At 71.3% G+C, this 57,223-nt stretch carries 49 protein-coding genes and 1 pseudogene (2 of these 50 only partly in view); 34 read left to right on the top strand and 16 right to left on the bottom strand.

What is annotated here, in order from left to right; genetic code table 11:
* The 4 genes from tilS to folE all read left to right on the top strand — a co-directional run.
* On the top strand, nt 1-1,018 hold the 3' portion of the coding sequence (gene tilS, locus ABH941_RS30225) for a tRNA lysidine(34) synthetase TilS (protein ID WP_370132745.1). It extends 83 nt beyond the left edge of the window; 1,018 of the gene's 1,101 nt are visible here — the last part of the coding sequence; the start codon falls outside the window, past its left edge; it ends in the stop codon at nt 1,016-1,018.
* 83 nt (nt 1,019-1,101) lie between these two features.
* Nucleotides 1,102-1,656, top strand: a complete 555-nt coding sequence (gene hpt, locus ABH941_RS30220) for a hypoxanthine phosphoribosyltransferase (protein WP_134003385.1) — start codon at nt 1,102-1,104, stop codon at nt 1,654-1,656.
* A gap of 261 nt (nt 1,657-1,917) precedes the next feature.
* Nucleotides 1,918-3,927, top strand: coding sequence for an ATP-dependent zinc metalloprotease FtsH (gene ftsH / locus ABH941_RS30215; protein ID WP_370132744.1), 2,010 nt, complete (start codon nt 1,918-1,920; stop codon nt 3,925-3,927).
* 97 nt (nt 3,928-4,024) lie between these two features.
* Entirely contained in the window at nt 4,025-4,633 is a 609-nt protein-coding gene (gene folE, locus ABH941_RS30210) for a GTP cyclohydrolase I FolE (protein ID WP_370132743.1), read from the top strand.
* Nucleotides 4,634-4,665: 32 nt separating this feature from the next.
* Here folE and ABH941_RS30205 read toward each other — a convergent pair whose 3' ends face one another.
* Nucleotides 4,666-5,913: an alpha/beta hydrolase gene (locus ABH941_RS30205; protein WP_370132742.1), complete on the bottom strand. Its 1,248-nt coding sequence runs from the start codon at nt 5,911-5,913 to the stop codon at nt 4,666-4,668.
* A 145-nt stretch (nt 5,914-6,058) separates the two neighbouring features.
* Nucleotides 6,059-7,243, bottom strand: a complete 1,185-nt coding sequence (locus ABH941_RS30200) for an alpha/beta hydrolase (RefSeq protein WP_370132741.1) — start codon at nt 7,241-7,243, stop codon at nt 6,059-6,061.
* 218 nt (nt 7,244-7,461) lie between these two features.
* Here ABH941_RS30200 and ABH941_RS30195 point away from each other — a divergent pair, with 218 nt between their 5' ends.
* From ABH941_RS30195 to ABH941_RS30165, 7 genes are all read left to right on the top strand, one after another.
* Nucleotides 7,462-9,303 carry a phosphatidylglycerol lysyltransferase domain-containing protein gene (locus tag ABH941_RS30195; protein ID WP_370132740.1) on the top strand — a complete coding sequence of 614 codons (1,842 nt, stop codon included), beginning with the start codon at nt 7,462-7,464 and terminating at the stop codon, nt 9,301-9,303.
* Nucleotides 9,304-9,458: 155 nt separating this feature from the next.
* Nucleotides 9,459-10,328, top strand: coding sequence for a dihydropteroate synthase (folP, locus tag ABH941_RS30190; RefSeq protein ID WP_370132739.1), 870 nt, complete (start codon nt 9,459-9,461; stop codon nt 10,326-10,328).
* Nucleotides 10,325-10,795 carry a nuclear transport factor 2 family protein gene (locus tag ABH941_RS30185; RefSeq protein ID WP_134003397.1) on the top strand — a complete coding sequence of 157 codons (471 nt, stop codon included), beginning with the start codon at nt 10,325-10,327 and terminating at the stop codon, nt 10,793-10,795. The genes folP and ABH941_RS30185 overlap by 4 nt, the downstream gene beginning before the upstream one ends.
* Before the next feature lie 296 nt (nt 10,796-11,091).
* Complete coding sequence (gene folB, locus ABH941_RS30180; protein WP_370132826.1) at nt 11,092-11,451, top strand: dihydroneopterin aldolase; 360 nt, start codon at nt 11,092-11,094, stop codon at nt 11,449-11,451.
* Nucleotides 11,448-12,035, top strand: coding sequence for a 2-amino-4-hydroxy-6-hydroxymethyldihydropteridine diphosphokinase (folK, locus tag ABH941_RS30175; protein ID WP_370132738.1), 588 nt, complete (start codon nt 11,448-11,450; stop codon nt 12,033-12,035). The genes folB and folK overlap by 4 nt, the downstream gene beginning before the upstream one ends.
* Nucleotides 12,036-12,091: 56 nt before the next feature.
* A complete protein-coding gene (locus ABH941_RS30170; RefSeq protein ID WP_370132737.1) occupies nt 12,092-12,586 on the top strand; it encodes a DUF3180 domain-containing protein in 495 nt (164 codons plus the stop codon).
* A gap of 132 nt (nt 12,587-12,718) precedes the next feature.
* Nucleotides 12,719-13,831: a hypothetical protein gene (locus ABH941_RS30165; RefSeq protein WP_370132736.1), complete on the top strand. Its 1,113-nt coding sequence runs from the start codon at nt 12,719-12,721 to the stop codon at nt 13,829-13,831.
* 193 nt (nt 13,832-14,024) lie between these two features.
* Here the strand turns inward: ABH941_RS30165 and ABH941_RS30160 are convergent, their stop codons facing one another.
* Together ABH941_RS30160 and ABH941_RS30155 are read right to left on the bottom strand one after the other, a co-directional pair.
* Complete coding sequence (locus ABH941_RS30160; RefSeq protein WP_370132735.1) at nt 14,025-15,206, bottom strand: NADH-quinone oxidoreductase subunit D; 1,182 nt, start codon at nt 15,204-15,206, stop codon at nt 14,025-14,027.
* Nucleotides 15,196-16,281 (bottom strand): SAM-dependent methyltransferase, encoded by a 1,086-nt coding sequence (locus tag ABH941_RS30155; protein ID WP_370132734.1) that lies wholly within the window; start codon nt 16,279-16,281, stop codon nt 15,196-15,198. The genes ABH941_RS30160 and ABH941_RS30155 overlap by 11 nt, the downstream gene beginning before the upstream one ends.
* Before the next feature lie 135 nt (nt 16,282-16,416).
* Here ABH941_RS30155 and ABH941_RS30150 point away from each other — a divergent pair, with 135 nt between their 5' ends.
* On the top strand, nt 16,417-17,712 hold the full coding sequence (locus ABH941_RS30150) for a sensor histidine kinase (protein ID WP_370132825.1): 1,296 nt from the start codon (nt 16,417-16,419) through the stop codon (nt 17,710-17,712).
* A gap of 8 nt (nt 17,713-17,720) precedes the next feature.
* Nucleotides 17,721-18,401, top strand: a complete 681-nt coding sequence (locus ABH941_RS30145; RefSeq protein ID WP_370132733.1) for a response regulator — start codon at nt 17,721-17,723, stop codon at nt 18,399-18,401.
* Between the two features lie 128 nt (nt 18,402-18,529).
* Here ABH941_RS30145 and ABH941_RS30140 read toward each other — a convergent pair whose 3' ends face one another.
* Nucleotides 18,530-19,642, bottom strand: coding sequence for a low specificity L-threonine aldolase (locus tag ABH941_RS30140; protein ID WP_370132731.1), 1,113 nt, complete (start codon nt 19,640-19,642; stop codon nt 18,530-18,532).
* A gap of 113 nt (nt 19,643-19,755) precedes the next feature.
* Between ABH941_RS30140 and ABH941_RS30135 the strand changes: the two genes are divergently transcribed.
* From ABH941_RS30135 to ABH941_RS30070, 14 genes are all read left to right on the top strand, one after another.
* Nucleotides 19,756-20,430, top strand: a complete 675-nt coding sequence (locus ABH941_RS30135; RefSeq protein WP_370132730.1) for a lysophospholipid acyltransferase family protein — start codon at nt 19,756-19,758, stop codon at nt 20,428-20,430.
* A gap of 177 nt (nt 20,431-20,607) precedes the next feature.
* Nucleotides 20,608-21,537, top strand: a complete 930-nt coding sequence (locus ABH941_RS30130) for a Rossmann-like and DUF2520 domain-containing protein (RefSeq protein WP_370132729.1) — start codon at nt 20,608-20,610, stop codon at nt 21,535-21,537.
* Nucleotides 21,534-22,382, top strand: coding sequence for a pantoate--beta-alanine ligase (panC, locus tag ABH941_RS30125; protein ID WP_370132728.1), 849 nt, complete (start codon nt 21,534-21,536; stop codon nt 22,380-22,382). Before ABH941_RS30130 ends, panC begins: the two co-directional genes overlap by 4 nt.
* Before the next feature lie 38 nt (nt 22,383-22,420).
* On the top strand, nt 22,421-22,912 hold the full coding sequence (gene panD / locus ABH941_RS30120) for an aspartate 1-decarboxylase (protein ID WP_370132727.1): 492 nt from the start codon (nt 22,421-22,423) through the stop codon (nt 22,910-22,912).
* On the top strand, nt 22,909-24,603 hold the full coding sequence (locus ABH941_RS30115; protein WP_370132726.1) for an L-aspartate oxidase: 1,695 nt from the start codon (nt 22,909-22,911) through the stop codon (nt 24,601-24,603). Before panD ends, ABH941_RS30115 begins: the two co-directional genes overlap by 4 nt.
* Nucleotides 24,600-25,589 (top strand): carboxylating nicotinate-nucleotide diphosphorylase, encoded by a 990-nt coding sequence (nadC, locus tag ABH941_RS30110; protein WP_370132725.1) that lies wholly within the window; start codon nt 24,600-24,602, stop codon nt 25,587-25,589. The genes ABH941_RS30115 and nadC overlap by 4 nt, the downstream gene beginning before the upstream one ends.
* A gap of 40 nt (nt 25,590-25,629) precedes the next feature.
* A complete protein-coding gene (locus ABH941_RS30105; RefSeq protein ID WP_030254086.1) occupies nt 25,630-26,415 on the top strand; it encodes a type III pantothenate kinase in 786 nt (261 codons plus the stop codon).
* A 179-nt stretch (nt 26,416-26,594) separates the two neighbouring features.
* Nucleotides 26,595-27,464, top strand: a complete 870-nt coding sequence (locus tag ABH941_RS30100; protein ID WP_370132724.1) for a hypothetical protein — start codon at nt 26,595-26,597, stop codon at nt 27,462-27,464.
* A gap of 137 nt (nt 27,465-27,601) precedes the next feature.
* The gene (locus ABH941_RS30095) at nt 27,602-29,380 is read left to right on the top strand and encodes an LPXTG cell wall anchor domain-containing protein (RefSeq protein ID WP_370132723.1); all 1,779 of its coding nucleotides are present in this window, start codon (nt 27,602-27,604) and stop codon (nt 29,378-29,380) included.
* Between the two features lie 85 nt (nt 29,381-29,465).
* On the top strand, nt 29,466-30,989 hold the full coding sequence (gene lysX / locus ABH941_RS30090) for a bifunctional lysylphosphatidylglycerol synthetase/lysine--tRNA ligase LysX (RefSeq protein WP_370132722.1): 1,524 nt from the start codon (nt 29,466-29,468) through the stop codon (nt 30,987-30,989).
* A gap of 110 nt (nt 30,990-31,099) precedes the next feature.
* Nucleotides 31,100-31,270, top strand: coding sequence for a hypothetical protein (locus tag ABH941_RS30085; protein WP_370132721.1), 171 nt, complete (start codon nt 31,100-31,102; stop codon nt 31,268-31,270).
* A gap of 93 nt (nt 31,271-31,363) precedes the next feature.
* Entirely contained in the window at nt 31,364-31,804 is a 441-nt protein-coding gene (locus tag ABH941_RS30080; protein ID WP_370132720.1) for a BlaI/MecI/CopY family transcriptional regulator, read from the top strand.
* 9 nt (nt 31,805-31,813) lie between these two features.
* Entirely contained in the window at nt 31,814-32,317 is a 504-nt protein-coding gene (locus ABH941_RS30075; RefSeq protein ID WP_134003429.1) for an amino-acid N-acetyltransferase, read from the top strand.
* A 127-nt stretch (nt 32,318-32,444) separates the two neighbouring features.
* Nucleotides 32,445-32,792, top strand: coding sequence for an Lsr2 family protein (locus tag ABH941_RS30070; protein WP_370132719.1), 348 nt, complete (start codon nt 32,445-32,447; stop codon nt 32,790-32,792).
* 4 nt (nt 32,793-32,796) lie between these two features.
* On the opposite strand, the gene ABH941_RS30065 is transcribed toward ABH941_RS30070, so the two are convergent.
* Nucleotides 32,797-33,159 carry a hypothetical protein gene (locus ABH941_RS30065; protein ID WP_370132718.1) on the bottom strand — a complete coding sequence of 121 codons (363 nt, stop codon included), beginning with the start codon at nt 33,157-33,159 and terminating at the stop codon, nt 32,797-32,799.
* 428 nt (nt 33,160-33,587) lie between these two features.
* On the opposite strand from ABH941_RS30065, the gene ABH941_RS30060 reads away from it, so the two are divergent.
* On the top strand, nt 33,588-36,104 hold the full coding sequence (locus ABH941_RS30060) for an ATP-dependent Clp protease ATP-binding subunit (protein WP_370132717.1): 2,517 nt from the start codon (nt 33,588-33,590) through the stop codon (nt 36,102-36,104).
* Between the two features lie 73 nt (nt 36,105-36,177).
* Here the strand turns inward: ABH941_RS30060 and ABH941_RS30055 are convergent, their stop codons facing one another.
* The 3 genes from ABH941_RS30055 to ABH941_RS30045 are packed head-to-tail and all read right to left on the bottom strand — an operon-like array spanning nt 36,178 to nt 42,679.
* Nucleotides 36,178-39,411: an NACHT domain-containing protein gene (locus tag ABH941_RS30055; protein ID WP_370132716.1), complete on the bottom strand. Its 3,234-nt coding sequence runs from the start codon at nt 39,409-39,411 to the stop codon at nt 36,178-36,180.
* A 1-nt stretch (nt 39,412) separates the two neighbouring features.
* Nucleotides 39,413-39,745 carry a trypco2 family protein gene (locus ABH941_RS30050; RefSeq protein ID WP_370132715.1) on the bottom strand — a complete coding sequence of 111 codons (333 nt, stop codon included), beginning with the start codon at nt 39,743-39,745 and terminating at the stop codon, nt 39,413-39,415.
* 60 nt (nt 39,746-39,805) lie between these two features.
* Nucleotides 39,806-42,679, bottom strand: coding sequence for a YfhO family protein (locus tag ABH941_RS30045; RefSeq protein ID WP_370132714.1), 2,874 nt, complete (start codon nt 42,677-42,679; stop codon nt 39,806-39,808).
* A 343-nt stretch (nt 42,680-43,022) separates the two neighbouring features.
* Here ABH941_RS30045 and ABH941_RS30040 point away from each other — a divergent pair, with 343 nt between their 5' ends.
* Complete coding sequence (locus ABH941_RS30040) at nt 43,023-43,976, top strand: glycosyltransferase family 2 protein (RefSeq protein WP_134006115.1); 954 nt, start codon at nt 43,023-43,025, stop codon at nt 43,974-43,976.
* 40 nt (nt 43,977-44,016) lie between these two features.
* Here ABH941_RS30040 and ABH941_RS30035 read toward each other — a convergent pair whose 3' ends face one another.
* Nucleotides 44,017-45,129 carry a glycosyltransferase gene (locus tag ABH941_RS30035; RefSeq protein ID WP_370132713.1) on the bottom strand — a complete coding sequence of 371 codons (1,113 nt, stop codon included), beginning with the start codon at nt 45,127-45,129 and terminating at the stop codon, nt 44,017-44,019.
* 177 nt (nt 45,130-45,306) lie between these two features.
* Between ABH941_RS30035 and ABH941_RS30030 the strand changes: the two genes are divergently transcribed.
* Both ABH941_RS30030 and ABH941_RS30025 read left to right on the top strand, forming a co-directional pair.
* Nucleotides 45,307-46,095, top strand: a complete 789-nt coding sequence (locus ABH941_RS30030) for a class I SAM-dependent methyltransferase (RefSeq protein WP_370132712.1) — start codon at nt 45,307-45,309, stop codon at nt 46,093-46,095.
* Nucleotides 46,096-46,187: 92 nt separating this feature from the next.
* On the top strand, nt 46,188-47,279 hold the full coding sequence (locus tag ABH941_RS30025) for a lysylphosphatidylglycerol synthase domain-containing protein (RefSeq protein WP_370132711.1): 1,092 nt from the start codon (nt 46,188-46,190) through the stop codon (nt 47,277-47,279).
* 724 nt (nt 47,280-48,003) lie between these two features.
* On the opposite strand, the pseudogene ABH941_RS30020 reads toward ABH941_RS30025, so the two are convergent.
* The 3 genes and pseudogenes from ABH941_RS30020 to ABH941_RS30010 all read right to left on the bottom strand — a co-directional run.
* Nucleotides 48,004-48,162, bottom strand: a pseudogene (locus ABH941_RS30020) (type IV toxin-antitoxin system AbiEi family antitoxin domain-containing protein); the annotation flags it as partial.
* 75 nt (nt 48,163-48,237) lie between these two features.
* Nucleotides 48,238-49,362: a ferritin-like domain-containing protein gene (locus tag ABH941_RS30015; RefSeq protein ID WP_370132710.1), complete on the bottom strand. Its 1,125-nt coding sequence runs from the start codon at nt 49,360-49,362 to the stop codon at nt 48,238-48,240.
* Nucleotides 49,363-49,484: 122 nt separating this feature from the next.
* Nucleotides 49,485-51,032: an aldehyde dehydrogenase family protein gene (locus ABH941_RS30010; protein WP_370132709.1), complete on the bottom strand. Its 1,548-nt coding sequence runs from the start codon at nt 51,030-51,032 to the stop codon at nt 49,485-49,487.
* Between the two features lie 335 nt (nt 51,033-51,367).
* Here ABH941_RS30010 and ABH941_RS30005 point away from each other — a divergent pair, with 335 nt between their 5' ends.
* Nucleotides 51,368-51,964 carry a M23 family metallopeptidase gene (locus ABH941_RS30005; RefSeq protein WP_370132708.1) on the top strand — a complete coding sequence of 199 codons (597 nt, stop codon included), beginning with the start codon at nt 51,368-51,370 and terminating at the stop codon, nt 51,962-51,964.
* Between the two features lie 7 nt (nt 51,965-51,971).
* Here the strand turns inward: ABH941_RS30005 and ABH941_RS30000 are convergent, their stop codons facing one another.
* A complete protein-coding gene (locus tag ABH941_RS30000; protein ID WP_370132707.1) occupies nt 51,972-52,574 on the bottom strand; it encodes a TetR/AcrR family transcriptional regulator in 603 nt (200 codons plus the stop codon).
* 191 nt (nt 52,575-52,765) lie between these two features.
* Between ABH941_RS30000 and ABH941_RS29995 the strand changes: the two genes are divergently transcribed.
* A complete protein-coding gene (locus ABH941_RS29995; protein ID WP_370132706.1) occupies nt 52,766-54,376 on the top strand; it encodes an MDR family MFS transporter in 1,611 nt (536 codons plus the stop codon).
* A gap of 137 nt (nt 54,377-54,513) precedes the next feature.
* Here ABH941_RS29995 and ABH941_RS29990 read toward each other — a convergent pair whose 3' ends face one another.
* A complete protein-coding gene (locus ABH941_RS29990; RefSeq protein WP_370132705.1) occupies nt 54,514-55,407 on the bottom strand; it encodes an A/G-specific adenine glycosylase in 894 nt (297 codons plus the stop codon).
* A gap of 159 nt (nt 55,408-55,566) precedes the next feature.
* Between ABH941_RS29990 and ABH941_RS29985 the strand changes: the two genes are divergently transcribed.
* Complete coding sequence (locus ABH941_RS29985; protein ID WP_370132704.1) at nt 55,567-56,454, top strand: hypothetical protein; 888 nt, start codon at nt 55,567-55,569, stop codon at nt 56,452-56,454.
* Between the two features lie 35 nt (nt 56,455-56,489).
* On the opposite strand, the gene disA is transcribed toward ABH941_RS29985, so the two are convergent.
* Nucleotides 56,490-57,223, bottom strand: partial view of a DNA integrity scanning diadenylate cyclase DisA gene (gene disA / locus ABH941_RS29980; protein ID WP_134003456.1) — the 3' portion only. 373 nt of this gene lie beyond the right edge of the window; the window shows 734 of its 1,107 coding nt (coding positions 374-1,107); its start codon lies off the right edge, out of view; it ends in the stop codon at nt 56,490-56,492.

Raw genomic sequence — 57,223 nt, 5'->3', positions numbered from 1 at the left:
CTTCTCAGCCGCCATCCCCAATCCCAGCGCGGCGTCACGCCCCGTGTTCCGTCCGGTCGGCGACGTCGATCCGCGCCATGCCGAGCTGCGTACCCCCCGCCCCCGCCCCGCGCCGGACGCGCCCCTGGTCCTGGTGGCCTGCAGCGGCGGGGCCGACTCGATGGCGCTGGCGGCCGCCACCGCCTTCGAGGCCGCCAAGCTGGGCCTGCGGGCCGGCGCGGTCACCGTCGACCACGGCCTGCAGGACGGCTCCACCGGCCGCGCCGTCGAGGTCGCCGGGCGGCTGCGCGCGCTCGGGCTCGACCCGGTGGACGCCCTCGGCGTGCGCGTCGGCCGGGCCGGAGGCCCCGAGGCCGCCGCCCGGGACGCCCGCTACGCCGCGCTGGACAGCGCCGCCGAACGGCACGGCGCCAGCGTCGTCCTGCTCGGCCACACCCGCGACGACCAGGCCGAGACCGTACTGCTGGGCCTGGCCCGCGGCTCCGGACCGCGCTCGCTCTCCGGGATGGCCGCCGCCACCGGGCGCTACCGCCGGCCCTTCCTGGAGCTCGACCGCAGCATCACCCGGCAGGCATGCGCCGTGCTGGATCTGCCGGTCTGGGACGACCCGCACAACGTCGACCCCGCCTACACCCGCTCCCGGGTCCGCCACGAGGTGCTGCCGGTGCTGGAGAAGCACCTCGGCGGCGGCGTGGTCGAGGCCCTGGCCCGCACCGCGCGGCTGTTCCGCGACGACGCCGACGCCCTGGACGCCTGGGCCGCGCAGGCCGAGGCCGAGGCCATGACCGACGAGGGCCTGGACGCCGCCGCTCTCGCGGTCCTGCCGCCCGCCGTCCGCCGCCGGGTGCTGCGCCGGGGCGCGATCCAGGCCGGCAGCCCGGCCGGTGACCTGTTCGCCCGCCATGTCGAGGCCATGGACCAGCTGGTCACCGGCTGGCACGGCCAGGGCCCACTGCACCTCCCCGGCGCCGTCGAACTCCGCCGCCGCTCCGGCCGCCTCGCCTTCCGCCGCATGTAAGGCCGCCCTGGTGTGGCAAGGTTGGAGCGGTAGACACCGGATCTCCAGCACTTGAGACTCCAGATTTTAAGGACGTACCGCGGGTGGACGAGAAGGACATGGGCACCGACCTCGCGAAGGTGCTCATCAGCAAGGACGAGATCGAAGCCAAGCTGGCCGAACTGGCGGAGCTCATCGACCGCGACTACGAGGGCAAGGACCTGCTGATCGTCGGCGTGCTCAAGGGCGCGGTGATGGTCATGGCCGATCTGGCCCGGACCCTGCACAGCCCGCTGACCATGGACTGGATGGCCGTCTCCTCGTACGGCATGGGCACCAAGTCCTCCGGGGTGGTCCGCATCCTCAAGGACCTGGACACCGACATCAACGGCCGGGACGTGCTCATCGTCGAGGACATCATCGACTCCGGGCTGACCCTGTCCTGGCTGCTCAGCAATCTGCAGTCGCGCGGCCCCGCCTCGCTGGAGGTCTGCACGCTGCTGCGCAAGCCCGACGCGGCCAAGGTCTCCATCGACGTGAAGTACGTCGGCTTCGACATTCCCAATGAGTTCGTCGTGGGATACGGGCTGGACTACGCCGAGAAGTACCGCAACCTGCCGTTCGTCGGCACCCTCGCCCCGCACGTCTACGGCGGCTGACGGTTCGCCGGTGACAGCGGCCGGGGAACAGTGGAGCGTTTCCCTCCGTTGGACCCGGGGAAGGGCCGTTTGACACCGGTGCGCAGTCGCTTCATGGCTTTCATGGAGAATGGCTGCGGTACCGTCCAATAATCCACTGTCTTCGGTTGACGGTGGATGACCAACCGGTCGAGGTCATACATAGGACGCGTCCCACGGCTGACCGCCTGGGACGCCGCACAGTGGCAGGAGGGACGGGGCGGCATATGTCGCCCCGCATGGATGGACGTGAAGCGATACTTCCGTGCGCCGGTGATGTGGATCGTGCTGGCCGTCCTCGCCGTCGTCGTGCTGATGCAGGTGGTGTCCTCCTCGGCCGGTTACAAGACCGAGGACACCAGCACCGTCGTCGCCGCGATCAACGACGGCAAGGCCCAGTCGGTCCAGGTGACCACCGGCGACAGTTCAATGATCAAGGTTCAGCTGAAGAGCGGCCAGCAGATCGACGGCACCAGCCAGATCCAGGCCCCCTACACCTCGGACCAGTTCGCGGCGACGCTGCAGACCAACATGCAGCAGGCCGTCACCGACAACAAGCTGGGCAGCTACACGGTCAAGGTCGACAAGCAGAACGCCTTCGTCGGCCTGCTGCTGTCGTTCCTGCCGTTCGTGCTGATCATCCTGGTGTTCCTGTTCCTGATGAACCAGATGCAGGGCGGCGGCTCGCGCGTCATGCAGTTCGGGAAGTCCAAGGCCAAGCTGATCACCAAGGACACACCCAAGACGACCTTCTCGGACGTCGCGGGTGCCGACGAGGCGGTCGAGGAGCTCCACGAGATCAAGGAGTTCCTGCAGGAGCCGGCCAAGTTCCAGGCTGTCGGCGCCAAGATCCCCAAGGGTGTGCTGCTCTACGGCCCGCCCGGAACCGGTAAGACCCTGCTGGCCCGTGCGGTCGCGGGTGAGGCCGGGGTGCCCTTCTACTCGATCTCGGGTTCCGACTTCGTCGAGATGTTCGTGGGTGTCGGCGCCAGCCGGGTCCGCGACCTCTTCGAGCAGGCCAAGGCGAACGCCCCGGCGATTGTCTTCGTCGACGAGATCGACGCGGTCGGCCGCCACCGCGGCGCCGGCCTCGGCGGCGGGCACGACGAGCGCGAGCAGACCCTCAACCAGCTGCTGGTCGAGATGGACGGCTTCGACGTCAAGGGCGGCGTGATCCTGATCGCGGCGACCAACCGTCCCGACATCCTGGACCCGGCGCTGCTGCGTCCGGGCCGCTTCGACCGCCAGATCGCCGTGGACCGTCCCGACCTCACCGGCCGGCACGACATCCTCAAGGTGCACCAGAAGGGCAAGCCGGTCGCCCCGGACGTCGACCTCATGGTCGTCGCCCGCCGCACCCCCGGCTTCACCGGCGCCGACCTGGCCAACGTCCTGAACGAGGCAGCCCTGCTGACCGCGCGCAGCGACAAGAAGCTGATCGACAACGGCACCCTGGACGAGGCGATCGACCGGGTGGTGGCGGGTCCGCAGAAGCGCACCCGGATCATGTCGGAGAAGGAGAAGAAGATCACCGCGTACCACGAGGGCGGACACGCCCTGGTCGCGGCGGCCTCTCCGAACAGCGACCCGGTGCACAAGGTCACCATCCTCTCCCGCGGCCGGGCCCTGGGTTACACCATGGTCCTGCCGGACGAGGACAAGTACTCGACCACCCGCAACGAGATGCTCGACCAGCTCGCCTACATGATGGGCGGGCGCGCGGCGGAGGAGCTGGTCTTCCACGACCCGACCACCGGCGCGTCCAACGACATCGAGAAGGCCACCACCACGGCGCGGGCCATGGTCACCCAGTACGGCATGACCGAGCGCCTGGGTGCGATCAAGTTCGGGACCGACGGCTCCGAGCCCTTCCTGGGACGTGAGATGGGTCACCAGCGCGACTACTCGGAAGAGGTCGCCGGGCTGGTGGACGAGGAGGTCAAGAAGCTGATCGAGAACGCCCACAACGAGGCGTGGGAGATCCTCGTCGAGAACCGGGACGTCCTGGACAACCTGGTGCTCGAACTCCTTGAGAAGGAGACCCTGAACAAGGAGCAGATCGCGGAGATCTTCCGACCGATCGTCAAGCGCCCGGCCCGCCCGGCCTGGACCGGTTCCGCGCGGCGGACCCCGTCCACCCGTCCGCCGGTCCAGTCCCCCCGGGAGCTGGCCCTCACCAACGGTGTCGCCCAGCTCGACGGCCCGGCTCCGGTGGACATCCTGAAGCTCCCGCAGGAGCCCACGGAGAGCTGATTTCCGCTGCTTCGGCACGGAATAGCAAGGAATGTGTGCCGCTGCCCCAAGGTTCTAGCCTTGGGGCAGCGGCATTCCTACTGGAGGGAAACGATCCATGACCGACCCGGTGACCATCGGGGGTGCCACTGGCGCCGTCGGTGAGTTCGACCAGAAGCGAGCCGAGGACGCCGTCCGGGAGCTGCTCATCGCCGTCGGGGAGGACCCGGACCGCGAGGGGCTGCGGGACACCCCGGGCCGGGTGGCCCGTGCCTACCAGGAGATATTCGCCGGCCTCTGGCAGGAGCCGGAGGACGTGCTGACCACCACGTTCGACCTGGGCCACGACGAGATGGTGCTGGTCAAGGACATCGAGGTGACCAGTGTCTGCGAGCACCACCTGGTCCCCTTCCGCGGCGTGGCCCACGTCGGCTACATCCCCTCGCACAGCGGGAAGATCACCGGGCTGTCCAAGCTGGCCCGGCTGGTGGACGTCTACGCCCGCCGCCCCCAGGTGCAGGAGCGGCTGACCACCCAGGTCGCCGACTCGCTGATGCGGATACTGGAGCCGCGCGGGGTCATCGTGGTCATCGAGTGCGAGCACATGTGCATGTCGATGCGCGGCATCCGCAAGCCCGGCGCCAAGACCATCACCTCGGCGGTGCGCGGCCAGCTCCGCGACGCGGCCACCCGCGCAGAGGCGATGAGCCTGATCATCGCCCGGTAGTGCCTCAGCCCGCGACGGCGGTAGCCGGAGCCTCAGCCGGGCACGGCGACCAGGCCGGGGACGTCGGCGACGGTTCTCGGGGCCGGCGCCGGGACGACCGGGGCTGCGGTGGGCGGGTTGAGCTGTTGGCCCAGCCAGGCCAGGGCGGGTTCCAGCTCCAGGCTCCAGGTGCTGTAGTTGTGGCCGCCGCTGGAGAGCACCAGCGGGGTGATCTGCAGCGGTGCCTTCGCCGCGTGGACGAACAGCTGGGTCCCCTTGAAGTCGTGCTCGCCGTGGGCCGTGGTGGCGACCAGCACCCGGACGTCGGGCACCGGCAGGTGCTGCAGTCGCCAGACCAGGTTGTAGCTGTTCAGCAGCGTGTCCCTGGCCGGGCCCCGGGGGCCGAAGAGGAGGCCGGTGGTCGAGGTCTCGTACTCCCAGTACTCGCCGCCGAGCGACGCGGCGACGCCGAAGGCGTCGGGGTGCCGCAGGGTGTTCTCCAGCGCGCAGGTGGCGCCCTCGGAGACGCCGGTCAGGCCCCAGCCGCGCGGATCGCGCTCGACCCGGTAGGCCGAGCGGAGCGCGGCCGGCACGTCCTGGGTGAGATAGGTCTCGGCCTGGGGACCGCCGGGGGCGTTGATACAGTCGGTGTCCCTGGGCGGGGCCACGGTCTGCGAGATGATCACCAGGATGGTGGGCTGCATCTGCCCGTCCTGCATCATCCTGGCGGCGATCTGAGGCATCATCAGCCGGTCCACCATGGTCTGGATGCTGCCCGGGTAGCCCACGTAGGAGGTGAGCACCGGGAAGTCGACGTGCTGGTAGGCGGACTGGAAGTACTGCGGCGGCAGATAGACGTAGGCCGGCTGCCGGTAGCCGGTGCGCTCGCCGACCACCGTCACCGCGCTGAAGCGGCCGTTGCGCTGGGGCGGCCCGCTCGGCAGCTCGGCACGTCGCTGGAGCGGGCCGATCGGGGCGGGCAGTACCAGCCTGCTGCCGAGGTCGGAGACCTGCTCCTCGCTGCCGCCGGAGCCGCCGCCGCTGACCCGGCCCAGGGTGACCGTGGCGTTGCCGCCCCCCGCCAGGTCGGTCCAGGTGGGGTAGAAGTCGCCGTAGGCGTTCAGCAGCAGCGCGGCCAGCAGCACCAGCGAGAGCTGGGAGGCCAGGATCAGCACCAGCCGCGCGGCCACCCGGCGCAGCCCGGGGCGGGCCAGCCGCGGCCAGAGCCACAGCGTGGCGCAGACGCTGAGGATGGTCAGCAGCCCTGCGCCGTACTCCAGCGTGCTGCTGGTCAGATCCATCGAGTGTCGCTCCTGCTCCCTGCCCGTGTATTCGGTCCATCCTGCTGCCTGGACCGTGCACGCACCGAGCCGGAAGGCCCTCTGGCCCCCGATCGAGTGACACGGCGTCAGCGGAGGGGCCGGGGGGAGCAAGGGCCGCCGGAGGTCAGGAAGGCAGGCTGCCGGCCGGCAGACCCGGTGTGGACGGGGCGGCGAGCCTGGCGGAGAGCCAGCGCAGGGCGGACGGCGTCTCCTTGTTCCAGGTGCCGAAGTTGTGGCCGCCCTCGGGCAGGAACAGGGTGGACACCTGCAGCGGGGGCTTGGCCGCGTTGGCGAACGCCACCGTGGCCCTGTAGTCGCCCTCGCCCTTCAGACTGCTGGCGACCAGCAGTGAGACCTTGGGCATCGGCAGGTTCTTCAGCCGCCACATCAGGTCGTTCTCGTTGCGGAGCTGCTGGCTGCCGCCGAACAGGTCGCCGGTGGTGCTGTCCACGGCGGACGCGTAGTACCCGGAGAGCGAGGCGGCGGCGCCGAACGCCTCGGGGTGGCGCATGCTCAGCTTGAGGGCGCAGTAGCCGCCCGTGGAGTCGCCTATGACGGCCCAGTGCGCGCCGCCGGTCTCGGCGCGGTAGTCGGCGGCGACGGCGTTCTGCAGGTCCTTGGTGAAGAAGGTCTCGGCCTGCGGTCCGTTGGGGACGTCCTGGCACTCGGTGTCCCTGGGCAGGTTCACGGCCGGTCGCATCATCACCAGGATGGTCGGCTGCATCTGCTTCTCGTGTATCGCCTGGGCGGCGACGGTGGGGTACTGCATCCGGGTGACCAGGTTCGTCGGCGAGCCGGGGTAGCCGGTGAACACCAGCATCACCGGGAACTTGGTACGGGCGTACGCCGCCTCGCGGTACTGCGGCGGGAGGTAGATGTAGGCGTCCTCGGAGAACCCGGTGCTGCCGCCCTTGACGGTGACCTTCTCCAGGGTGCCGCCGGAGGCGTTCTGGCCGGCTCCGGGGAGTTCCAGCGCCACCGGCTTGCTGTTCAGTACCTGCACGGAGTTGCCCTGGCTGTCCTGGGTCGCCGAACTGGGGTGCACCCCGTTGCTGATGGTCACCGGTGCGCCGTTGCCGGCGGTGCCCAGCAGGTCGTTCCAGGAGCTGTAGAAAGCGCCCCAGTTGTTGGCGGCCAGGCCGATCGCGGCGAGGGTGAAAAGCTGGCTGGCGGCCAGCATTCCCACCCGGCCGAGCAGTGCGCGCCAGGTGCGGCGGCCGAGACGGGGCCAGATCCAGACCGTCGCCGCAAAAAAGCCCACCGCAATCAGCGCGATGAGTATCTGCAGTTTCTGACTGGTGAGTCCCATGTTTCACATCCTGTTGCCCGGCCCGGATCGGCGCTCTGCCCGTACCCGCTCCCCCTGACGGAGCGCGGGCTGCGGAGCTCCAGACGCACCAGCATGCCTGGGAAGTTGCTGTGCATTGCCGGAAAGTTACCTGTCGGCCGGAAACTCATGCCTGGGACTGATGCTCTCCTACTTGGGTCTGACCGAAGTCCTTACCTGAGCCTCTACTCTGGACCATCATGAGCGATCCCCAGGCCGCCACCCCGGCCGACCAGCAGGCCGCAGAGGGCCGTACCCGCAAGGGCATCCAGCTGCCCAAGGTGTCGCGTCCATGGATTCCGGCGGTCGTCGGCTACGCCACGGCGCTGGTCGGACTGGGTGACATCGTCGGCGCGGTGGCACCGCACTTCAAGGGGTCCAGGGTCCACGAACTTGCCAGCTTCCTACCGGGAACCGTGACCACGCTGGCCACCGCCGCCTCGCTGGTCGTCGGCATCCTGCTGATCATGCTGGCGCACGCGCTGCGGCGCAGGAAGCAGCGGGCCTGGAAGGCCGTGGCCGTGCTGCTGCCGGTCGGCGCGCTGCTGGAGGCGCTGCGCTGGCACCACACCGGAACCGCGGCGGTGACCGTGGTGGTGTTCGTCGTCGTACTGGTGAATCGGCGCGAGTTCTACGCGCTGTCGGACCCGCGCAGCCGCTGGCGTGCGCTGGGGAACTTCATCGCGATGTACGTACTGAGTTTTGGGCTCGGTCTGATCATCGTCAGTTCGCACGCCAAGACCACGCTCGGGGCCCCCAGTTTCGGCGACCGATTCTGGCAGGTGGTCTGGGGTCTGATCGGGATCGGCGGCCCGATCCACTACACCGCGGACCGCACCAACGACGTGGTCTACTACTCGCTCGCCGGGCTCGGCCTGCTGACCGCGGTCAGCACGGTGTGGCTGGCGACCAAGCCGTCCAAGCCGGTCGCCGAGCTCAGCACCGTGGAGGAGGGGCAGGTCCGGGAGCTGCTGGCGAAGCACGGGTCCCGTGACTCGCTGGGCTACTTCGCGCTGCGCCGGGACAAGAGCGTCATCTTCTCGCCCAGCGGCAAGGCCGCCATCGCCTACCGGGTGGTGTCCGGGGTGATGCTGGCCTCCGGCGACCCGATCGGCGACGTCGAGGCCTGGCCCGGCGCGATCAAGCTGTTCATGGAGGAGGCGCACCGGCACGCCTGGGTGCCCGCGGTGATGGGCTGCAGCGAGACCGGCGGCGAGGTGTGGACCCGCGAGGCGGGTCTGGACGCCCTGGAGATCGGCGACGAGGCCATCGTCGAGGTCGACGACTTCACCCTGGAGGGCCGGGCCATGCGCAACGTCCGGCAGATGGTGAAGCGGATCGAGCGGGCCGGCTACGTCTGCAAGGTGCGCCGGGTCGACGAGCTCAGCGAGACGGAGCTGGAGCAGATCCGCTACGCGGCCGACGCCTGGCGCGGCACCGAGACCGAGCGGGGCTTCTCGATGGCGCTGGGCCGCTTCGGCGACCCGGCGGACACCGGCTGCGTGGTGGTCACCGCGCACAAGCTGCCCGACAACGCGCCCGAGGGGGCGTCGGACATCCGCGCGGTGCTGCACTTCGTGCCCTGGGGCAAGGAGGGGATCTCGCTGGAGCTGATGCGCCGTGACCGGGACGCCGACCCCGGGCTGAACGAGCTGCTGATCGTCAAGGCGCTGCAGGCGTCGGGCGAGCTGGGGATCAGCCGGGTCTCGCTGAACTTCGCGATGTTCCGCTCGGCGCTGGCGCGGGGCGAGCGGATCGGTGCGGGGCCGGTGCTGCGCGCTTGGCGCGGGCTGCTGGTGTTCCTGTCGCGGTGGTTCCAGATCGAGTCGCTCTACAAGTTCAACGCCAAGTTCCGTCCGATCTGGGAGCCCCGTTTCCTGGTCTACCCGACCGCGCGGGACCTGCCCAGGATCGGCATCTCGGCGCTCCAGGCCGAGGCGTTCATCGTGATGGAGCTGCCGAAGTTCCTGCGCAGGCGGCCCAAGCGGGTGGCCGCGGCGCAGGCGCGTACCGAGCTGAACGGGGCTCCGGTGCGGACGTAGGTTCTCGGGTGCGGGCCGTAGATGGCTGGTCGCGCAGTTCCCCGCGCCCCTGGACGTTTGCAACTGGGCCAGCTGCAGCACCCTAGGGGCGCGGGGAACTGCGCGACCGGCCATGCACGCGCTGCACCCCGCAGGCTCTGCCGCACAATGGCCGCATGAGCACGTACAAGTCCCCGCTCCCCGGTCTGCCCGAGTGGCACCGCAGCGCGGTGATGGGCATCGTCAACGTCACCCCTGACTCCTTCTCGGACGGCGGGCTCTGGCTCGACCCGGGCCGGGCCGTGGCCCACGGTCTGGACCTGGTGCGCCAGGGCGCGGACCTGATCGACGTGGGCGGCGAGTCAACCCGCCCGGGGGCGGTGCGGGTCACCCGTGAGGAGGAACTGCGGCGGGTGCTGCCGGTGGTCCGGGGGCTGGTCGAGGGCGGGGCCCTGGTCAGCGTGGACACCATGCGCGCCGCCGTGGCCGAGGCCGCCGTGGACGCCGGCGCGCTGATCGTCAACGACGTCAGCGGCGGCCGTTCGGACCCGGAGATGGTGGGCGTCGCCGCTCGTACGGGCGTTCCCTTCGTGGTGATGCACTGGCGCGGGCAGTCCGCGGACATGGATGAGCTGGCCTCCTACGGGGATGTAGTGGGCGAGGTCATCGAGGAAGTGGAGCGCCAGATGGACGCTGTGGTGTCGGGCGGGGTCGACCCCGCCCAGGTGATCGTCGATCCCGGGCTCGGCTTCGCCAAGACCAGGGCGGACGACTGGGCCCTGCTGGCCCGGCTGGACGCCTGGTCGGGCCTGGGGCGGCCGGTGCTGGTCGCGGCCTCGCGCAAGCGGTTCCTGGGGACGCTGCTGGCCGACCCGGTCACCGGCGAGCCCCGCCCGGCCCGGGCCCGCGACGCCGCCACGGCCGCGGTGTCCGCGCTGGCGGCGGCCCAGGGCGCCTGGGCGGTCCGGGTGCACGAGGTGCCCCCGACGGTCGACGCGGTACGGGTGGAGGCCGCGCTGCGCGCCGCCAGGGGCGGCGGCCGGTGACCGGCCCGGTCGCTCCGGGGCGGACCCCCGACCAGCAGGCCGTCGAGGCCGTGAACGCCGCCCTGTACGCCGCGCTGGAGGCCGGCGACCTGGACGGGCTCACCGACGTCTGGGTGTCCGGTGCGGACGCCGACGACGTCCGCGGCGCGGTCTGCGTGCACCCCGGCTGGCCGGTGCTGCGCGGACGGGCCTCGGTGCTGCGCTCCTATGCGCTGATCATGGCGCACACCGAGTACATCCAGTTCTTCCTCACCGACGTGGAGGTGGAGGTCGTCGGCGATGTGGCACTTGTCACCTGCACCGAGAACATCCTCTCCGGGGGCGAGGCCGAGACCGAGGGCGAGCTCGGGCCGCTGGTCGGCGGCCGGGTGGTGGCCAGCAACCTGTTCCGGCGCACCGCGGAGGGCTGGCGGCTCTGGTCGCACCACGGATCTCCCGTGCTGACCAGCGGGCCTGACGAGGAGTAGGCCGCGCGGACCGGACGCCGTCCGGGGAATGCGATCACGTCCCGCGGATGTTCACCCGACTGCCGAAGGGGTGGCGGTGCTGCTGGGGCGGCCCGCGGCGAAGCGGTGCGTGCACGGCCGGACGGCCCTGTGGATCGTCTTCGCTGTCAGTGCCCGGAGGTAGTTTGACTGAGACAGTTTTCGACTGGGCAGGCAACGTCGCCTGCATCGTTCCCGCCTGCCCGGCCACCCGTCGGCAGCCGGACGGGGGCGTTCGACGTGTGGGAGTGATTCCTTTGTTCGATCGGGAGCACAGTCTGGACCGTGTCGCGGTGCGTGGCCTCCGGGCCCGTGGCCACCACGGGGTCTTTCCGCGTGAGCGGGAGCAGGGCCAGACCTTCGTGGTCGACATCGTCCTCGGCGTGGACACCCGTCCCGCCGCCTCGGGCGACGACCTCAGCCGGACCGCCCACTACGGCATCGTGTCCGAGGAGGTCGTGGCGATCGTCCAGGGCGAGCCCGTCGACCTGATCGAGACCCTGGCCCAGCGCATCGCCGACCAGTGCCTGAAGCACGAGGCGGTACAGGAGGTCGAGGTGACCGTGCACAAGCCGGACGCCCCGATCACCGTGCCGTTCGACGACGTGACCATCACCATCGTTCGGAGCCGCGGATGAGCAGCGATCCCACCACCAGCCCCGTCGCCCCCCACGTGGAGCAGCAGGTCGACGAGGCCGACTTCACGCTGCACAACCCGGTCCTCGCCGTGGTGGCGCTGGGCAGCAATCTCGGCAACCGGCTGGAAACGCTGCAGGGCGCCGTGGACGCCCTGGAGGACACCCCCGGCGTGCGGATCCGCGCGGTCTCCCCGGTGTACGAGACCGAGGGCGTGGGCGGCCCCGAGGGCCAGCCGACCTATCTGAACGCGGTGCTGGTGCTGCGCACCACCCTGCCGCCGCACTCGCTGCTGGAGCGGGCGAACGCGGTCGAGGACGCCTTCGGACGGATCCGCGAGGTCCGCTGGGGCGCGCGCACCCTGGATGTCGACATCCTCGCCTACGAGGGCGTCGTCGAGGACTCGCCGACGCTGACGCTGCCGCATCCGCGCGCCCATGAGCGGGCCTTCGTGCTGGCCCCCTGGCTGGATGTGGACCCGGCCGCGGAGATCCCCGGCGCCGGTTCGGTCGCACACCTTCTCGACGCGGTCGGCGTGGCCGGCGTCCGGCGGCGCGACGACCTCTCACTGCACCTGCCCGAGTAACGGACGGCGGCGGGTAGGCTCTGAGGTTGAGCCTGTGCTGACCTGAAGGGGAGATCTTGAAGGCGCTACGCGCTGTCGTGCTGATCGGGATCACCCTGGTGACCGGGGTGCTGTCCTGGGCCGGGTCGCAGCTGTGGAACTCGATGGGGTCGCTGCCGGGTGTTCCCACGGCGGCGCCGGTCGTGCTGGCGATCATCGCCGTGGTGCTGGCCGCCACCGCCATCTCGCTGCGGGCCAGGCTGAAGGCGCAGCGGGAGCGGGTGCCGGGGGCCAAGGGCGTGGATCCGCTGTCGGCCGCCAGGGCGGTGGTCCTGGGCCAGGCGAGCGCGCTGGTCTCGGCGCTGGTCACCGGGGTGTACGGCGGTATGGGGGTGTTCCTGCTGAGCAGCAGCGACGCCTCGGCCCGCCGGGGCCAGTCGCTGACGGCGCTGTTCGCGGTGCTGGCGGGGATCGCGGTGATGGCGGCCGGGCTCTGGATCCAGTACATCTGCCGGCTGCCGGAGGACCAGGATCCGTCGACGCCGGTGCACAGCTCGGCCGAGCGGCCCTGAGGGTGTCGCTGCGGCCGGCGCAGGGTGGCGCAGCGTTGTGGTTGGTACACCCAATGTCATGAGCTGGTCCTGTCAAGAGCACTTTTGGGCCCTGGCCTGACATGGGCAGCGCGGTCGCGCTAGATTCTGGCCATGCCACGTGGTCGCCATCGCCAGTCCTCGCCTCTGAGCAGGCTCCTCCCTCCGACCGCCTGCGGAGTGCTGGCCATCGCCTCACTCATATCCGCGGTCTTCGCGACCGATCCGGCGATGCTTCGCGTCCTGGTGGTGGCCGCGTCCGTCGGGGCCTTCGCCGGTGCGGTGCTGCTGCGGCTGCGCGAGCACGCGGGGCAGATCGAGCTTGAGGCGGAGATGGCCGCGAGGGGCCGGGACGAGGCCCGCTTCGAGGACCGGGTGGCCGAGCTGGAGTACGCCGCGGAGGCGGCCGAGGAGCAGGTCAAGCGGATGGAGCGGAGGCTGCTCGCGCAGCGCAGCCAGATCGCCAGGGCCGAGGCCGAGAACGCCAGGCTGCTGCGGGAGCGCGCCAGGGTCGCGGCGGAGCAGGCCCTGCGGGAGGCGGAGGAGACCCAGCGCAGGGAGTCCGCGCTGCGGGGCACCCGTCCCACCCCGACCGCCTACCTGAAGGCCGCGGCGGCGCTGCGCGGCCTGGAGCGGAGGGCGGCCGTGGGCCAGGCCCAGCGGATCGCCTCGGCCGGCGGGGCCGGTGGGTCGGTGTCGGTGCGGGAGGCTGAACCGGTCGTGGAGCCGGCGGTTGAACCGATTGTGGAGCCGGTGCTGGAGCCGGTGGCTGCGAAGGCTGCTGAGCAGCAGCCGAAGCAGGGACCGAAGCAGGAGCGGGAGCGGGTGCAGGAGCGGTCGGCGTTCCGGCCGAAGCCCAAGGCGAAGCCCAAGAAGGCGGTTGCTGCGGCTGAGAAGTCGTCGGGTCCGGCGTGGGCCAGGGCGGCGTTGCCGCCGCTGCGGCCGGCGAGTGCGGTGATGCCGCGGCAGTCGCGTGATGTGCTGCGTCAGGATGCGGGCAGCAGCGGGACGTTCAACTTCTTCAGCCGGCAGGAGACGGCGATCTCCACGGAGCTGGGTGACCTCGCCGACGTGGTCGGCACGGAGGCTGCGGCGGCCCAGCGGTTGTACGCGGACGCGACGGGCACGGCAGAGGGCGCGGCCGGGACCGCGGAGGACGTGGTCCACGACCTCACCGCGGAGGACGAGACCGAACCCATCGACGTCCGCTCCCTCCGGGCCCTGTAGTTGGCTTTTAAGGGGCGCGGGGAACTGCGCTGCCAACCATGCACCTCCGTAGAGGGCTGGTCGCGCAGTTCCCCGCGCCCCTGGGTGGTTGCAGGGCTGGCCACGTGCGCAGGTGTCCCCGCGCCCCTGGGTGGTTGCAGGGCTGGTCACGTGCGTAGGTGTCCCCGCGCCCCTGGGTGGTTGCAGGGCTGGCCTATTTGTCGATGTCGCCGACGACGAAGAAGAGGGAGCCCAGGATGGCGACCATGTCGGCGACCAACGTGCCGGGCAGGAGCTCGCCGAGGGCCTGGATGTTGTTGTAGGAGGCCGAGCGGAGCTTCAGCCGCCAGGGCGTCTTGTCGCCGCGGGAGACCAGGTAGTAGCCGTTCACGCCGAGCGGGTTCTCGGTCCAGGTGTAGGTGTGGCCCTCGGGGGCCTTCAGAACCTTGGGCAGGCGGGTGTTGATCGGTCCGGGCGCCGACTCGGCCAGCCGGTCCAGGCACGCGTCGGCCAGGTCGAGCGAGTTGTGCACCTGCTTCAGCAGGCACTCGAACCGGGCCAGGCAGTCGCCCTCCTGACGGGTCACCACCCGCAGCACCCCGGCCAGCTCCGGGTAGGCCAGGTAGGGCTCGTCCCGGCGGAGGTCGAAGTCCACCCCGGAGGCCCTCGCGATCGGCCCGCTCACGCCGTAGGCGTGGACCAGCTCCGGCGCCAGCACGCCGACGCCCCGGGTGCGGGCCCGGAAGATGTCGTTGCCGAGGACCAGGTCGTCGAAGACGCCCATCCGGCCCCGGACCGAGGCGACCGTGGCGCGCACCCGTCCGTACCACCCGGCCGGCAGGTCCTCCTTGAGGCCGCCGACGCGGTTGAACATGAAGTGCATCCGGCCGCCCGAGGCCTCCTCCATCACCGTCTGGAGCTGCTCGCGCTCGTGGAAGGCGTGGAAGACCGGGGTGATCCCGCCCAGCTCCAGCGGGTAGGAGCCGAGGAACATCAGATGGTTGAGCACCCGGTTCAGCTCGGCCAGCAGGGTGCGGGTCCAGGTGGCCCGCTCGGGGACCTCCATGCCGAGCATCCGCTCGACGCCGAGGACCACCCCCAGCTCGTTGGCGAAGGCCGAGAGCCAGTCATGACGGTTGGCCAGCATGATGATCTGCCGGTAGTCCCTGGCCTCGAACAGCTTCTCGGCGCCCCGGTGCATATAGCCGATCACCGGCTCGGCGGCGGTGATCAGCTCCCCGTCCAGCCGCAGCTTGATCCGCAGCACGCCGTGGGTGGAGGGGTGCTGCGGGCCGATGTTGAGCACCATGTCGCTGGTGCCCAGCTCGGTGGCGGCCCCGGCGCCGATCCCGACCGTGGTCTCGCGGGTGCCGCGCCCCGGCGTGCTAGTCGTCATGGAGCAAGAGTCTGCCACTACCGGCGTCGGCCGGATCCAGCCAGCGTCGCGGCAGCGGCATGCCGACCGACTGCAGGCCCCAGACGAAGGAACCGAGCCCGCCCAGGGCGGTGAGTTCGGCGGCCTCGCCCGCGGCGGCCAGAGCGCGCAGGTAGCCGACGGGGTCGCTGGACGCCCGGGCGAGCGGGGGGCGGGCGCCGTTCACGCCGAGCACGGCCAGGGCTTCGCGCTGGGTCGTCCACAGGCTGTGGACGGTGTTCGCGGCGGCGGCCAGACAGGCGTCCAGGGCCACATGGCAGGTCAGATCGCAGCTGCCGTCCGGGACCGGGCGCACCTCGCGGCCCTCGCGGAAGGCGGCGAGGCTGCCGAAGGCGGGGCGGGCGGCGGCGTCGTGGGCGTAGTCGACCGCGACCGCGAGCCCTCGGCCCAGCGAACCGACGGCCGCCGCCCAGGCCCGGTCGCGCGGGAGCCCGATCTCGGCGCGCTCGCCGGGCTCCGCGCCGTCCAGCGGCCACCAGCGGCCCAGCCAGGCCGCGTCCGCGCCGGTGACCGGGGCGCCCAGCCGCTCCTCGCCGCTGCTGTGCTCCACCTCGACCAGGCGTGCGACGCCCCCGGGGTCGACCTCGACGATGTCCACCGGCACGTTGTCCAGCCACTCGTTGGCGAACAGCACCCCGTGCGCGGCCGGCTCGATCCGGTCGCCCCAGCCGATCCAGCCCGGCAGGCCGTCCGGGCGCGGGGCGCGCTCCACGGCGCGCAGCACCAGCCGGTCCGCCAGCGCGGGGAGTTCCGCGCGGGCGCGCATCCCCAGCGCGCGCAACAACTCCGCGCGCCCCGCGCCGACGTCGGTCACCACCAGTTCCGCCGGACGGCCCAACGCCTGGTCGACCTCGGCCACCAGCTCCAGGACCGCCCCGGCGAACAGGTCCGCGCCGCCGGCCGAGGCATGCACGGACGTCCGGAAGTGCCCGGCAGGACCGGCACCCGTCCGGGTGAAGAACCCGTCCGGTCCGTACAGCGCCCGTTCGGCCGCCGCACGCCACCCGCTCCACTCCGCCGCCTGTCCGCTCTCCATCGCTGCACCCTACGGGCTGGGGAGGGAAGGAGTCCGGTCGCCGTACACCCGCCGGTCGTCTCCGACCTGCGGAGGACGGCCGACTCCGCCCGGCGGGGGACCCCGGGCCTGTTTCACCTGCCTAGGCTGGTGACTGTGCAACTCCTCTACAGCTGGTTCCGCAGGCACCCCACGGTGTCCGACGCCATCTGGGCGTCACTGCTGTTCCTGCTGTGCCTGGTGGAGCTGGCGTCCAACTGGCACAACGGCACGACCGCGGCCGAGCTCCTGGGGACGGCCTTCGTCTCGGTGACGCTGTGCACCCTGCTGGTGCTGCGTCGGCGCTGGCCGGATCTCACGGTGTGGCTGGGCATCCTCGTCGGCCTGGGTCAGATCGCCGTCCGGCTGTCCCCGGGTACCGCCGACATCGCGCTGCTGATCATCGCCTACACCGCGGCCGCCTTCGCCCATGTCTGGACCTCCAGGGCCGCCCTGCTGCTGAGCGCTCTGGCCGGGCCGTTGTCGTTCCTCCGGTTCGATTTCGGCAGCAGCGACTCCTCGCACCCTCCCACGATGACGGCCAACATCCTCATCAGCCTGTTCGCCTCCACCCCCTTCCTGCTGTGCTGGGTGCTCGGCCGGTTCACCCGGATCCGCCGCGCCTACTACGTCGAGCTGGAGGACCGCGCCGCCCGGCTGGAACGCGAGCGCGACGCCCAGTCGAAGATCGCGGTGGCCGCCGAGCGGGCCCGGATCGCCCGGGAGCTGCACGACGTGGTGGCCCACAACGTCTCGGTGATGATCGTTCAGGCCGACGGCGCCTCCTATGTGATGGACTCCTCGCCCGAACAGGCGAAGCAGGCGCTGGCCACCATCGCCGGCACCGGCCGCCAGGCGCTGGAGGAGATGCGCCGACTGCTGGGGCTGCTGCGTTCGGCCGACACCGTCGGCGAGTACGTTCCGCAGCCGGGCGTGGAGCAGCTCCCGGACCTGCTGGAGCAGGTCCGCAACGCCGGACTGCCGGTCGCGTTCACCGTGGAGGGGGAAGCCCGGGAGCTGCCGCGGGGTGTCGAGCTGACGGCCTATCGGATCGTCCAGGAGGCGCTCACCAACGCCCGCAAGCACGGTGGGCCGACGGCCAGCGCCTCGGTGCGGATCCGCTTCGACGACCGCGGTCTGGACATGCTGATCGAGGACAACGGCCGCGGCGCCTCCGCCGAGCTGGCCCGCGACGGCGGCGAGGACGGCTTCGGGCACGGACTCATCGGCATGCGCGAGCGGGTTGGCATGGTGGGCGGCACCTTGGACGCCGGGCCCCGTCCCGGCGGCGGCTTCCGGATCAGCGCGGTGCTGCCGCTGAAGCCCGCCCGGGGCGGCCGGACCGCGCCTGCCGCGCCGCCCCCGCCGGCGGATCCCGCTCCGGCCGACTCCGCCGTCCACCTCAGCAAGTAAGGACCCCGATGCCGATCCGCGTGATGCTCGTCGACGACCAGGAGCTGCTGCGCACCGGGTTCAGGATGGTGCTCCAGTCGCAGCAGGACATCGAGATCGTCGCCGAGGCCGGGGACGGGGTCCAGGCCCTGGAGGTCCTGGCCACGACCGAGGTCGACGTGATCCTCATGGACGTGCGGATGCCACGGATGGACGGCGTCGAGGCCACCAGGCGGATCTGCGCTCAACAGGACGCCACGGCAGACACCGGCCCGAGGGTGCTCATCCTCACCACCTTCGACCTGGACGAGTACGCCTTCGCCGCGCTCAAGGCCGGGGCCAGCGGCTTCCTGCTCAAGGACGTCCCGCCGACCGAGCTGGTCGCCGCGATTCGCGCGGTCCACGGCGGCGACGCGGTGGTGGCCCCCACCACCACCCGTCGCATGATCGACCGCTTCGCCACCGTGCTGCCCAGCTCGCTGCCGCCGGCCGAGACCCCGGAGTTGGCCCGCCTCACCGAGCGCGAGCGCGAGGTGCTGCTGCTGATCGCCCAGGGGCTGTCCAACGGCGAGATCGCCGCGCGGCTCTCGCTCTCCGAGGCGACCGTGAAGACCCATGTGGGACGGATCCTCACCAAGCTCCAGCTGCGCGACCGGGTGCAGGCCGTCGTCCTGGCCTACGAGACGGGCCTGGTCCGGGCACAGCACTGACCGTTTGTAGGTGGCTTGTCGCGCAGTTCCCCGCGCCCCTGATAGTGCAACTTGCCCACGGCGGTTCAGTTGCAGCCCCCAGGGGCGCGAGGAACTGCGCGACCAGCCAACTACGGTCCGCAGCCGAATTACTGCTTCACCCGCTCCAGCAGCGCCGCCACGCCCGCACGGATCTCCTGTGGGGACCACTCCAGCGCCGGCCCCTGCACGGTGACCTCCGTACACGCGACCCCCGGCACCCCCGGCTCACGCCAGCCGCCGAACAGCGCCTGCCCGGTCTCCTCCGCCAGCCGCAGCCCGGCCTCGGTGAGCAGCTCCGCAGCGTACGGCAGCCACAGCTGGAACTGATGGGTGTGCGGCGGCTCCGGAAAGACCCGGGCACCGGGCACCTCCGCCAGCGCCGCGGCCACCACCTTGGCGTGCGCGACGTACTCGCCCAGCCGGGGCAGCTCCCGCTCGATCCCCGCCAGCGCGCTCAGCGCCGCCGGCCACTGCTGGTAGAGCTGGCCCCCGTACCGGTGCCGCCAGGCCCGTGCCTCGGCGACGAACTCCGCCGGACCGGCCAGAGCCGCACCGCTGATCCCGCCGAGGGTCTTGTAGAACGACACATAGACGGAGTCGGCCAGCCCGGCGATCTCCGGCAGCGGACGACCGAAGTGCGGCACCGTCTCCCAGATCCGGGCGCCGTCCAGATGCACCACCGCGTCCCTGGCCCGGGCCGCCTCGACGGTGGCCACCAGCTCCTCCCAGGACGGCAGCAGGAATCCGGCGTCGCGCAGCGGCAGCTCCAGCATCAGGGTGCCGAACGGCTCGGCGAAGTCGGCCACCTCGTCCGCGCTCGCCATCCGCCGCTCGGTCGTCGGCCAGACGCTGCGCAAGTCGCTGAGCTGCGCATACGCAAATCGCTCATGAACCTCGGGGTGGGCCAGCGGGTGCATCGCCACAGTGCGGTCACCGGTGCGCCCGGCCCAGCAGCGCAGCGCGACCTGCTGTGCCATCGTCCCGGTCGGGAAGAACGCCGCGGCCTCGGTGCCGAGCAGCCCGGCGACCCGCTCCTCCAGAGCCCCGACCACGCCGTCCCCGTACACGTCGGTACGGCCGCCAAGGTCGTGGGAGCCGTCGGCGAGGGCGTCGATGCTTTCGCGGAGGCTTCTGGGCCGGGTGCCGGAGAGTAGCCTTCCGGAGCCGCGGAGCGCCTCGAAGCGGCGCTGAAGCGGGTCTATTTCCATCTCGTCAGCCATGGACCGATCATCTCCCATGGCGCGGCGCCGAACCGGCGGGGGCTGACGGAGGCTCCTGGATGTCATACGATCCGGCGGCAGCCACCCCTCATCAGAAGGTCCCCGGAGGATCCGTGTTCGCTCTAGTCCTCAGGTTGATCCTCATCCCGTTGACGCGGGTGATCTACCGGCCGGTCATCGAGGGGCGCGACAACGTACCCAGGCGCGGGCCGGTGATTCTCGCCAGCAACCACCTGTCCTTCATCGACAGCATGGTCATCCCGCTGGTGGCGCCCCGCCCGGTGGCCTTCCTGGCCAAGTCGGAGTACTGGAGCGGGACCGGCCTCAAGGGGCGGATCATGCGCTCCTTCTTCACCGCGATCAGCGCGGTCCCGGTGGAGCGCGGCACCCACCGTTCGGCCCAGGCCTCGCTGGACGCCTCGCTGGCCGTCCTCAACGAGGGCATGGCCTTCGGCATCTACCCGGAGGGCACCCGCTCCCTCGACGGCCGCCTCTACCGTGGCCGGACGGGGGTGGCCTGGCTGGCGCTGACCTCGGGCGCGCCGGTCGTGCCGGTCGCCCTGGCGGGCACCCAGGACATCCAGCCGGTGGGGAAGCGGATGCCCCGCGTGCGACGGGTCACCGTCCGCTTCGGGGAGCCGCTCGATTTCAGTGACCGCCGTGAGCTGAAGCCGGTGGGGCCGGTGCGGCGGGGGGTCACCGACGAGATCATGGACGCGATTCACAAGTTGTCCGGGCAGACGAGGGTGGCTACTTACAACGAGCGCCCCACGGAGGATGCGGCGTAGGTGCGGCGGTGCGGGTTGTGCATGGTTGTTCGCGCAGTTCCCCGCGCCCCTACCCCCCAGGGGCGCGGGGAACTGCGCGACAAGCCACCCGCTCAGGTGCACCCGTGAGCCCGCCGTACCATGGTTCGGTACGTCCGGTACCCCTAGAGGACTGGAACGGAAGAAGGTACGCAGAGCATGAGCACGGACCTGCCCGTGGATCCTTTCGGCGACCCCACCGACCCCGCGAACCGCCCCGCCCGCCTCGCCGTGGGCGTCGTCGGTACGGGTCGCGTGGGCCCCGCCCTGGCCGCCGCGCTGCAACTCGCGGGGCACCGCGTCGTCGCCGCCTCCGGCGTCTCCCGGGAGTCGCGCCGAAGGGCGGAAACCCTGCTGCCGGGCGTACGCCTGGTCACGCCCCCGCAGGTGATGGCCGCGTCCGACCTGGTGCTGCTGACCGTCCCCGACGACGTCCTCGCCGAGCTGGTGGCCGGGCTCGCGGCGACGGGCGCGGTGCGGCCCGGACAGATACTCGTGCACACCTCCGGCTCCCACGGCGTCGCCGTACTGGAGCCCGCGGCCCGCGCCGGCGCGCTCCCGCTGGCCCTGCACCCGGCGATGACCTTCACCGGCACCGCAGTCGACGTCGCCCGGCTCTCCGGCTGCCCCTTCGGAGTGACCTCGCCGGAGGAGCTCCGCCCAGTCGCCGAGGCGCTGGTCGTGGAGATGGGCGGTGAGCCCGAATGGGTGCCCGAGGCGGTCCGCCCGCTCTACCACACCGCCCTCGCGCACGGTTCGAACCACCTGGTCACCCTGGTGGCCCAGGCCATGGAGATCCTCAGCGACGCCGGTGTCGCCGAGCCCGGCCGGATGCTCGGCCCGCTGCTGGGCGCCGCCCTCGACAACGCGCTGCGCAGCGGCGACGCCGCGCTGACCGGCCCGGTCGCCCGCGGCGACGCCGGGACGGTGCGCAAGCACGTCCAGCAGCTGCGGGCGACCTCGCCCCAGGTGCTGGAGAGCTACCGGGCGATGGCCCGCGCCACCGCGGACCGCGCGCTGGCCAACGGAATGCTGAAGGCGGAGGCGGCCGAGGCGCTGCTGGACGTCCTCGCGGAGGAGGAGACGTGACCGAGCTGGTGCGAACGGCCGAGGAGCTGCGCGAGGCGGCCCCGGGCGCCCGGCGGGCCGTGGTGATGACCATGGGCGCGCTGCACGAGGGCCATGCGGCGCTGATCAGGGCGGCGCGGAAGCGGGTGGGGCCGGCCGGCGCGGTGATCGTGACGGTGTTCGTCAACCCGCTGCAGTTCGGTCCCGCCGAGGATCTGGACCGCTATCCGCGGACCCTGGACGCCGACGTCGAGCTCGCGTCGGAGGCCGGGGCGAGCGTGGTGTTCGCGCCGTCGGTGGACGAGGTCTACCCCGGCGGCGCGCCGCAGCTGCGGCTGGCGGCCGGGCCGATGGGGGAGGGGTTCGAGGGGGCCTCGCGCCCGGGCCACTTCGACGGAATGCTCACCGTGGTGGCCAAGATGCTCCATCTCACCGCCCCCGACGTGACCTTCTTCGGCGAGAAGGACGGGCAGCAGCTGGCCCTGGTCCGGCGGATGGTCAAGGACCTCAACTTCCCGGTCGAGATCGTCGGCGTCCCCACCGTCCGGGAGCCGGACGGACTGGCGATGTCCAGCCGCAACCGCTTCCTGTCGGCGGAGGACCGGGTCCAGGCGCTCGCGCTGTCCCGGAGCCTCTTCGCCGGGCACGCCGCTCGCAAGAACGGTCCGGCGGCGGTCAGCGCGGCGGCGGAGGCCGTGCTCGCGGAATACCCGGGCCTGTCCCTCGACTACCTGGCACTGATCGACCCCTCCGACTTCACCGAGGTCGACCGGGAGGACTACCGCGGCGAGACCCTGCTCGCCGTCGCCGCGAAGGTCGGCGCCACCCGTCTGATCGACAACGTACGGATCTTCTTCCAGCCCTGAACCGCCCCGGCATGTACTCACCACCAGGAGACGTGACCATGTACCGCACCATGCTGAAGTCCAAGATCCACCGAGCCACCGTCACCCAGGCCGACCTGCACTACGTCGGCTCGGTGACGGTGGATCAGGACCTGCTGGACGCCGCCGACCTGCTCCCCGGCGAGCTGGTCCACATCGTCGACATCGACAACGGCAACCGGCTGGAGACCTACACCATCGCGGGGGAGCGCGGCACCGGCATCATCGGCATCAACGGCGCCGCGGCCCGTCTGGTCCACCCCGGCGACCTGGTGATCCTGATCGCCTACGCCCAGCTGGAGGACGCCGAGGCGCGCAGCTGTCAGCCGCGCGTCGTCTTCGTCGACGGCGACAACCGGGTCACCCACCTGGGCTCGGACGCCGCGCACGCCCCGGCGGGCAGCGGGCTGGTGGCCGGGCATACGGATTCCCGTGCGATGAGTGCACAGGCGTACCGTGACGTCGACGGTGCTGCCCACAGCACCCCTGTGCCCGCGCGGAGCGAAGCATGACCCCAGCACTCAGAGATCCCGGACTCACCGATCCCAGGACGCGACTGGCCGCCCCGGCCCCCGGCTGGACCACCGCCACCGACGTGGTCGTGGTCGGGTCCGGGGTCGCCGGGCTGACCACGGCCCTGCGGCTGCGGTCCGCGGGGCTGAAGGTCATGGTGGTCACCAAGGCGGTGCTGGACGACGGCTCCACCCGCTGGGCCCAGGGCGGCATCGCCGCCGCGCTCGGCGAGGGCGACACCCCCGAGCAGCACCTGGACGACACCCTGGTCGCCGGGGCCGGTCTCTGCGACGAGGAGGCGGTCCGGGTCCTGGTCACCGAGGGCCCGGCCGCGGTGCGGCGGCTGATCGCCACCGGTGCGGCGTTCGACAAGGACGCCGAGGGCCGGATCCTGCTCACCCGCGAGGGCGGCCACCACCGCCGCCGGATCGCCCACGCCGGCGGCGACGCCACCGGCGCCGAGATCTCCCGCGCCCTGGTCGAGGCCGTTCGCGCGGACCCGGACATCGAGGTCATCGAGCACGCCCTGGTGCTGGACCTGCTCACCGACGCCGAGGGCCGCACCGCCGGGCTGACCCTGCACGTGATGGGCGAGGGCCAGCGCGACGGCGTCGGCGCGCTGCACGCCCGCGCGGTGGTCCTGGCCACCGGCGGTATGGGGCAGGTGTTCTCGGCGACCACCAACCCCGCCGTCTCCACCGGCGACGGCGTCGCCCTGGCGCTGCGGGCCGGGGCCGAGGTCACCGACCTGGAGTTCGTCCAGTTCCACCCGACCGTGCTGTGGCTGGGCCCGGACGCCGAGGGCCAGCAGCCGCTGATCTCCGAGGCGGTCCGCGGCGAGGGCGCCCACCTGGTCGACGCCGACGAGGTGCGGTTCATGGTGGGGCAGCACGAGCTGGCCGAGCTGGCCCCGCGCGACATCGTCGCCAAGGGCATCATGCGGCGGATGCGCGAGACCGGCGCCGAACACATGTACCTGGACGGGCGGCACTTCGGCGAGCGGATGTGGGAGGAGCGCTTCCCCACCATCCTCGCCTCCTGCCGTTCGCACGGCATCGACCCGGTGACCGAGCTGATCCCGGTCGCCCCCGCCGCCCACTACGCCTCCGGCGGCGTCCGCACCGACCTGCGCGGCCACACCAGCGTCTCCGGCCTCTACGCCTGCGGCGAGGTCGCCTGCACCGGCGTGCACGGCGCCAACCGGCTGGCGTCCAACTCGCTGCTGGAGGGCCTGGTCTTCGCCGAGCGCATCGCCGCGGACATCCTGGAGCGGGATGCCATAGGCAAGCTGACCCCGCGTCATGAAGATACTGATCGTGAGGTCGACCGGGTCCCGCTGCTCGCCTCCGAGGCGCGGGCCGACATCCAGCGGCTGATGACCAGGGGCGTGGGCGTGCTGCGCAACGCCGCGAGCATGGCCGAGGCCGCCGAGGGACTGGCGGCGCTGGCCGCCGATCCGCACAGCGGCGCTGTCACCGGCAAGGGCGAGGCCCCGCAGGTCGAGACCTGGGAGGCGACCAACCTGCATCTGGTCGCCACCGCGCTCACCGCCGCCGCCCGGCTGCGCGAGGAGACCCGCGGCTGCCACTGGCGCGAGGACTTCCCCGACCGCGACGACGCGGCCTGGCAGATCCATCTCACGACCCGTCAGCAGGACGGCGTTCTGACCACCACAGAGGAGCAGCTGTGACCGCGCACGACCACGGCCAGGACCATGGCCACGACCACCCCGAGCTCCAACTCGTCGACGGCGGCGGCTGCGGGGACGGCTGCGCCTGCGGCGAGGAGTACGTCACCGGCCTGGACCCGGCCCTGGCCGCCCTGCTGGAGGAGGCCGGCCTGGACCCGGTCGAGGTCGAGGACATCGCCACCCTCGCGCTGGCCGAGGACCTGGCCGGCGGCGAGGACGTGACCTCGGTCGCGACCGTCCCCGAGGACGCCGTCGCCACCGCCGACTTCACCGCCCGCCAGGCCGGCGTCGTCGCCGGGCTGAGGGTCGCCGAGGCGGTGCTCTCCCTGGTCGCCGAGGAGGAGTTCAGCGTCGAGCGGCACGCCGAGGACGGCGACCGGGTCGAGGCCGGGCAGGTGCTGCTCAGCGTGACCACCCGCACCCGCGACCTGCTCACCGCCGAGCGCAGCGCGCTCAACCTGCTGTGCCACCTCTCCGGCATCGCCACCGCCACCCGGGCCTGGGCCGACGCCCTGGAGGGCACCGGCGCGGTGGTCCGCGACACCCGGAAGACCACTCCCGGGCTGCGCGCGCTGGAGAAGTACGCGGTGCGGGCCGGCGGCGGCGCCAACCACCGGATGGCGCTGTCGGACGCCGCCCTGGTCAAGGACAACCACGTGATCGCCGCCGGCGGTGTCGCCGAGGCGTTCAAGGCCGTCCGCGACGCCTATCCGGACCTGGCTGTCGAGGTCGAGGTGGACCGCCTGGACCAGATCCAGCCGGTGCTGGACGCCGGGGCGGACCTGATCCTGCTCGACAACTTCACCGTCCCCGAACTGCGCGAGGCCGTCGCGCTGGTGGCCGGTCGGGCCAGGCTGGAGTCCTCCGGCGGCCTGACCCTCGACGACGCCCGTGCGGTGGGCGAGACCGGCGTGGACTACCTGGCGGTGGGCGCCCTCACCCACTCCTCGCCCATCCTTGACATCGGCCTTGACCTGCGCGGATAGTCCCCCGACTACCTCTTATTGACTTAGGAACGGCGCCAGCATGCTGCTCACGATCGACGTCGGTAACACCCACACCGTCCTCGGCCTGTTCGACGGCGAGGAGATCGTGGAGCACTGGCGGGTGTCCACCGACCCCCGCCGGACCGCCGACGAGACGGCCGTGCTGATGCAGGGGCTGATGGGTTCGCACCCCGCGCTGGGCGAGGACACGGTGGACGGTCTGGCGATCTGCTCCACCGTCCCCTCGGTGCTGCACGAGCTACGCGAGGTGACCCGCCGCTACTACGGGGACGTCCCGGCGGTGCTGGTGGAACCGGGCGTCAAGACCGGGGTGCACGTCCTCACCGACAACCCCAAGGAGGTCGGCGCGGACCGGATCGTGAACACCCTCGCGGCCAAGCACCTCTACGGCGGCCCCTGCATCGTGGTGGACTTCGGGACGGCGACCACCTTCGACGCCGTCAACGAGCGCGGCGACTACGTCGGCGGGGCGATCGCGCCCGGCATCGAGATCTCGGTGGAGGCGCTGGGGCTGCGGGGGGCGAAGCTGCCGAAGATCGAGATCATCCGTCCGCGGAATGTGATCGGCAAGAACACCGTGGAGTGCATGCAGTCCGGCATCCTCTACGGCTTCGCCGGGCAGGTGGACGGGGTGGTGAACCGGATGGCCGCGGAGCTGGCCACCGACCCTGACGATGTGCAGGTGATCGCCACGGGGGGGCTTGCGCCGCTGGTTCTGGGCGAGGCGAGCTCCATCGACGTGCACGAGCCGTGGCTGACCCTGATCGGGCTTCGGCTGGTCTATGAGCGGAACACTGCTGGTTAGTGGATGGCTGGGCGCGCAGTTCCCCGCGCCCCTAGCTGATTGCAACTGGGCCAGTTGCAGACCCCTAGGGGCGCGGGGAACTGCGCGACCAACCAGGCACACGCCGCACCCGACGATCCGTCAGAACTCCCTGCGCGTCGATAATCACAAATAGGTCGTATCGGGCATAGTGTCGGCTCATGCCTACGCCTCACGGGTCTCGCGGCGGTATGGCCTTCAGCGCGGACGAGCTGCGGGTGCTGCGGCGCGCCCTCGCCCAGGTCTTGAATCCACCGGTTCCGAACCCACCGAATCAGCTCCTGACGCCCGCGCTGGTCCCGGCCCGCGCCCCGCACCCGCTGGGCTGGGCCTCGGACGTCCAGGACGTCCTGCGCCTCACCGAGTCCATCGACGAGGCCGTCCACGAGGCGGGCCGGATGCGCGCCTTCGCCCTCGCCGACCTGGCCCGCTACCGGCAGGCGCTCCCCGGCAGCGCCAGCGGCTACCTGGAGCGGCTGGACGAGGCCGTGGCCGACGGCTACCTCCCCGAGGCCGACGACCTCGCCGCGCTGCGCTCGCTGACCGCGCAGCCCTGCGCGCCGGCCGAGCGCACCCGCAGGCTCGCCCTGCGAGCCCGCTGCGGCGAGCTCGCCGAAGCCGCGGTACGCCGCCGCCTGGAGTCCGCGACGAGGCCGCCCCAGCTGGTCGGCGGCACGGTGACCGAGTTCGCCCGTCCGGCGCGCACCCCGCGTCCGCGCGGGGGTACGGGGGGTCGCACCCCGGAAATCCGGAACAGCCCGGGGGGAGCCCCCCTCTCCCTGCCGAACCGACGTGGAGGTCCCATTCCCATGGCTTCGTCCGACACCCCCACCCCCAGCAGCAAGGCCGCTCCGGCCGACGCCGACACCGACGAGACCGAGGTCGAGCAGGAGGAGGAGCAGAAGCAGGAGCAGACCCGCCCCGCTGTCCGTCCGGTGCCGACCCCCGCCGACCTGTTCCCGCGCGGGGTCCGCAAGCCGCAGGCACCCGTGCCGGGCGGCGGCTCGCACCTGGCCACCGGCACCGGCTGAGGCCCGGCATGATCACAAGTTGATGTCGGACGGGTTCCGGTTGCCGCACTCCGGCACCCGGGCCCGCGGACCCGTCCCCTGGGGTGATTTGATCTGCGACACCGCAGTCCAGCACCTCGCCCCAGGGGGAAAAGTCCATGTCAGACGCGCTTTTGCGCCGGTTCGCCCGGATCGGTGCCGCGGTCGTCGCGGCCTCGGCCATATCCATCGGCCTCACCGTCCTCCCGGCCCAGGCGGACTCCGGTTCCAGGTCCGCGTCCGGCAGCAGTGCGCTGATCTCGGTGATCGCCCCGTCGGCGGTGACACTGGTGCCGCAGCCCGCGAGCGGCGGCCCGACCGCGCTCACGACGCTCACCCCGGTGGTGCTGAACGAGGGTGACATCGCCCAGGCGAACGACGTCGTGCTCAGCATCGACGCGAGCGGGCTCACGGGGGTCGCCGAGCTCACGCTGCCCGCCAAGGAGGACTGCGCCTACACCGACGCGGCGCACACCAAGGCCGAGTGCCGGCTGGGCTCGGTCGAGACCGTCGGCACGGTGGACCTGGGCGTACGCACCCTTGCCGGAGCCGCGGTCGGCAGCACCGCGAAGCTGTCCTTCAAGGCCACCGCCTCCAACGCGGTCGAGGACCCCTCGGACACCGCCGCGGACCTCACCACGGTGATCACCGTCGGCGACGGTCCCGACCTGGCGACCGGCGAGGTCGGCAGCCTGACCGTGAAGCCGGGCGGGAGCGCCTCCTACACCCCGAAGCTGCGCAACGTGGGCGACCGGGACTCCGCCAAGGGCGTGGTGATGCTGATCGACGCGGCCGACGACCTCGGCGGCAGCGCCTTCACCATCGGCGGCAACTACAGCAACTGCCAGTACGGCGTCGGCGACAGCAGCCTGCCGGCCGCCGAGCGCACCGGCGTGCTGTGCCACTTCGACGACGTCGTGGTGCACCCGGGCGACGTACTGCAGCCCTCCGCGCCGATCACCGTCAAGGCCACCTCGGACGCCACCATCGGCTACACCGCGTACGGCTTCGACACCGTCGGCGGCGAGCTGACCCAGGGCCTCAGCAAGGGCCACAGCGGTACGGGCGCCGCGCTCAGCCTGGTGTCGGTGCCCGCAGGCTCCAGCCGGGCGCTGGTCGGCGACCTGAACTACGGCAACAACGTCGGCATCGCCAAGCTCAGCACCGGTCAGACGCTGGACGTCATGGCCACGACCGGCAACATCAGCGGCACCGTCGGCACCGGCATCGAGCTGGGCGCCGGGGTCGCCAATGTCGGCACCCTGCCCACCAAGAGCCTGGACGGCGCCCCGTCCGCCGAGGACACCGCCGCGGTGCTGGTCGCCCTGCCGGTCGGCGTCAAGGTCACCAAGGTCCCGGCCGGATGCTTCGACGACGAGCCCGCGTCGGCCCAGTCGGCGCGGAGCCGCCTCGGCAGCCGGCTGAGCAGCAGGATGGCCACCGCGGTCGGCACTCTGCCCACCGACATCGGCGCCCTGTACGCCTGCATCGTCGACTCGGTGATCCAGCCGGGCTCCACCAACCTCTTCACCTTCACCGTGGAGCCGACCAAGGTGCTGCACGCCGCCCAGGGCGCGGTGGTGGCCTTCACCGGTTCGGGCATCGACGACGACCTGACCAACAACGTCGCCGACTTCACCGTCGACGCGGTCAAGGCGACCACCGCCCCGGTCACCGCCACGGCCTCGGCCACGGCGAGCGCCGCCGCCACTGCTTCGGCTTCTTCCCCGGCCTCGGCGGCCGCCTCCGCCTCGGCGACGTCCACCGGCGGCGCCCTCGCCCAGACCGGTGGCGGCGACGACACCACCCCGATGCTCTTCTACGGCATCGGCGCCATCGCCCTGGGTGTGGCCGGCGTCCTGCTCGCCCGCCGCCGCAAGGCCGGCAGCCACGGCTGACCCGTCCGTACCAGTGCTGTCCCAGTGCCCCGCAGCCCGGTAATCGGGTGGCGGGGCACTGCTGTGCGGTCGATACCCTTGGACGGTGACTGATCAGACCCCCGTACCCGCGTCCGACGACCTCCCCGAGCAGATGCGGGTACGCCGCGAGAAGCTGGAGCGCCTGCGCGCAGCCGGCATCGACCCGTACCCGGTCGGCTTCCCGCGTACGACCACGCTGGCCGACCTGCGCGCGGCCTACCCCGACCTGGAGCCCGACCACGCCACCGGTGACCGTGCCGGAGTGGCCGGCCGGGTCGTGCTCAGCCGCACCGGCGGCAAGCTGTGCTTCGCCACCCTGCGCGACGGCACCGCCGACCTCCAGGTGATGCTGTCGCTGGACCGGCTCGGCGCGGAGAGCCTGGCGGCGTGGAAGTCCGACGTCGACCTGGGCGACCATGTCGGCGTCGAGGGCGAGGTCATCACCTCCAAGCGCGGCGAGCTCTCGATCATGGTCGACAACTGGGCGATCACCGCCAAGTGCCTGCGCCCGCTGCCGGACAAGCACAAGGGCCTGACCGATCCCGAGGCCCGGGTCCGTCAGCGCTATGTGGACCTGATCGTCAACCCGGCCGCCCGGGAGATGCTCTACCTGCGCAGCAAGGTGGTCCGCTCGATCCGCCGCACCTACGAGGAGCGCGGCTTCACCGAGGTCGAGACGCCGATGATGCAGCCGGTCCACGGCGGCGCCAACGCGCGTCCGTTCAAGACCCACATCAACGCGTACGACATCGACCTCTACATGCGGATCGCCCCCGAGCTCTACCTCAAGCGGCTCGCGGTCGGCGGCGCGGAGAAGATCTTCGAGATCAACCGCAACTTCCGCAACGAGGGCGCGGACTCCACGCACAACCCCGAGTTCACCATGCTGGAGTCCTACGAGGCCTACGGCGACTACAACACCCAGGCCGAGATGATCCGCGCGACCATCGTCAACGCCGCCCGCGACGCCCTGGGCACCACGGTGATCCGCGGCCTGGACCCGCACGGCGTGGAGCACGAGATCGACCTGGCCGAGCCCTGGGCCGAGATCACCGTCTACGGCGGCATCTCCGAGCAGCTCGGCACCGAGATCACCCCGGACACCACCGTCGAGGAGCTGCGCAAGCTCGCCGACGCGGCCGGCGTCCCCTACGAGAAGCAGTGGGGCCACGGCCAGATCGTGCTGGAGATGGTCGAGCGGCTGCTGGAGGAGGCGGCGGTCAGGCCCACCTTCATCCGGGACTACCCCACCGAGGTGTCGCCGCTGACCCGCGCGCACCGCAGCATCCCGGGTGTCGCCGAGAAGTGGGACCTCATGATCTTCGGCACCGAGATCGGCACCGGCTACTCCGAGCTGGTCGACCCGGTCGAGCAGCGGGCCCGGCTGACCGCCCAGTCGCTGCTGGCGGCCGGCGGCGACGTCGACGCCATGCAGCTGGACGAGGACTTCCTGCGCGCCCTGGAGTACGCGATGCCGCCCACCGGCGGGCTCGGGATGGGCGTGGACCGGCTGATCATGCTGCTCACCGGCAAGAACATCCGCGAGACGGTGCTCTTCCCGCTGGTGAAGCCGGACACCCAGGGCTGACGGCCCGCCGTAGCGGCGACCCCGGTCCCCGGTTCCTCCGGGGACCGGGGTTAGCCTTTTGCCGCCATGCTTTCTCCAGTTTCTCCAGTTCCCAGAGGCGGTCCGGATCCATGCAGTACATCGAGGCACTGACGCCCCCCGTTGTGATGTGCATCGCCTTCAGCCTGATGATCCGCACGCTCTTCCGTAACCAGGGCGGGGCCAATGCCGCCAAGGAGGACGCCGCGGCCGAGGCGATCACCGTGGCCGCGACCCCGACGCAGCGTCTCGCCAGGGACTAAACGCCCCCTTTCACAGCCGGAACCTGCACAATGCTTATGTCCGGCAAAGGCGATATATGCGCCGCTTGGTCTGCCCAGGGGGAGAGAACGGCGATGGTGCGCCAACTCGGTGAACTCGAGAACGAGGTGATGACCCGGGTATGGCAGTGGAACCGCCCGGTGACGGTTCGCGAGGTTCTCGAGGATCTGCTGCGGGAACGCGAGCTCGCCTACACGACCGTGATGACCGTGATGGACAAGTTGTTCCAGAAGGGCTGGCTCCGCAGGGAACAGGAGGGCCGGGCGTTCCGATATGAGCCGGTGTCCTCGCGCGAGGCATATACCGCGGCGCTGATGAACGACGCATGGGCGACCAGTGACAACCCGGCCGCGGCCCTGGTCCACTTCTTCGGCATGATGTCTCCCGAACAACAGGACGCCTTGCGCGACGCATTGCGGGTCGCCGCACCGCCGCCGGTCGAACAGTCCGCCGAAGAAGCCCCGGCGGAAGCCCCCTCCGAAATCGGTGCGCCCGGGGACCCCGAGGCACGATAGCGTCCTTCCATGGAGCTCACGATCCGCCGCGCGCGGACCAGCGATGTACGGGCCATCCGCAGGCTGGTTGACGGCTATGCGCGCGAACGGATCCTGTTGAACAAGCCCACGGTCACCCTGTTCGAGTCGGTGCAGGAGTTCTGGGTCGCCGAGCGGGACGACAACGCCGAGGTCGTCGCCTGTGGCGCACTGCATGTGATGTGGGAGGATCTCGCCGAGGTACGCACCCTCGCGGTGGATCCCGCCTGCCGCGGCACCGGCATCGGGCACCGCCTTCTGGAGAAGTTGACGCAGACCGCGCGCTGGATCGGGGTCCGCCGCATTTTCTGTCTGACGTTCGAAGTGGACTTCTTCGCCAAACACGGCTTCGTCGAGATCGGGGCGACTCCGGTCGACGCCGATGTGTACGAGGAGCTCCTGCGAAGCTACGACGAAGGTGTTGCGGAGTTCCTGGATCTGGAACGCGTCAAACCCAACACCTTGGGCAACACACGGATGCTCTTGCACCTCTGACCCGGGTCCGTCAAGCGGGCTTCGGAAGCATGCCGGGACAGCACTTCGGGCAGAGGGTTTGAATTTTCGCCGGAAAGAGGGTTTCCTTTCCTACAAGTAATCCATGCTTTTGAGGAAAGGGAAGCCCGTGGCGCAGAAGGTCCAGGTCCTTCTTGTCGATGATCTCGAGGGCGGCGAGGCGGACGAGACGGTGACGTTTGCTCTCGACGGGGTTGCCTACGAGATCGATCTCACGCACACGAACGCCGGGAAGCTCCGCGAGCTCCTGGCTCCGTACACCGACAAGGGCCGCAAGCAGAGCGGTCGCGGCTCCGTGAACAGCGGTCGCGGCCGTGGTCGCTCGCCGCGGCCGGTGGGCGGAAACCCCGACACGGCCAAGATCCGTGCCTGGGCCAAGGAGAACGGCCACGAGGTCAACGACCGCGGCCGGGTGCCGAGCACGGTCCGCGAGGCATATGAGAAGGCCAACGGCTGACGGGTCAGCCGTCGCTGGCGCCCTGCTCCATCAGGGCGCGGGCGCAGGCATCCGCGAGGGTGTCCAGGGCCTGCGGCAGATGGTGCTCCGCGAGCGCTCCGGAGCGGGCCTGGTGGGGCACCACCGGCATCGGGCGGGTGCGCAGCACCCCGTCCAGGTGCCCCCAGCCGAGCCAGCGCAGCAGCTCGGGAACGTCCCCGGCGCTGCCGGGGGCGAGCCGAAGCAGCAGCCGGTCGCCCTCCACGGCGACCTGGCCGCAGGGTCGTCCACGCCTGTGCATCTGCGCGAGCGCGGCCAGCCCTGCGTCCAGCGGCGCCTCGACGGCGTCGTGCCCGTCGGCGCAGGCGGTCTGCTGATGGGTGGTCACATGCTGCCCAACTCGCGACACCTGGCCCCGGTTACGCAGAGAGTCGCTTCCGCTGCGTCCTGTCACGGACCGGGCTCGAGCCGATCGTCCGACTTCTCGGTAGGCGAACACCTGGTGCGGGAAAGTCGGTATGGACCTGGGTGCACTGCGGGTATGAATGCCCATGTGAGGGCTTCACGGCCGAATCCTCGCGGCGTGTCGGGGGAAGCGTTCGCCGTCGGCGTAGCGTTTCCAGGTGGATCTGCCTGGCCTGCGGGAACACCATCCCGCAGCATTCGGTTGGAGTCATTGTCCGCCGTCGCGAGCATTGCGGGACGGTGGGGTGTCGGCGGTTGAAGTGAGCTGTTCCGGCCTCCGGGACTAGCATGCGGAAGGACAGGGAGGGGACCGACCCCTCACTGCCCGACCGCTCTGAGGAGCGATTAACGATGTTCGAGAGGTTCACCGACCGCGCGCGGCGGGTTGTCGTCCTGGCTCAGGAAGAAGCCCGGATGCTCAACCACAACTACATCGGCACCGAGCACATCCTCCTGGGCTTGATCCACGAGGGTGAGGGTGTCGCCGCTAAGGCCCTGGAGAGCCTCGGGATTTCGCTCGAGGCGGTCCGCCAGCAGGTTGAGGAGATCATCGGGCAGGGGCAGCAGGCCCCGTCCGGCCACATCCCCTTCACTCCTCGGGCGAAGAAGGTCCTGGAGCTGTCGCTCCGCGAGGCCCTCCAGCTCGGCCACAACTACATCGGGACCGAGCACATCCTGCTCGGCCTCATTCGCGAGGGCGAGGGCGTCGCCGCCCAGGTCCTCGTGAAGCTCGGCGCCGACCTGAACCGGGTCCGGCAGCAGGTCATCCAGCTGCTGTCCGGCTACCAGGGCGGCGGCAAGGAGTCGGCCACGGCCGGCGGCCCGACCGAGGGGACCCCCTCGACCTCGCTGGTCCTGGACCAGTTCGGGCGCAACCTCACCCAGGCGGCCCGCGAGTCCAAGCTCGACCCGGTGATCGGGCGCGAGAAGGAGATCGAGCGGGTCATGCAGGTGCTGTCCCGCCGCACCAAGAACAACCCGGTGCTGATCGGCGAGCCCGGCGTCGGCAAGACCGCCGTCGTGGAGGGCCTGGCGCAGGCGATCGTCAAGGGCGAGGTGCCCGAGACGATCAAGGACAAGCAGCTCTACACCCTGGACCTGGGCGCGCTCGTCGCCGGCTCCCGCTACCGCGGTGACTTCGAGGAGCGCCTGAAGAAGGTGCTCAAGGAGATTCGCACCCGCGGCGACATCATCCTGTTCATCGACGAGATCCACACCCTGGTGGGTGCGGGCGCCGCCGAGGGCGCGATCGACGCGGCCAGCATCCTCAAGCCCATGCTGGCGCGAGGCGAGCTGCAGACCATCGGCGCCACCACGCTCGACGAGTACCGCAAGCACCTGGAGAAGGACGCGGCGCTGGAGCGCCGCTTCCAGCCGATCCAGGTCGCCGAGCCCTCGCTCAAGCACACCATCGAGATCCTCAAGGGCCTCCGGGACCGCTACGAGGCGCACCACCGGGTCTCCATCACCGACGCGGCCCTGGTCGCGGCGGCGACCCTGGCGGACCGCTACATCTCGGACCGCTTCCTGCCGGACAAGGCCATCGACCTCATCGACGAGGCCGGCTCGCGCATGCGCATCCGCCGCATGACCGCGCCGCCGGACCTCCGCGAGTTCGACGAGAAGATCGCCGATGTCCGCCGGGACAAGGAGTCCGCGATCGACGCGCAGGACTTTGAGAAGGCCGCCTCGCTCCGGGACTCGGAGAAGCAGCTCCTGCAGGCCAAGGCCAAGCGGGAGAAGGAGTGGAAGGCCGGCGACATGGACGTCGTCGCCGAGGTGGACGAGGAGCTGATCGCCGAGGTGCTGGCGACGGCCACCGGCATCCCGGTCTTCAAGCTCACCGAGGAGGAGTCCTCCCGGCTGCTGCGCATGGAGGACGAGCTGCACAAGCGCGTCATCGGCCAGAAGGACGCCATCAAGGCGCTCTCCCAGGCCATCCGGCGCACCCGTGCGGGCCTCAAGGACCCCAAGCGCCCCGGCGGCTCGTTCATCTTCGCCGGCCCGTCCGGGGTCGGTAAGACCGAGCTCAGCAAGACCCTCGCCGAGTTCCTCTTCGGTGACGAGGACGCGCTGATCCAGCTCGACATGTCCGAGTTCAGCGAGAAGCACACCGTCTCGCGGCTGTTCGGCTCGCCTCCCGGCTACGTCGGGTACGAGGAGGGCGGCCAGCTCACCGAGAAGGTGCGCCGCAAGCCGTTCTCGGTCGTCCTCTTCGACGAGGTCGAGAAGGCCCACCCGGACATCTTCAACTCGCTGCTGCAGATCCTGGAGGACGGTCGCCTGACCGACAGCCAGGGGCGGGTGGTCGACTTCAAGAACACGGTCATCATCATGACCACCAACCTCGGCACCCGGGACATCTCCAAGGGCTTCAACCTGGGCTTCGCCGCCCAGGGCGACCTGTCCACCGGGTACGAGCGGATGAAGAACAAGGTCGGCGAGGAGCTCAAGCAGCACTTCCGCCCCGAGTTCCTCAACCGTGTCGACGACATCGTGGTGTTCCACCAGCTGTCCGAGGAAGACATCATCCAGATCGTCGACCTCATGGCCGCCAAGGTGGACGGCCGGCTCCAGGACCGCGACATGGGTCTGGAACTGACCCCCGCCGCCAAGTCCCTGCTGGCCAAGCGCGGCTACGACCCGATCCTGGGCGCCCGTCCGCTGCGCCGCACCATCCAGCGCGAGATCGAGGACGTGCTCTCCGAGAAGATCCTCTTCGGCGAGCTGCGCTCCGGTCACATCGTCCTGGTCGACGTCGAGGGCGAGGGCAAGACCGCCAAGTTCACCTTCACCGGCGCCGACAAGGTCCCGGTCGCTGACGCCCCGCCGGTCGCCGCGAGCGGCCCGGACCTCAGCAAGGGCTGACCCGCACGGTCGGCAGTATCTGCGCAGGGCCCGGTCCCCCGAAAGGGGGGCCGGGCCCTGCGGCATGACGGTCCTACGGAGTGGTGAACCGGGCGACCGAGAGCGGCGGGTGGGCCTGGCCCACGCCGAAGATGGACAACTCGACGGTGGCGTCGTGGTGGTGGAGCTCGACCTCGCAGTCGTGGAGCTCGGCGAGGGCCGCCTGCAGTCGGGGCCGGTCGACGGAGAGGTCGGCGGTCGCGATGACCAGTCTGCGGAGTTCGGGGTAGCAGCGCGGGAGTTCGTCCAGCAGGTCGAAGGCCAGCGGCAGGGCCAGCTCCAGTTCGGTGATCTGCGGCAGCGGGGGCTGCTTCCGCAGCAGCCGCAGGTCCTGGTGGGCGACCCTGAGCCAGTGCAGCCGGGGGAGACGGCCGAGCTGCCCCGCCACGCCGGCGAGATGACTGCCCGCCAGGTAGAGGCGCTCCAGTCCGGTGGCGGTGAACAGCTGCTCCTCCAGGACGGCCTCGGGGATGTCGTACCGGCCGATGAAGAGGTCGGTGAGGCCGGGAGGCAGTCGTAGCCCGGGCAGTTCCTGGCTGGAGACGATGCCGAGCACATGAAGTGTCTCTGCCTCGGCCAGGGTGTCCAGTCCGGTCAGGAAGGAGCAGGTGTGCAGGTACAGGTCCTCGATCCGGCTGTCCTTGACCGGTGACAGGTCGATGGGGGCGGTGCAGTCGCTCAGCCAGAAGTTGCGGGGACGGGCCCGGTGCAGGATCGGCGCCAGGTCGAGCGGGTACGGGTTGTCGTGGAGGCGGAGCTGGTCGACATCGGGGGGCAGCTGTTCCAGGTCGGTCGGGGTGAGGTCGCCCGAGCACTCGATCCGTGGGCGGCCGCCCAGCTCGGCGATGAACTCCAGGTGCTCGCGGGACTTGGCGATCAGGCGCAGGTTGTTGATGACATAGTCGAGGTGGGCGATCACCTCCTCGCCGTACAAGCGGGTCTCGAAGCGGTCCCAGGCGGCGGTCAGCTGGCCGCGGACGGAGATGGACGGGTGGTCGGCGTACCGCCGCAGCAGCGGGACGGCCTGGCTGGTGGCGATGGCGGTGGCGGTGACCACGACGGCGTGGGCGGTGGCGTCGTCCAGGCCCTCGGGGCCGGGGAGCAGGTCGAGGACGAGCGGGCCGACCGCGGCCAGGTTCTTCGCGGCCTCCTCGTCGCGGGGCGGGATCACGGCGGTGGTGCCGTCGAGGACGGACTGACGGACCGCGGGGTCGAGCTCGGTGGCGTGCTCCAGGCAGGTGGCGGCGAGCAGCCGCTGCCGGTCGCTGTCCAGGGCCAGCAGACCGCGCAGCAGCCTGGCGCGTTCACGGGGGCGGCCGTGGCCCACTGCCATCCGGATGACGTCGTGCCACTGGTCGTCGTGGGCGTTGGCGACCAGCAGGCCGAAGTCCTCGTCCTCGACGGCGGCCTTGGCGGCCAGGTAGTCCTGGAAGGTGCGGTGCACAAAGCAGACGGTCTCGGCGGTGGGCAGCTGCAGCAGCCCGCTGCGGACCAGGAGATGGTGCAGCACCTGCTCGGCGTCTGCGGTGATGGCTGGCATGGCCGGCAGGACCTCCTCCAGCTTGCGGACCGCCAGGTCGCGTTCGATCTCCACCGCGCCGTTCCTGGCCAGCCAGTACGCGAGCCGCTGGAGCAGCTGGATCTGCTGGTCGACCGTCAGCTGGAGCCCGTCCTGGCCGAGGATGCCGCGCTCGCGGTCGCGGCGGACCAGCAGCATCTCCAGGGCGGCGGCGTAGAGCTCCATCCGGCCCTCGGGGAGGTAGCCGTTGCGGTCCCGGTTGAGGGCGCAGATCAGGGCGCACATCAGCGGGCTGGTGGCGAGGCGGCCCAGGTCCTGCTTGGCGACCACGGCGGTGCGCAGCTTCTCGCGCCACACCGGCAGCCGGGGGTCGTCCCCGGCGGCGGTGTGCCATTTGCCGATGAAGGCGGAGACGTCGCTGCGGCTCATCGGCAGCAGTTCCAGCTCGGTGAAGCCCGCCGGGGTCAGCCAGCCCTCGCGGACGGCGGTGGGGCGGGTGGTGACGACGTAGCGGCAGTCGGGGTAGGCGTCCAGCAGGTCCAGCAGCCAGCGGCGGGTCCGGGCCCGGTCGGCCTCCGGGACCTCGTCCACTCCGTCGACCAGCAGCAGGACGCGGCCCGCCGCCATCTGTGCGGTGACCCAGCCGGCCGCCCCCGGGCTGCCGGTGAGCGGCTTGGCGATGGTGGCCAGGAACTCCTCCGGGCTGGGGAGTTCGGCGCGCTGGGCCACCGAGCGCAGTCGGATCAGCAGCGGGACGCTGTCGCCCAGCTCGGCCAGTGCGGGCGGCAGGTCCCGGCGGGCGGTGGCGGTGGCGAGCCACTGCAGCAGGGTGGTCTTCCCCGAGCCGGCCGATCCCCGGACCAGCACCCGGCGGTGACCGGCGAGGGCCTGCTCGGCGCGCTGGGCGACCGGCCCCTGCTCGTCGGCCTCGCGGGCGGGGGAGCCGCCGACCAGTTCCAGGCTGAGGTAGCTGGTGTCCAGCGGCCAGAACTCCTCCTCGTCGCCGCCCCGGCTCAGGCCGATGATGTGCAGGGTGCTGGACTGCTTGACCACGAAGGCGCGCAGCCGCTCCTCGAAGTCGTCGACGGGGGTCCGGATGTCCTTCCAGGCGAGGACCAGGTTGTGCTGGTCGCAGGTGGCCTTGAACGAGGGGGACTCGAGGATCGACGCGGCCGGGGTGAGCTCCAGGCGTCCGTGCTGCCACTGGGTCGGGTCGGCGCGGACGACGCCGACCAGGCGGTTCTCCGTGAACACGGCCGCTCCGGAGAAACCGGACCAGGGTGAGCCGCCGTCAGGCCGCGCGGCGGGCGCTCCGTGCAGGCTGTCCAGGACGTGCCGGTGCCGCAGCAGGCCCGATCCCGGCTTGAGCGTGCCGACGAGCTGCTCCCCGTCCAGCTCGCCGTCGGCGTCGCGCTGCATGTGCGGGTAGCCGACGGCGTGCGCCCCGGGGCGCGGGGTCAGGTCCTTGACCCGGCCCCAGACCAGGGTGCTGAACTCGCGGAAGCCCTCCGGCAGGACCAGCTCGTGCGCGGCGACCAGCAGGGCGGCGTCGCACTCCTCGTCGTACCGGCTCCACACGACGGTGCAGGGCTGTGGACCGGTGCCGTCGGGGACGACCACCGTGGCCGGGGCCTTCTCGTCGACCAGGTGAGCCGCCGTCAGGACCAGCCAGGGGGTGAGCAGATACCCGCTTCCCTGGCTCGTCCCCCGGACCGCCGCTATGCGTTGCCGCTGGGGGTGCGCCGACATCTCAGCGACCGGCCCCGAAGCGCGAGGTGCCGCCCGCTTCCGGCTCGCCGACCTCGACCGGGCCGCCGGTCGCGGCGTCCTTGGGCGTCAGGGTGAAGGAGACCCGGTGCGTGGTCGCACGCGAGGCCCTGGCCTCGGCCTCGGCGCTGAGCACCCAGGCCTTCACCCCGCCCTTGGCGCCGGCCTCCCGGCGGAGCTCCACGGCGAAGTCCATCTGGATCGGGCCGACCTCGAAGCGGATCGGGGCGCCGGTCCCGTCCAGGGCAGCCTGGACCAGCTGTTCGCGGATGGCGCGGACTGCGGTGGAGAGTTCGATCTCGCTGAAGTCGGACACGGATCCCCCGGATGCGGCGTGAGCTGGAGATCCGACGGTACGACAGGTCCGTGCCCGCCGTCAGCGGTTCCGGCTGCTCACCGGTTCCGGCAGACTCAGCGGCTGCGTCTCCGCCACGGGGCTTCGGCGGCGCAGCCACCAGGTCTCGGCGCCGACGGCCAGCAGCAGCAGGACCGCGGTGGCGATGCTGACGGCCGTGCCGAGGGTGGCGTGCGGCGGGGCCAGCCGCAGCGTGACGGTGTGCTGCCCGGTCGGCACTGCCACGGTGACCAGGCCCTGGTCGGCGGGGAGCAGCGGCGTGGACCTGCCGTCGACGGTGGCGACCCAGCCGGACTGGTCGGCGTCGGCGACCACCAGGTAGCCGGCGCCCTTGGCGTCGACCTGGGCGGTGACGGTGTCGGTGCCGTCGTCGCTGACGTCCACGGTCGCGGACTGCCCGGAGGCGGCCGGGCCGGGGGAGTTGAGCACGACCTGGTCGGCGCCGACCTTACCGGAGGAGAGCAGCGCGAGCCGAGCCGCCTGGTCGGGAACCACCGTGGCGGTGGAGGCCCAGCGGATCCTGGGCTGGGCGTTGAGCCGGAGGTAGATCGCGGAGGTGTCGACATGGACCAGCCGCAGCCCGTCGTCCTCGCCCTCGACCGTGGAGAGCGCGAGCGCCCCCTGGTCGGCGGCGAGGGTGAGCGCGGCGGGCCCGTGCACGGTGAGGCTCGCGGTCAGCCTGGTCCCGGCGGCCACGGTGTCGGCGGTGACCGGGACGGTGAACTCGGCGCCCCTGGCCATGGTGTTGGTGCGCCGACTGGTGGTGGAGACCACCTTGCCGGAGGCGTCCTTGATCACCACGTCGAGGGTGGAGCCGGAGTCGGTCTTCGGCCTCGTGGTCGCGGTCACGCCCACCGCCCGCAGCGGACCGGTCCGCGGGACCGGGACGGTGACCGTGACGCCGGGCCGCAGCGTGGTGGTGGTCGCGTCCTTGGACGCCGTCACCGTGGTGCCGAACACCGGGTCGGTCGGGGCCGTCACGAAGTACTTGGTGCCGAGCAGGTCCAGCACCGGGCTGACGGCCTCGTCGTGGTCGGGATTGAAGTCGATGTAGGTCTCGAAGTAGATGGGGTTGCCCGGGATCTGCTTGACCAGCGGGGCGAAGGCGGCGTTGATGAAGGTGTGTCCGTTCACCGAACGCAGGTCGTAGGCGGCGCTGGTGCCGAACACCATGCCGGTGTAGGAGGAGGCGAAGCGCTGGCCGCCCAGATTGGCGGCCAGATACGTGTGGGTGTCCGTCTTCGGGTAGAAGGCGCTGGTGCTGGACTTCGCGTAGTACGCCGACATGTAGGCCCCGCCCTGGACGGCCACCAGCAGCGGCAGCGTGGCCGCGGCGGCGAAGCGCAGGGCGCGCAGCGCCCGGTTGTCGCCCGAGGCCGGGTCGGGGCGGCGCACCAGGCGCAGGACCAGGGCGCAGGCGCCGGCGGCGGCCAGCAGCAGCGCGCCGATCAGCAGATGGTGCCTGAACGCCTGGATCGACGCCTTCTTGCCGGTGGCGACCACGGCGTGGTGGCCGTCCACCACCAGCACGGCGCCCAGCGCGAGCACGCCGGCGCCCAGCACGACGGGCCAGAACCGCAGCAGCGCCAGACGGCCCGTCAGCCGGCCGAGCTCGGCGCGGCGTCGTAGCAGCAGGTCGAAGCCGACGGCGGCGAGGACGGCGAGCAGGAAGTCGAGGATGCTGCGGCTGCGGCCGATGTAGTTGGCGGCGAACAGGGCCCGCGCCACCGGCAGTCTCTGCAGCAGCTCCAGCGGTGCGCCGCCGACATAGATCAGCAGGGCCCAGCCGGCGGCGAGGGCGAACAGCAGGATCCACGCGCTCCGCGGCAGCAGCGCCCGGCCCCGGCGCGGCATCGCGAGCGCGACCAGCACCAGCACCACGGCGGCGGCGCTGATGTACGACATGGCTTCGACGAGGTTGGGCCCGAGGATGAACAGCGGCAGCTGGGTGACGTTGGCGGTGCCGAACACCCAGGGGCTGAACGACTCCAGCAGATTGATCGCGGCCAGGTGCATCTGCGGGGTCTGCGCGCGTCCCTCGACCAGCCAGGTCGGGTAGAAGTAGAGGAAGCCCACCAGCTGGAACATCGCGAGCCCGGCGCCCGCCGCCGTCCCGCCGAGCGCGCCCAGCGCGACCAGGGCCAGCCGCTTCGGGGCCCCCCGGGCAGGGCCTTCTCTGTACGTGGCGAGCAGCCGGACCACGGTGTAGATGCCGGCCGTCAGCATGGTGTAGGCCGTCACCGAGGGGAAGCCGCCCAGCAGCAGCGACGCGACGGGTACCGCGACCAGGGCCGCGTCACGCACCCGGCGTTCCTGGATCAGCCGCTCCAGGGTCCAGAACAGCACCGGGATGAAGGCCGCGACGCGGGTCTGCGGGAAACCCACCCAGGACACCATGAAGGCACTGCCGGCGAAGATCAGGCCACCGGTGACCGCGGCGGCGGGGGAGATCCGGAGCCTGCGCAGGAAGAGGAAGCTGCCCGCGACGGCGCAGACGATCTCCAGCAGCCGCCCGTAGGCGGGGGCGATCCAGGTCGGCAGCAGGTAGTACGGGATGCTCAACGGCGACAGCAGGGCCTGGTTGGGGACGTTGCCGAGGTTGGTGCCGCCGGCCTCGTAGGGGTTCCAGCCGGTCCCCTCGCCCTTCTGCAGCTCCTGCTTGAACAGGATGGTCGAGGGCAGTTCGGAGGTGTAGGTGTCGTCCAGCAGCCAGTTGTGGGTGCGCGGCCCGCTGAGCCCGGCGTCCGACCAGGGACTCTGACTGACCATCTCGTCGGTGGCGGTCAGGGTCGAGTGGCCGACCAGCTGGCCGCCGATGCCCCAGAGCGCGAACAGCACGGCGGCGAGGACTGCCAGCACGCTCAGCGGGCGGGGCAGGGTGCGGCGTCGGAGCATCGTTGTTGTCCCAGGCAGGTGCGTCGCGGCGAGGAGGATGCCGGCGGTGCCGGCTCCGGACAGTCAGTGTGAGCGTAGGGGAGGTGCGTGCGGGTCGCCCGGGAGGGGTGCTGTTCGGCGAAGCCGCACGGATTGCGGCTCCCAGGTTCCTGCGAACATCCTGGGAGCCCCGCGTTCCGTCCCCGGACGTCCCGGGGCCGATCATCCCGGGAAAATGAGAGGATAGCCAAAACCCTGTGCCCCTGGATAACGTATGGGCTGCTGTGCGGGGGGATGACAGCACTTCAAGATTCGCCTCCGAGCGTTACCCGGCCGGGGGCTCCCGAGAGGAATACCCAGCGTGATGCTCACCGATCCCGCCCGGCCGCTCAAGGAAGCCGACGCCGCGGCGGCCGCGGCCGATCAGGCCGACACACCGCATGTCTCCATCGTCCTCCCCTGCTACAACGAGGAGGACCATCTTCTTCTGGAGCTGCAGCGGATCACCAAGGCCATGGACGAGTCGGGCTACAGCTACGAGCTGCTGGCCGTCGACGACGCCTCCACGGACGGCACTCTCAAGGTCATCCAGGAAGCTGAGCTGGAGTTTCCGCATCTGCGCGCGATCGCCTTCCGCCGCAACGGCGGGGCCGGCACCGTGCGCAGGATCGGCTCGCAGATGGCCCGGGGCGAGATCGTGGTCTGGACCGACGCGGACATGACCTACCCCAACGAGCGGATCCCGGAGCTGGTCCGGCTGCTCGACGAGGACCGCAGCATCGACCAGGTCGTCGGCGCCCGCACCACCGAGGAGGGCTCGCACAAAATCCTCCGGGTTCCCGCCAAATGGGTTGTCAGGAAGATCGCAGAGAAACTGGCGGGCCAACGTATCCCGGACCTGAACTCCGGGTTGCGGGCAATGCGACGGGACATTGCGCTTCCGTATCTTCGGCTGCTTCCGCCGGGATTCTCCTGCGTCACCACGATCACCCTCGCTTTCCTGTCGAATCAGCACGACATCAGCTACTTGCCGATCGACTACGCCAAAAGGGCGGGTAAGTCCAAGTTTCGGTTCGTCAAGGATGCCTACCGGTACATCCTTCAGGTCCTGCGCATGGTCATGTACTTCAACCCGCTCAAGGTGCTCATGCCGCTCGCCCTGTGGCTGATCGGCATCGGCATCGCCAAGGGCGTCTTCGACATGGTGACGCACCCGGTGCGGTTCGCCGTGAACACCGTGCTGATCTTCATCACGGGCCTGCTGATCGCCTCGCTGGCGCTGCTGGCCGACCTGATCGTGCGGTCCCGGCAGGACTGACCGACCGGTCGACCTGACTGGTCGACCGAAGGCTTCTCCTTCAGCCCCTGGTGAGCAGGCTCACCAGGGGCTGAACCACTTCCGCGGGACCGAAGCGGTCCTCCGCCGCCGCGCGGGCCGCCTGCTTCATCCGGTCGAGCTCGCCCCGGTCCTCGGCGAGTTTCCGCAGCGCCGCGGCCAGCGCCTCCGGGTCGCCGGGCGGTACCAGTACCGCCGCGTCGCCCAGCTCGCGCCGCTGCGGCCCGGTGTCGGAGGTGATCAGGGCACAGCCCGCGGCAGCCCCCTGGAAGACCTTGTTGGGGACCACCCGCAGGGCCTTGGGCCCGGTGCCGAAGATGCCCAGGCAGACGTCGTGACCGGCCACCACGGCGGGGAGCTCGGCCGCGGGCACCCAGTCCAGCCAGCGGACGGACCCGTCGGTCGGGGCTGCGCTCCTGGCCGCCTCCGAATCCTGGCCCCGTCCGATCATCGTCAGCTCGACGGCCACGCCGTCCAGGGCGGCCATCGCCGCGGTGATGACGGGCGCGCCCTGCAGCGGGGTGAACAGACCGTAGAAGACCACGCTCAGCGGGGCCGAAACGGCGTCTGCGGAGGTGCGGGCCGCCGCAGCCGCGGCGCCGGCCTCGAACCAGTGGTCGGGTGCGCCGACCGGGACCACGACCGCGCGCTCCCTGGCCGACTCCGGCAGCGCCGCGCGGTGCTCCTCGGTGTCCACCACGACCACCGAGGCGGCCCGCAGCGCACCCGCGTCGATCGCCCGCAGCAGCATCTGCTTGACGCCGCCGGAGGACAGCCTGCGGTCCCTGGCCGTGTCGCTGGCGCTGATCAGGTGGTCCAGCACGATCGGCGTCCGCCGGAACAGCAGCCGGGCCAGCCGCACGTCGAAGTGGCCGAGGTAGCCGACCAGGACCACGTCGGGCCGCGGCATCCGCCGGGCCGCCCGGGCCAGCTGCCACCAGCGCCCGGCCAGGCGCAGCAGCAGCAGCGGCACCCGCCACGGCTGGGCCAGCATGGCCACCCGCCCCGCGGTGTCCAGCCCCAGCGGGACGTTGCATTCCCGGACGTCCATCCCGTGGGCGCGCAGCCCGTCGGCGATGATGCCGACCCGGGGGTGAGCGGACGTGTCGTAGGTGCCGAAGACCAGTACGCGCATGGGACGAACAGTAGGGCACCGCGCCGTGCCGGCCGCGAGGAGCCCGAGAAGTTCGGCGAACATCCGGTGAACACACAGAAAGCGGATCTCGTTGCGGTGAAGGCAAACCAGCTAAAGTAACCGCCGTCATAGTGAAAATGCATGTCATCGCACTTAGGGGTACCTATGGACGCCAGGATGACGGACCATGCCGGTTCGGCGCCGGTCATGGACGCGGTGGCACCGCTGATGCCGAATACCTGGCTGAGGTTCGACGCCATCTCCCGACTGCTGCCCGACGGGGTGACCGACGTCCTGGAGATCGGCTGCGGGCAGGGAGCCGTGGGAGCGCGGCTGGCACTGCGCTACGACGACTACCTCGGCATCGAGCCGGATGAGACCTCGTACAGCGTGGCCAGCGGCCGCGTGGCCGCGGTCGGCCGGGGCGAGGTGAAGAACGTGATGGCCAAGGAGCTGGGCGACCGGCGGTTCGACCTGGTGTGCGCCTTCGAGGTGCTGGAGCACCTGGAGGACGACCGGGCCGCACTGGCGGAGTTCGCCGCGAAGGTGAAGCCAGGAGGCTGGCTGCTGCTGTCGGTGCCCGCCTACCAGAGCCGGTTCGGCCCGTGGGACGAGCTGGTAGGGCACTTCCGCCGCTACGACCCGCAGGGCCTGACGGAACTGCTGCACGACGCCGGCTTCGAGGATGTCGAGGTCCTGCACTGCGGCGCCGGTCTGGGCTTCGTCCTGGAGGGCGTACGGAACGCGATCGGGCGGCGTCGGCTGGCGCGCAGCGCGGCGGACACATCGATCGAGGAGCGCACGGCCGGCTCCGGCCGGCTGTTCCAGCCGAGCGGTCGGCTGCGCGGCGCCGCCATTCGGCTGGGCACCGACCCGTTCCGGCTGCTGCAACGGGCGTTCCCCGACAAGGGCACTGGATTGGTCGTACGGGCCCGGCTCGGCGACGGCGCGGGCGCTGACGCCTGACCGGGGACAAGCGGGTGTCCGCCGGGTGAACGGGGGCGGCGCGGGCATGGGCGGCTTGGCCTGGTTCCGCCCGAGGGGCTTATGCTCCCCGCATGCCCGACCCCGCAGTCAACCAAGCCGAGCAGGATGTTCCTCAGCAGCCTCCAGCCCCGGCGCCCCAGGCCGGGCCGACCCGGATCGGCCGCCTGCGCGGCCTCATGAGCAAGGGGCCGCTGGGCCGGGTCGTGCGGGTGGTCTTCGTGCTGGCCGCGGTCGGGCTCGGGTGCTACGCGCTGGTCTCCCAGTGGAGCCAGGTCAGGTCCGGGCTCTGGGATCTGGGCTGGGCGGGCGTGGCCGGGGCCCTGGTCGCCTTGCTGCTGGCGGCGCTGACCTCCATGCAGGCATGGAGGGTACTGCTGGCCGGCTTCGGCTCCAGGCCGCCGCTGCGCGGAGCCGCGCAGGTGTTCTTCGTCGGGCAGCTCGGCAAGTACCTCCCGGGTTCGGTGTGGTCCGTGGTGGCGCAGATGGACCTGGGCCGGGCGTACCGGATCCCGCCGCGCCGCTCGGCGAGCGCTGCCGCGCTCGCGATGCTGGTCGCGCTGGTCAGCGGGCTGCTCTGCACGGTCTGTGCGCTCCCCTTTCTGCAGGGCGGTGCGATCGGCCGCTACGGCTGGGCGTTCCTCGCGGTCCCGGTGATCCTCGCGGTGCTGCACCCCCGGCTGCTCAACCCGCTGCTGGAGCGGCTGCTCAGGCTGGCCCGTCGGCCGGCCCTGGAACACCGGGTCTCCGGCCGTGCGATCGGCCTCTCGCTGGCCTGGTCCCTGCTGTACTGGGCGTTGGTCGGGCTGCAGATCTGGATCCTGGCGGTGAGCATGGGCGCCCCCGCCCTGAAGGCGCTCGCCCCCTCCATCGGCGGCTTCGCCTTCGCCTGGAGCGTCGGCTTCCTGATCGTGATCGACCCGGCCGGGGCCGGGGTGCGCGAGTTCATCCTGATCGCAATGCTGTCGCCGGTCATGGACGAGGGTCGGGCCACGGCGGTGGCCCTGGTGTCCAGGGTGCTGACGATCGTGGCTGATCTGCTGACCGCTGCGCTGGCAGGCTGGTTCGGTCGGGGTATGGCCGCGGCGGCGGCAGCCGCGGCTCAGGACGCTCAGCAAGGCCCGGAGGCTCCGGAGGGCCAGGGCCAGGGCCAGGGCCTCGGCTGAGCCGTAGCTCGTCCAGCGCCGACCGCACCAGTGCGGCCGCGCCCCCCGGTTCGGCGACGTCGGCCCAGGTGAAGCGGAGCAGCGGCTGGCCGTTGCGGTGCGAGCGGGCCGGGCCCTCGCGTCGGCCGCAGGTCTCGCCCAGCAGTGGGCGGCGCAGGCCGCGGTGCCAGCAGAAGGCCGAGCGCGCCACCTGGAGCTGGTCCGGGGCGACCCCGCCGCGGACGCAGTCCAGCCGGACGGCGGACTCCAGCGGGTCCGCAGCCCGTCCGTCCGCGAGGGGCAGCAGAGACCGGGCCGGATCGGCCCGGGGCCGGTAGCGCAGGGCGCGGTCGACGGCGCTGAGGTCGACCAGCAGGCCCTGGTGCAGGGCCGAGTCCAGCAGGCTGAGCCCCTGGTCCTCCGGTAGCCGCAGCAGCAGGTCGGCCACGGTGCGCGCGACCGAGGTCAGCGGCAGGCCGCGGCGGCGGACCACCTCGCCCGGCCCCAGCGCCGCCAGGTGCAGCCGCAGCCGCAGATCGGGCCTGGGATGACGGCCGCGCGGCAGATAGACGTCGACATGGGGCGGTTCAGTCGCGAGCCCGCGCAGCCGCAGCAGTCGGGCCGCCGTGCCGAGGCCGATCACGCTGCTGGGACCGCAGCGCAGATGGGCCGCCCAGGCCCGGGCCAGCAGCGGTGGTCGGCCGCCCGGGCCGCGCGCCGTGGGCGGGGTGGTCAGGTACACCCCGTGGTGCATCGCGGCCCAGCGGCCCTGGCGGACCAGGACGCGGATCTGGTCGCGCGGCAGCCCGGCCTCCAGGGCCTGGCGCGCCAGCACGACGCCGCCCTGACGGCGGGCGAGGACCTCGACGGTGCGGTGTGCGGATACTGCTGCGGAATGGGTCATGGCCCGAGCCTGCCGTGCCCGGGCCGACTCCGCACATCTGCCCTGTGGATAACTCCGTTCCGGTCTGATGATCAGTCAGGAGGCGCTGGCGGCGCCCTCGACGGCGCCTTCGGCGATGGCCTCCTCGACCTCCGCCACCCGGGCCGCCTCCTCGGCGGCGAACCGCTCGGCGTCCAGCTGCTCCGCTATCTCCTCGTCCTGACGCATCAGCAGGTCGAGGTTGGAGTCGCCCAGTTCGAGGACGCCCATGTCGACGTACGCCTGCTGCAGCTTCGGCCCCCACAGCCCGATGTCCTTGACGCAGGGCACGATCCGGGAGAACAGCAGCTTGCGGAAGAACTGCAGGTACTCGCTCTGCTCGCTGATCTCCTCGGCGTCCTTCAGCGGGATGCCGAAGTTGGTCAGCACCTCCACCCCGCGCAGCCGGTCCCGCATCAGGTAGCAGCCCTCGATCACGAACTCCTCGCGCTCGGCGAGCTCCGCGGCGGAGAGGCCGGCGTAGTAGTCGCGCAGTGCCATCCGCCCGAACGCCACGTGCCGGGCCTCGTCCTGCATCACATAGGCCAGCAGCTGCTTGGGCAGCGGCTTGGTGGTGGTGTCCCGCAGCAGCCCGAACGCGGCCAGCGCCAGGCCCTCGATCAGCACCTGCATGCCGAGGTAGGGCATGTCCCAGCGGGAGTCGCGCAGGGTGTCGCCCAGCAGCGCCTGCAGGTTGTCGTTGATCGGGTAGAGCATCCCCATCTTCTCGTGCAGGAACCGGGAGTACAGCTCCGCATGGCGGGCCTCGTCCATGGTCTGGGTCGCCGAGTAGAACTTGGCGTCCAGGTCCGGGACGGACTCGACTATGCGCGCAGCACACACCATGGCGCCCTGCTCACCGTGCAGGAACTGGCTGAACTGCCAGGAGGCGTAGTGCCGGCGCAGGTCGGCGCGCTCCTTGGAGCTGAACTTGGCCCAGTACGGGGTGCCGTGGATGGCCATGGCCTCGTCCGGCAGCCCCAGCGGGTCGTAGGGGTCCACCTCCAGGGACCAGTCGATGCGCTTGACCGCGTCCCACTGCTTGTCCTTGCCCTTCTGGTAGAGCGCCAGCAGCCGCTCCCGGCCGTCGTCGTACTCCCAGTTGAAGCGGGCCGATCCGGTGGCCGGGACGGTCCAGGTTCCTTCGGTGACCGGGACCGTGTAGAGGGGGTGGGTCGACATCGAGGCGCTCCTCGTCGTGTGCGTTGCGCGGGTGGTGCAGGGCACATGAAGGAGCGTCACACGAAGTTACCGGCGGGTCAACGGTCCGAGTGAACCGGCTGGGTCAAAGAACCGGACGGGGGTCAGCGGGTCGGGTAGAGGGAGTAGCCCGGGAAGTTTCCGTAGAGCTTCTCGTCCTCGCCCTCGGGGCCGTGGCTGACCGCCTGGACCAGCAGGTCCCCGCCGACGAAGGCACCCTTCCAGGACGCGCCCAGGCCGCCGAAGACCTCCTCGCGGTCCCCGCGCGAGCGGGGCTGGTTGATGCCGACCTTGAAGGCCAGCAGGTCCGGCGCGATCCTGGCGGCGAAGTCGGGGTCGTCGGTGGCGATGCTGGCCACCAGCGAGCCGTTGCCCGCGTTCATGGCGGCGAGCAGTTCCGACTCGGTGTCCACCAGGACCACCGAGTCCAGCGGCCCGAACGGCTCGGAGTGGTGCAGCGCCCAGTTGGGCGGCGGGTCCAGCACGCTGGCCGGGGCGATGTAGGCGCCGGTGTCCTGGCCGGGCAGGAAGCTGCCGTCGGCGAGGGTGCCCCGGTGCAGCGGGACGGCGCGGGCGATCACCGCGTCGTCGAAGTGCCGGACCAGCTCGGCGGCCTTGGCGGCGTGGATCACCGGGCCGAAGTCCAGCTCCGGCAGCGGCGCCTCGGGATCGGCGACGGCCAGCGGGTGCCCGAAGCGCAGATTGCCGAGGACGGCCAGATAGGTCTCCAGGAACGCCGGGAAGAGCCGGCGCTGCACCACGTAGCGCGGATAGGCGGTGCAGCGCTGCTTGGCGTACTCGAAGCCCTTGCGCAGATGCGCGGCCAGCGTCGGCCAGTCGCTGTAGTCCCAGACGCCCCAGGTGTTGAGGCCCTCCTGCTCCAGGAAGTGACGGCGGTTCAGATCAGCGAGCGAGGTCGCGGCCCGGCGTCCGTTGGCCCGTCCGCCGACGAAGGCGAGTGCGCCCAGGCCGGGGGAGCGGATCAGCGAGTCGGCGATCTGCGAGCCCATGCCGGAGAGCAGGGTGACCGGAAGCCCGGCGCGGCGCATCAGCGCGTGCGCCAGCGTGAGGCAGTGGAAGCCGCCCTGCGACGGGGTCTTGGCGATCACCGCGTTGCCGGCCAGCAACTGCACCAGTTCGGCGTGCACCTGGACGCTCATCGGGTAGTTCCAGCTGGCGATGTTGGAGACCGGCCCTGGCAGCGCGGTCCGCGAGCCGAGCTGGCGGTCGATGTTCTCCAGGTACCAGCGCACCCCGTCCAGGGCGCGGTCCACATCGGCGCAGGCCAGCCGCCAGGGCTTGCCGATCTCCCAGACCAGCAGCATGGCCAGCAGGTCCCGTTGGCCGGCCAGGGCCTCGACGGCGGCCAGGACCCGGGCCTTGCGCTCGTCCAGGGGCGTCGCCGACCAGCCGCGGTGCTCGGTGACGGCGAAGTCGACGGCGGCCGCCGCCTCCTCGGCGCCGATCCTCGGCGGCCCGGGGATCGGGGTGCCGTCCAGCGGCGTGCTGTGCTCGCCAGGACTGCCGGTGGCGTGCCAGTCGCCGCGGACCAGGTTCAGCAGCCGGTCGGGGGTGAACGCCTCGGGCGCGGCGGCCAGGCAGCGGGCGTAGGTGTCGTCCCAGGAAGTCCCGGGCTTGAGCTGGAGGGTCACGGTGTCGCTCCTGTTCGAGGGGAGGGAGCAGGTGCACGGTGCCGGATCAGGGCACCGAGACTGGCACAGCCCGGGTACGGGCGATACGGGGCCCCGGGGGTCTGTGGTCCTTCTCACGGTGGCCGCCGGGTGGCCCGGCATGGAGCAGTGGCCGCAGACGTATCGGGGCACACGCGGCATCAACGGCATCAGTGGCGATTCACAGTTTTACGGCCATAGTCCCCTAATCTCCTACTGAAGCAGCCCGAGAGCAGGACGAGGTCGAACCCCTGATGTACAGCGCCCATGCTAGGCACGGCTGTCGCCGACGGCATGCCCACCGTCGTACGGCCCTGATGGCACTGGCTGCGACCGGAGCGCTGGCCTTCGCCACGATCGGCCTGCCGGCGATGGCGGCCGCGACGGGCAGCCCGGAGGTCGCCCCGGTGGTGTCGGGCGGCAGCGCGGACGCCGCACAACAGGCGCCCGCGCCGGCTGTGCAAGCCGCAGCCGCTGCCAGGCGGGCCACTGTCCCCACGCGGGCCCAGTGGTCGGCCCCCGTCCCGGGCGCGCCGATGAGCGAGGCGTACGGCGTGGTGAACAGCGAGTACGCCGCCGGCTACCACACCGGCACCGACTTCGCCGTCGACGCCGGCACCGACGTGCTCGCGGTCGGCGACGGCACCGTGGTCTCGGCGGAGCGGCAGACCTGCTACGGCAACACCGTGGTCGTCGAGCTCCCCGACGGCCGCTACGCCCTCTACGCGCACCTGTCGGCCTTCGATGTGACGGCAGGTCAGCAGGTGCGGGCCGGCCAGCGGGTGGCCCGGTCCGGCGACACCGGCAACTCCACCGGACCGCATCTGCACTTCGAGATCCGTACCGCCGACCACTACGGCGCGGACATCGATCCGCTGGCCTACCTGCGGGGCAAGGGCGTCACCGACTTCTGAGCAGCGCTCAGCGCGGGCCGGGCCCGCCGATCCCCTCGGCGATGTCCAGGGCCACCCGCAGGGCGACCTCCCGTCGGCCCTCCGCGTCCGGCAGCCCGACCGACGCCTCGGGGTCACTGACGCAGGCCTCGCCGATGAACTGGGCGACGTTGACGGTCATCAGCGAGATCGAGGCGCGCACCCGGTCCTCGAAGGTCGGGTCGGGGCCGAGCATCAGCTTGGTGAGCGCGAACATCAGGTCCTTGAAGCGGCCCCCCACCTTCAGCTCGCGGATGGTGGGCTGGTTCTCGTGGAAGAACCGCAGCAGCGGCTGCCGCGACTGCATGCCCTCGGCGAAGCGGCGCACGATCTCGTCCCGCAGGGCCGGGCTGTACGGCTGCTCCCGGCCCCAGGCGATGGCCTCCTCGATGGGCGCGCTCATGGTGTCCACGATCCCGGCGAGGATGTCCTCCTTGGTCCGGAAGTGGTAGTACAGCGCTGCCTTGGTGACGCCCAGGCGGTCGGCGATCTCGCGCAGGGAGGTCTTGTCGTACCCGTGCTCGGCGAACAGTTCCAGGGCGATGTCGAGGATGCGCGCCCGGGTGTCCCCGCGAGGTGTCTGGGTGGTCATCGCTCCGCCTGATTGCCTGTCCGGTGAGAGGGGTGCCGCACACTTCTGCGCGTAGGTTAGCGGCCGTTCGCGCAGGTCCCGCCAGGGATGGCGAAAAGTGGGTTGACGGCCCCCACCAAGTGAGCTTACCGTGCCGCTGTCGAGGGTACTAGCCGGTCGGCAGGTAAGTCCGTGTACGGGGAGGCAGAGGGATGGCCCAGGACCAGATTCCGCAGCAGGGGGAGGCGGCCGACGGCGGCGCGGCCCCCGATCCGGACGCGCAGATCATCCGCTCCCCGCGGGAGATCCGGATCGTGCTCAGCGGACTGCTGATCGCGATGCTGCTGGCGATGCTCGACAACATGATCGTCGGCACCGCGATGCCGACCATCGTCGGCGACCTCGGCGGCGTCAACCACCTCTCCTGGGTGGTCACCTCCTACATCCTGGCGACCACGGCCTCCACCCCCATCTGGGGCAAGCTCGGCGACCTCTACGGCCGCAAGGGCATCTTCATGGCCTCGATCGTGATCTTCCTGGCCGGGTCCGCGCTGTCCGGGCTCTCCCAGAACATGAACGAACTGATCATCTTCCGGGCGCTGCAGGGCCTGGGCGCCGGCGGCCTGATCGTCGGGGTCATGTCGATCATGGGCGCGCTGGTGCCGCCCCGCGAACGCGGCAAGTACCAGGGCATGTTCGCGGCCGTGATGGCCGTCGCGATGATCGGCGGACCCCTGGTCGGCGGCACCATCACCGACCACCTCAGCTGGCACTGGATCTTCTACATCAACCTGCCGCTGGGCGCCCTCGCCCTGATCGTCATCGCGGTCACCCTGCACCTGCCGCAGGTCCGCTCGACCGCCCGGATCGACTACCTGGGCGCGGGGCTGCTGACGGTGGGCATCGTGGCGTTGGTCCTGGTCACCACCTGGGGCGGCCAGAGCTACGCCTGGGGCTCCTGGCAGGTCGCCGGGATGCTGGCGCTGGCGGCGGTCTCGCTCGCCGGATTCGTACGGGTCGAGCAGCGGGTGGCGCAGCGCGGCGAGGAGCCGGTGCTGCCGCTGCACCTGTTCCGCAGCCGCAACTTCAGCCTGATCTGCGGTCTGGGCTTCGTGGTCGGCTTCGTCATGTTCGGTGCGATCACCTTCCTGCCGCTCTACCAGCAGAGCGTGCAGGGCGCCTCGGCCACCAACTCCGGGCTGCTGCTGATGCCGATGATGCTGGGGGTGCTGGTCGTCTCCCTGGTCGTCGGACAGGCCGTCACCCGCACCGGGCGGTACAAGATCTACCCGGTGGTCGGATCCCTGGTGATGACCGCCGGGATGCTGCTGCTGTCCCTGCTGGACACCGGCACCAGTCGGTTCACCTCCGGCCTGTTCATGGTGGTGCTGGGCGCCGGGCTGGGCTTCCTCATGCAGCTCACCATGCTGGTGGCGCAGAACAGCGTGGCGCTGCGGGACATCGGCGTCGCGTCCAGCAGCTCCACCTTCTTCCGCACCATCGGCGGCTCCTTCGGCGTCTCCCTGTTCGGCGCGCTGTTCAGCTCACGGGTCACCCACACCATGACCGAGCGGCTCGGCGCGAGCGGCGGCAAGGCGATCGCGGGCCACGCCCAGCTCACCCCGGGGATGCTGACCCACCTGCCGACCCCGGTGCGGGAGGCGTACGACCACGCGGTCGCGAACGGGGTGCACAGCATCTTCCTGTGGGGCGCGCTCATCAGCGCGGCGGGCATCGCCATCGCGTTCTTCCTGAAGGAGGTCCCGTTGAGGGCCACGCCCAAACCTTCGGAGGCTGAACCCCAGGTCGCGGTTGAGGTCTGAGGCAGGTTCTTTGGCTGCGGACCGTAGGTGGCTTGTCGCGCAGTTCCCCGCGCCCCCAGCGGGTTGCAACTGAGTCAGTTGCAGATGCTCAGGGGCGCGGGGAACTGCGCGACAAGCCACCCGCAAAGGCAGGGCGCTCAACCAGGCAGCCGATACACCCCCGGTGCGACCGGCTCCACCAACCCGTCAGCCACCAGCCCGTCAAGTGCCCGCCCCCGCTGCACAGAATCCCCCCAGACGGCGTCCAACGCGTCCTGCGGGACCTCCCCATGGGCCTCCCGCAGCACCGCGAGCAGCTTGCCCCGCACCTGACGGTCGGTCCCCGCGTACGTCTGCCCCTTCCGTGGCGGCCCGTCGTGCGCGGGGTATCCCGCCCCGCGCCACGCGCACTCCCGTGCCACCGGGCACCCCCCGCACGAGGGCGTCCGCGCGGTGCACACCAGCGCGCCCAGCTCCATCACCGCGACCGCCCAGGTCGCCGCGGTCTCCGGGTCCTCCGGCAGCAGCTCCGTCGCGATGCGCCGCTCCGCGGCCGTCGTCGCCGTCGGCGGGTACTCGCGGCCGTCCACCAGCCGCGCGAACACCCGGCGGACATTGGTGTCCAGCACCGCGTGCCGCTGCCGGTGGGCGAACGAGGCCACCGCTGCGGCGGTGTACTCGCCGACGCCGGGCAGGGCCAGCAGCGCCGCGTGGTCGACCGGGACCTCCCCGCCGTGCTGCTCGGTGATCGCGGTCGCCGCCGCATGCAGCCGCAGCGCCCGGCGCGGGTAGCCGAGGCGTCCCCAGGCCCGTACCGCCTCTCCGGCGGGCGCCGCGGCGAGGTCGGCCGGGGTCGGCCAACGCTCCATCCAGGCCTGGTACATGGGCAGCACCCGCTTCACCGGGGTCTGCTGCAGCATGAACTCACTGACCATCACCGCCCAGGGCCCGGCGGACGGCTCCCGCCAGGGGAGCTCGCGGGCATGCTCGGCGTACCAGCCGAGGACGGCTTCGTGGAGGACGGCACGGTGGAGGTCAAGAGTCTCTGTCATAGCGCCGTCGATCCTCGCACACACCGGGTCACCGGGAAGTAACCGGAACGGTGGTGCGAAACCATCCGAACGGACCATCAGGACGATGATGTGAAAGAAGGGGCCCCAGGTACGGCGGTGTTGCTCTGAGCGGGGGTTGATCTCTCGTAAGGTTTGCTCGTGCCCTCTCTGCGCAATCCCGTCGGACCGCTGCCGTCCTCCATCTACTGGCGACGGCGCCTGATCGTGCTCCTCGTCGCCCTGGGGGTACTGGTACTCCTGCTGTGGCTGTTGCTGCCCGGCGGGGGCGGGAAGAAACCCGCGGCGGCCGGGACGGCCTCCTCGCATCCCGTGACGTCGATCACACCCGGGCCGACCGGGACCGGCGGCTCCAACGACGGGACCGCCTCGGGCGGCGGCACCAGCTCCGGCAGCGGCGGGAGCAAGAGCCCCAACCCGTCCGGCAGCGCGTCGTCGAGCGCCCCGGCCGGGACCAACGGCGGGACGGTGGTGACCGTCACCGGCGGCGCCTCGGGCGGCAGCAGCACCACGAGCGGGAGCAGCGGCTCCGGCAGCGGCTCGACGGGTGGCAGCAGCACCACCGGCACCAGCGGGAGCACCACCCCGCCGAACTCCGGCGGCACGATGAACCTGCCGGTGTGCGCCGCGGCCGACGTGGAGCTGTCGCTGACCAGCACCGAGCAGTCCTACAACTCCTCGCAGTGGCCGACCTTCCAGCTCGCCATCAGCAACACCAGCGGCGCGGCCTGCCGGGTCGACCTCGGCGCCAAGTCGGCCGTGCTCACCGTCAGCAGCGCCGGCAACAGCCACGTCTGGTCCTCGGGCGACTGCCCCCGCGACGCCTCGTCCCAGTGGTACGCCGTGCCGGCCTCGACCACCCCGGTCGACGCGGAGTTCCAGTGGTCCAGGATCACCTCGACCCCGGGCTGCACCCCGGGCGGCGGCGGTGGCGCCGTGGGCGCGGGGACGTACGTCGCCCGGGTCGGGATCGCGGGCGTGACGGTGCAGCCCTCGCACCAGTTCAAGCTGGCTCCGTTCGGCAGCTGACGGACCCGGCGCGGCCGGACCGGTCGCCGGATCCGTCAGACGTAGCGCTCCAGGATCGAGGACTCGGCGAGCCGGGACAGCCCCTCGCGCACCGAGCGGGCCCGCGACTCGCCGACCCCCTCGACGGTCTGCAGGTCGTCGATGCTGGCGGCGAGCAGCTTCTGCAGCCCGCCGAAGTGCTCCACCAGGCGCTCGATGACCGTGTTGGGCAGCCGCGGCACCTTCGCCAGCAGCCGGTAGCCGCGCGGGCTGACGGCGGCGTCCAGGGCCTCCGGGGTGCCCGGGTACCCGAGCGCCTTGGCGACCGTCTGCAGGTCCAGCAGATCGCCGTGGGTCAGCCCCTCCAGGTCGGTCAGGACGTCCTGGACGGTGCGGCCGCGCTTGGCCGCGCGCTCCGGGAAGTAGTCGCGGGCGACCAGTTCGCGCTCCGGCTCGACCCCGGCGATCAGCTCGTCCAGCTGGAGCGACAGCAGTCGGCCGTCGGTGCCCAGCTCGATCACATAGCCGGCGATCTCACGGTTGATCAGGCGGACCATCTCCAGCCGCTGTGCGACCGCGGTCACATCACGGACCGTCACCAGGTCCTCGATCTCCAGCGCGGAGAGGGTGCCGGCGACCTCGTCCAGGCGCAGCTTGTAGCGCTCCAGGGTGGCCAGGGCCTGGTTGGCGCGGGAGAGGATCGCGGCGGAGTCCTCGATGACCCGGCGCACGCCGTTCACATAGAGCGCGATCAGCCGCATCGACTGGCTGACCGAGACCACCGGATAAC

It is taken from the genome of Streptacidiphilus sp. EB103A (assembly GCF_041261405.1).
Classification (GTDB): domain Bacteria; phylum Actinomycetota; class Actinomycetes; order Streptomycetales; family Streptomycetaceae; genus Streptacidiphilus.
The sequence above is the reverse complement of the archived record's forward strand: the minus strand, read 5'-3'. Positions and strand labels throughout refer to the sequence as shown.

Coding starts and splice junctions, on each gene's coding strand:
- ftsH (WP_370132744.1), top strand. CDS start 1,918: ATGGACGTGAAGCGATACTTCCGTGCGCCGGTGATGTGGATCGTGCTG.
- folE (WP_370132743.1), top strand. CDS start 4,025: ATGACCGACCCGGTGACCATCGGGGGTGCCACTGGCGCCGTCGGTGAG.
- ABH941_RS30205 (WP_370132742.1), bottom strand. CDS start 5,913: ATGGATCTGACCAGCAGCACGCTGGAGTACGGCGCAGGGCTGCTGACC.
- ABH941_RS30200 (WP_370132741.1), bottom strand. CDS start 7,243: ATGGGACTCACCAGTCAGAAACTGCAGATACTCATCGCGCTGATTGCG.
- ABH941_RS30195 (WP_370132740.1), top strand. CDS start 7,462: ATGAGCGATCCCCAGGCCGCCACCCCGGCCGACCAGCAGGCCGCAGAG.
- folP (WP_370132739.1), top strand. CDS start 9,459: ATGAGCACGTACAAGTCCCCGCTCCCCGGTCTGCCCGAGTGGCACCGC.
- folK (WP_370132738.1), top strand. CDS start 11,448: ATGAGCAGCGATCCCACCACCAGCCCCGTCGCCCCCCACGTGGAGCAG.
- ABH941_RS30165 (WP_370132736.1), top strand. CDS start 12,719: ATGCCACGTGGTCGCCATCGCCAGTCCTCGCCTCTGAGCAGGCTCCTC.
- ABH941_RS30160 (WP_370132735.1), bottom strand. CDS start 15,206: ATGACGACTAGCACGCCGGGGCGCGGCACCCGCGAGACCACGGTCGGG.
- ABH941_RS30155 (WP_370132734.1), bottom strand. CDS start 16,281: ATGGAGAGCGGACAGGCGGCGGAGTGGAGCGGGTGGCGTGCGGCGGCC.
- ABH941_RS30145 (WP_370132733.1), top strand. CDS start 17,721: ATGCCGATCCGCGTGATGCTCGTCGACGACCAGGAGCTGCTGCGCACC.
- ABH941_RS30140 (WP_370132731.1), bottom strand. CDS start 19,642: ATGGCTGACGAGATGGAAATAGACCCGCTTCAGCGCCGCTTCGAGGCG.
- ABH941_RS30130 (WP_370132729.1), top strand. CDS start 20,608: ATGAGCACGGACCTGCCCGTGGATCCTTTCGGCGACCCCACCGACCCC.
- panD (WP_370132727.1), top strand. CDS start 22,421: ATGTACCGCACCATGCTGAAGTCCAAGATCCACCGAGCCACCGTCACC.
- ABH941_RS30115 (WP_370132726.1), top strand. CDS start 22,909: ATGACCCCAGCACTCAGAGATCCCGGACTCACCGATCCCAGGACGCGA.
- ABH941_RS30105 (WP_030254086.1), top strand. CDS start 25,630: ATGCTGCTCACGATCGACGTCGGTAACACCCACACCGTCCTCGGCCTG.
- ABH941_RS30100 (WP_370132724.1), top strand. CDS start 26,595: ATGCCTACGCCTCACGGGTCTCGCGGCGGTATGGCCTTCAGCGCGGAC.
- ABH941_RS30095 (WP_370132723.1), top strand. CDS start 27,602: ATGTCAGACGCGCTTTTGCGCCGGTTCGCCCGGATCGGTGCCGCGGTC.
- ABH941_RS30085 (WP_370132721.1), top strand. CDS start 31,100: ATGCAGTACATCGAGGCACTGACGCCCCCCGTTGTGATGTGCATCGCC.
- ABH941_RS30080 (WP_370132720.1), top strand. CDS start 31,364: ATGGTGCGCCAACTCGGTGAACTCGAGAACGAGGTGATGACCCGGGTA.
- ABH941_RS30075 (WP_134003429.1), top strand. CDS start 31,814: ATGGAGCTCACGATCCGCCGCGCGCGGACCAGCGATGTACGGGCCATC.
- ABH941_RS30060 (WP_370132717.1), top strand. CDS start 33,588: ATGTTCGAGAGGTTCACCGACCGCGCGCGGCGGGTTGTCGTCCTGGCT.
- ABH941_RS30055 (WP_370132716.1), bottom strand. CDS start 39,411: ATGTCGGCGCACCCCCAGCGGCAACGCATAGCGGCGGTCCGGGGGACG.
- ABH941_RS30045 (WP_370132714.1), bottom strand. CDS start 42,679: ATGCTCCGACGCCGCACCCTGCCCCGCCCGCTGAGCGTGCTGGCAGTC.
- ABH941_RS30040 (WP_134006115.1), top strand. CDS start 43,023: ATGCTCACCGATCCCGCCCGGCCGCTCAAGGAAGCCGACGCCGCGGCG.
- ABH941_RS30035 (WP_370132713.1), bottom strand. CDS start 45,129: ATGCGCGTACTGGTCTTCGGCACCTACGACACGTCCGCTCACCCCCGG.
- ABH941_RS30030 (WP_370132712.1), top strand. CDS start 45,307: ATGACGGACCATGCCGGTTCGGCGCCGGTCATGGACGCGGTGGCACCG.
- ABH941_RS30025 (WP_370132711.1), top strand. CDS start 46,188: ATGCCCGACCCCGCAGTCAACCAAGCCGAGCAGGATGTTCCTCAGCAG.
- ABH941_RS30015 (WP_370132710.1), bottom strand. CDS start 49,362: ATGTCGACCCACCCCCTCTACACGGTCCCGGTCACCGAAGGAACCTGG.
- ABH941_RS30005 (WP_370132708.1), top strand. CDS start 51,368: ATGGCACTGGCTGCGACCGGAGCGCTGGCCTTCGCCACGATCGGCCTG.
- ABH941_RS30000 (WP_370132707.1), bottom strand. CDS start 52,574: ATGACCACCCAGACACCTCGCGGGGACACCCGGGCGCGCATCCTCGAC.
- ABH941_RS29995 (WP_370132706.1), top strand. CDS start 52,766: ATGGCCCAGGACCAGATTCCGCAGCAGGGGGAGGCGGCCGACGGCGGC.
- ABH941_RS29990 (WP_370132705.1), bottom strand. CDS start 55,407: ATGACAGAGACTCTTGACCTCCACCGTGCCGTCCTCCACGAAGCCGTC.